The sequence below is a fragment of the Solirhodobacter sp. genome (assembly GCF_964715405.1).
The window spans coordinates 1-56,964 of record NZ_CBAICG010000007.1; the positions used below are offsets into that span (position 1 = coordinate 1).

The window sequence follows — 56,964 nt, forward strand, 5'->3', positions numbered from 1 at the left end:
GACCAGCGGGTCCTTCTTCGCATCCAGGCTCGCGTAACGATCTGAAAGATCAAAGAAACCCATCTGCGCCATGACAACCGGCCTCCGTCCAATGCTGACCCAATATCTACACCGCCGTCAGATCAGGCGCAATTTTTCGAGGTGCCCTACATGCTGACCAAACATTTCGGCAAGGAAGCCGTCTACCGCTGAGGCTGGCACTTGCACCCGCCCCCTGTCGGGGCGGGCCGCAGGCCCGAACAATTTGCGCGAAACTGTCAGCATTGCGGATTTGCCGCGCCGCGCGGGTTGGCGTAGTGTCAAATCACAGGCCAGTAGGCCGGGACCTTTTCCAAGAACACGTGTGGTGCTGAGGGAGCACGTGGGGTGGATGGAGGGTCCCGTCGGGGTCGGGGCCCTCCATTTCCAATTTACGCTGATTCTTGCCCGCCAAGCGCGCAGATCAGCGCCCATTCCGCATCGCTGATCGGCTGCACCGACAATCGCGAGTTGTTCACCAGCACCATCTGCGCCAGCCGCCGGTCGGCCTTGCAGGTGTCGAGGCTGACCGGTTTCGCCAGCGCCGCCACCGCGCGCAGATCGACGCATTCCCAGCGCGAGTCGTCGGTCGTGCTGTCGGGGTGGCAGGCGGCGCAAACCTCGACAATGCCGACGATCTCGCGCCCCTGGTTCGAGTGGTAAAAGAACCCCCGATCCCCGATCCGCATCGCCCGCATGTTGTTGCGCGCCTGATAGTTGCGCACACCGTGCCATTCCTCGCCCGCGGCTCCCTTGGCAACCTGATCCTGCCAGCTCCAGGTATCGGGCTCGGATTTGAACAGCCAGTAGGGCATCAGCCGATCACCTTCTTCCACTCCTGCACCGTCGCTTCGGCGAAAAGCCCGGCCTTGGCATAGGGGTCGCCTGCCGCCCAGTCCTGCGCGGCGGCAAGGCTGTCGACGTTCAGGATCAGCAGCGAACCGCACATCTTTCCCGCCGAGTCGAGGAACGGGCCGGCCTGCGCCACCACGCCGGTTTCGGCGATGTAGGCCAGGTGCGCGGCCCGCGTGTCGAGCCGGATTTGCAGCGCGTCGGGCTTGTCGCGGCAGATGATTGCGAAGGGCATCGGTTACTCCTGTTTCAAAGGGCGGGACATCAGCGCCTCGATGGCGGCCGCAATGGTGATCGCGCCATCGACCACCGCAGCAACCATGCGGGTGATCGGCAGGTCGAGGGCATGGGCACTGGCCAAGGCAGACACGGCGCGCGAGGTGGCGACACCTTCGACCGTCACCGTCACATCGAAGGGTTCACCCCGCCCAAGCGCCTGACCAAAGCGGAAGTTGCGCGACTGGGGCGAGGTGCAGGTGAGCACCAGATCGCCCAGACCCGACAGGCCGGCCAGCGTTTCGGCCCGTGCCCCCAGCGGCAGGGCCAGCCGCAGCATCTCGGCATAGCCGCGCGTCATCAGGGCGGCGCGGGCGGAATCGCCCAGGCCTGCCCCGATCACGATGCCCGCCGCGATGGCGATCACGTTCTTCAGGGCGCCGCCCAGTTCGGCGCCGATCACATCAGTGGTGCGATAGAGCCGCAGCGTTCGGGTGGAGAGGTCGCGTTGCAGCTGCTCGCCGATGCCGGCATCCGCGCAGGCCAGCGTCAGCGCGGTGGGCAGGCCGCGGGCGATGTCGGCGGCAAAGCTGGGACCGGTCAGCAAAGCCGGGGTCGCCGCCGGGCAGGCCCGCGCGATCAGGGCAGAGGCGCCTTCGTGGCGGGCAAGGTCGATGCCCTTGCAGCAGGCGATCAGCGCGCGGCCGTCAAGCAGCGGCGCGGTCGTATCGAGAAAGCCGGCGAGTGCCTGCATCGGCACGGCAAGAAGCACCGGGCCATTGCCACCCAGATCGGCGATTTCGGCCGTGACAAAGACCGTTTCGGGCAGCGCCACACCAGGAAGATACCGCACGTTGGTGCCTGACGCCGCAATATGGCGGGCCAATTCATCGTCGCGCGCCCAAAGCACCACCTCGGCCCCGTGGCGCGCCAGCGCCACGGCCAGCGCCGTGCCGAAAGCCCCCGCCCCGGCGACGATCAGCCGCTTCACGCCTTCGCCCCCTTCTTGCCAAAGCCGAGGATCGCCGGGCTGGTGCGATCCAGCGGCCAGCGCGGCCGGGCGCCCAGCGTCATGTCATCGGCCTGGCCCGCGCGGAACCGCTCGATTCCGGCCCAGGCGATCATCGCGGCGTTGTCGGTGCAAAGCCGCAGCGGTGGCGCGACAAAGCGCAGCCCGGCCCCGGTCGCCACCCCCTCCAGCGCAGCACGGATAAGGCGGTTCGCGGCAACGCCGCCTGCCACGGCAAAAGCCGGTTCCGGCGGCAACAGGGCCTGATACGCTGCAATCGCGCGGCGCGACTTCTCGGCCAGCACATCGGCCACCGCCACCTGAAACCCTGCGCACAAATCCGCCCTGTCCTGCCGGGTGATCCCGCCCTGCGCCGCGATCCGTGTGTCACGGGCGCGCAGAAGGGCCGTCTTCAGCCCGGAAAAGGACATGTCGCACCCCGGCCGGTCCAGCAGTGGCCGGGGCAGGGCAAAGCGCCTCGGGTCGCCCGCCATCGCCTCTGCCTCTACCGCAGGCCCACCCGGCTGCGGCAGGCCCAGGAGCTTCGCGGTCTTGTCGAAGGCCTCGCCCGGCGCATCGTCGATCGTGCCGCCAAGGCGGGTGAAGTCGTCGATTCCGCTTGCGATCAGGAACTGGCAATGCCCGCCCGAGACCAGCAGCATCAGGTAGGGAAACGCCAGCGCATCGGTCAGCCGCGGCGTCAGCGCATGGCCCGCAAGGTGGTTGACCCCGATCAGCGCCAGCCCGGCCCCCGCCGCCAGCCCCTTGGCGCACATCACGCCCGACAGCACGCCGCCGATCAGCCCCGGCCCGGCCGTCACCGCGACGGCATCCAGATCGGACAGGCGCACCCCGGCAAGGGCCAGCGCCTCTTCCACGCAAAGGTCGAGCTTCTCGGCATGGGCGCGGGCCGCCAGTTCCGGCACGACGCCGCCGAACGGCGCGTGCAGCGCGGTCTGACCCGCGACGACCGAGGCAAGAATCTCCGGTGCCGTGCCCGGTGTGTGGCGCACGACGGCGGCTGCGGTGTCGTCGCAACTGCTTTCAAGGCCAAGGACGGTCAGCGTGTCGCGCATGGAAGGCCCGGTTGCCGGAAGGGTTCTTCGCAGGTAACACCGGACCATCCACCGCACAATCCCGCCAGGCCACCGATGCCCGATCCCGCCCCGATCCTGCTGATCACGCGCCCCGAGGCGGCCTCGCGCCGCTTTGCGGCCGCCGCCGTGGCGCGGTTCGGCGACCGGGTTCGCCCCCTGATCGCGCCGCTGATGCAGATCGTCGAGGATACCGGGCCGCTGCCGCTCGACGACATCCGCGGCCTTGTCTTCACCTCCGAGAATGGGGTGCGCGCCGCCGCCGCCCGCACCCCACGGCGCGACCTTCCGGCCTGGTGCGTCGGCGACCGGACCACCGCTGCGGCCTTGGCGGCCGGGTTTCCGGCCCGGTCGGCGCAAGGCGACGCGGTCGCGCTGGCGCGGCTGCTGGTGGCGCAGCAGGTGCGCGGCCCGCTTTTGCATCTGCACGGCGAGCATGTGCAGGCCGACTTCGGCGCCCTGCTCGCCGCGGCGGGGACCGCGTTGCGCAGCCTGGCCACCTACCGGCAGGAGCCGCAGCCGCTGAGCGATTCGGCGCTGGCGGCGCTGGGGGGTCCGGCGCGCGTCATGGTGCCGCTGTTCTCGCCACGCAGTGCCCGGTTGTTCCGTGCGGCGGCGGGAGCGCCGCGCGCGCCGCTCGATCTGGTGGCGATCAGCCCCGCAGCGGCCGAACCGCTGGGCGATTGGCCCGACATGGCGATTGCCATCGCTGCGCGGCCGGACGCCGACGCCATGCTGGATGCCCTCGCCGACCGACTTGCCGCAGGCTCATTCCCTTGAAGGTGGGGCGGATCACGGTCTAAGGTTCAGGCCACAGGCCGGGTGGCCCGGACCACCCGCAACCCCAGGAGCATTGCCGATGGCCGATCCCGACACGGCGCAGGTCGACCCCGACCCCAAGGCGGCCCCCGCCGAGGACGAAGCGGCAGAGGCTCTGGTGCAAGACGCCGAGCTTGTCGCGGCGGAAAGTGCCGCCGAACCCGCTGTCGAGCCCGTGCCGGAAGCAGTGCCGGACCGGAAGCCTGAACCCGCCCCGGTTCGCCCGCGTCGGCGCGGCGGCTTTGTGCCCGCGCTGCTTGGCGGCATGATTGCCGCCGGTATCGGGTTCGCGGCGGCGGAATATGTCACCCATCCCGGTTGGCCCTTTGCGCCGCCCGGCCCGACGCCGGAGGCGATCGCCCAGCGGGTCGACGCGGTCTCTTCGGAACTTGCGGCCGTGAAGGGCGACGTGACCACGCTTGCCCCGACGGTGGCGGCATTGCAGGCAAAGGCGGACGCATCAGACGCGGTTTCAGCCAGAATCGACACCATCGCGAAGGACGCCGCCACCCAGATCGCGGCGCTGCGCGATGACCTGACGGCCCGGAACGATGCGCTGAAGCAGGCGCTCGCCGCCCTTGATGCCCGTGTCTCGGCTATCGACAAACAAGCGTTGGCGGCCGGGGTGGTGGGGGGCAATGCCGATGCCGCCGTGCTCGACTCGCTGCGGGGCCAGTTGGAAGACCAGCGCAAGCAGAACGAAACGCTCGCGGCCCAGATCGCCGATGTGGCCGACAAGGCGAACGCCCGGATCGACGCCGCCGAAAAGCAGGCCGCCGCGCTGAAGGCCGAGGCCGACGCGACGGCGAAAACCGCGCTGGCCCGGGCCGCACTGACGCGGGTGGAAACGGCACTTGAGTTTGGCGGCGGCTTCGCGCCCGCGCTGGCCGATCTGACGGCGCAGGGCGCGAAAGTGCCCGACTCGCTGGGCGCGGTGGCAACGACCGGCGTGCCGACGCTGACGGACCTGCGCGAGGCCTTCCCCGCGGCCTCGCGGGCGGCTCTGGCCGCCTCGATCAAGGCGACGATGGGACCAGGACTGACCGACCGCATCGGGGCCTTCCTGCGCGCGCAAACCGGCCTTCGGTCGCTGACCGCCCGACCCGGCACCGACCCCGACGCGGTCCTGTCGCGCGCCGAGGCCGATGTGAACGCAGGCAAGCTGACAGACGCGCTAAGTGAACTTGCTGCCCTGCCGGAGGCGGGGCGCGCGGCGCTGGCAGCCTGGATGACAGACGCGAATACGCGGGTTTCGGCACTGGCCGCGGTGGATGCCGTGGCACAGAGCCTTGGCGGCAAGTAGGGGGAAAGCGATGATCTGGTCCTTGGCCAAGATATTGATCTTCGTCGCCGTCGTGGTGGGCCTGACGCTGGCCGCAAGCTACCTGATGCAGTCGGGTGGCGACATCCGTATCGCCGTGCAGGGCTGGGAAGTGACGTTGGGCCCGGTGCAGGCCGCCATCGCCGCGGTGGCGCTGCTGGTTCTGGTCTGGCTGGCGCTGCGCATCATCGGGTTGCTGGTGGCCATGATCCGCTTCCTGAATGGCGACGAGACCGCGCTGTCGCGCTATTTCGACCGTAACCGCGAGCGCAAGGGGTTCGACGCGCTGGCCGAGGGCATGGTGGCGCTGGCCTCGGGCGAGGCCAAGCTGGCGCTGAGCAAGGCGAGCCGCGCCGAACGTTTTCTGCGCCGCCCGCACCTGACCAACCTGCTGGCAGCGCAGGCCGCCGAATTGGCGGGCGACACCCAGCGGGCCACCGAAATCTACAAGCGCCTTCTGTCGGACACGCGCACGCGGTTTGTCGGCGTGCGCGGCATCCTCAAGCAGAAACTGGCCGATGGCGACACGGACACCGCCCTGAAGCTGGCGGAAAAGGCCTTCGCCCTCAAGCCGCGCCATGAAGAGATGCAGGATATCCTGCTCCAATTGCAGGCGGGCGCGGGCGATTGGAAAGGCGCGCGCGCCACGCTCGGCGCCAAGCGGCAATCGGGCGGTCTGCCGCGCGATGTGCACCGTCGCCGCGATGCCGTGCTGGCGCTGCAAGAGGCGAAGGGCATCCTCGACGACGGCAGTTCGATCGAGGCGCGCGAGGCGGCCATCGCCGCCAACCGGCAATCGCCCGACCTGATTCCCGCCGCCGCGATGGCCGCGCGGAGCTACATCGCGCAGGGCAACCCGCGCCACGCCACGCGCGTGCTCCGCAAGGCCTGGGAGGCGATGCCGCACCCCGACCTTGCCGCCGCCTTCGCCGAGATCGCGCCGGACGAGACCCCGGCCGAGCGGCTGAAACGGTTCCGCTTTCTCACCGACATCCGCCCGGGCGACGAGGAAACCCACCTGCTGCTGGCCGAGTTGAACATCTCTGCCAAGGATTTCGCCGCCGCGCGCCGTGCGCTGGGCGAGTTGCCGCAAACCCACCCGACCGCCCGCGCGCTGGCGCTGATGGCCGCCATCGAGCGCGGCGAAGGGTCGGACGACGCCGTGGTGCGCGGCTGGCTGACGCGGGCGCTGACCGCGTCGCGCGGGCCGCAATGGGTCTGTGACACTTGCAACACCGTGCACGGCGACTGGACGCCGGTCTGCGACCATTGCGGCGGGTTCGACACGCTCAGCTGGCGCGAGCCGTCGCAACCGGTCGGCCATTCCGCCACTGGCGTGGAAATGCTGCCGCTGATCGTCGGCACACCCGCGCCCGCGACCCCTGTCGAGGATGCCGAGGTGGTGGAGGAAAACCCCGCCGCGCAACCCGCAAATTAGGACTACACACCCCGGCGCGATGATGCTATCAGCCGCGCCACCAGGCCGCTGTAGCTCAGCTGGTAGAGCACGTCATTCGTAATGATGGGGTCGGGAGTTCGAATCTCTTCAGCGGCACCAAAGAATTCAAGCGGCTAGCGGTCGGATGATCGCTAGCCGCTTTTTCTTTACCGGCACCCTGCAAAGCGAAACCGGCTCGGGCAAGGTCGGTGGGCAGGCGGGCCGCGCGGCGAGGTCTCACGTCTGACCAGCTTGCCCCGCGCGCCAGACCCGTTTCAGGTGCAGGGCATCGTCGAAATGCACGATATCCGCCGCCCGTCCCGGCGCGAGATGGCCCACTTGCGCAGACAGCCGGATGCAGTCGGCGGGGATCGAGGTGGCCATTTGCAGCGCCGCGGCAACGGGCACGCCGACCTTGGCCACCATCACCCGCAGGCAGTGCGGCAGATCGCAATCGGCCCCCGCCAGCGTGCCATCGTCCAGCGTCAGCCGCCCATCGCGGCGCAGGATGCGGCGGCCGCCGAGGGTGAATTCCTGCATCGTGGTGCCTGCGGGCGCCATTGCGTCGGTGACCAGAAACAGCCGGTCGGTGCCGCGCTTGGCGGCCATCGCGATCCGCAGCACCTCGGGCGCGACGTGGATGCCGTCGGCGATGATCCCGGCGAAAACCTGCGGCGTGTCGAGCACGGTGCCGACCAGGCCCGGCTCACGGTGACCCAGCGGGCTCATCGCGTTGAACAGATGCGTGGCGCAGCGCGCGCCGGCCGCGAAGGCCGCGCGGGCCGGCACCATGCCGGTGTCGCTATGCCCGAGGCTGACCACGACCCCCGCCGCCGCAAGCCGGGCGATCTGCGCGGGCGTTGCGTTCTCGGGGGCGAGCGTCACCATCAGCGCGGGCAGGTGCGCGGCCGCGGCGCAGAGGGCAACGCAATCCGCCTCGTCCATCGGGCGGATCAGGGCCGGATCATGCGCGCCCTTGCGGCGCGGGTCGAGGTGCGGGCCCTCCAGATGCAGACCCAGAAAGCCGGGCACCCCGGCCTTGGCCGCCGCGATCCCCGCCGCGATGACCGCCGCCGTCGTGTCGCGCGTGTCGGTGATCAGCGTCGGCAGCAGTCCGGTGACTCCCAGCGGCAGATGCGCGGCGCAGATCGCGGCGATCCCCTCGATCGAGGCGGTCTCGCGCCCCAGCATCTGCCCGCCGCCGCCATTCACCTGCAGGTCGATCAGCCCGGGCGCGAGGATGCCGCCGTCCAGCCGTTCGATCCGCCCCTCGGCCTGCACCTCGGGCCGGATGGCGACGACGCGCCCGGCCTCGACGATCAGCGCCGCGCCCTCGATCATCTGCGTGCCGTCGAAGATCGCGGCGCCCGTGTAGCTGATCGCGGTCATACCGTTTCCGTCACTTTGCGCAGATGCGGGGGGGTGTCGGGGTTCAGGCCGCGCCGTCGTGCCAGAGCCTCGATGAAGCCATAGAAGGTGACGATCAGCACCAAGGGAGCCACCAGCGGATGCAGCCCGCTGAGCGAGGGCAGTTCCGTGACCCCCGCGCCCGCGCCCGCGCCCGGTGCGGTCAGGAAGACGTCGGCGCCTTGCCCCGCCAACCGCTCGGCCGTGGCGATCACTTGCGGCAGCGCGGCATCGGCGACGCCCAGCGCCAGCACCGGAAACTGCGCCTGAACGATGGCGGCAGGACCGTGCAGCACCTCGGCGGCGCTATAGGATTCGGCGTGCAGCCCGCTGGTTTCCTTGCATTTCAGCGCCATTTCGTTGGCGATGGCAAAACCCGGCCCGCGGCCGAGGACATAGAGCGACTGCGCCCGGGCCAGCCGGTCCGCGAGCGGCGACCAGTCGCAGGCGAGGGCTGCGGCAAAGGCTTCCGGCAGCCCTGCCACCGCCGCGCGCAGGGCGTCGTCCTGCTGCCACTCCGCCACCAGCGCGAGGCCCGCCAGCACCGAGGCGACAAAGGTCTTGGTGGCCGCCACGCTGCGTTCCTCGCCCGCGTGCATCGCCAGCGTATGTGCCGAGACCGCCGCCATCGGCGAATCGGGATGGTTCGTTACCGCCAACGTCAGAGCGCCGCCTCCCCCGGCGCTGCGCATCATCTCGACGATGTCCGGGCTGCGGCCGGATTGCGAGATGCCAAGACAGACCGCGCCGGACAGCCGCAACTGCCGCCCGTAGATCGAGGCGACCGAGGGCCCGACCGAGGCGACCGGCACCCCCGCCGTCAGTTCCACCAGATACTTCAGGTAGGTCGCCGCGTGATCCGAGGAGCCGCGCGCCACCGTCACCATCAGCGCCGGGTCAAGGGCGCGCATCTCTGCCGCTGCCGCCGCGATCGCTGGCGCGGTGCCGGTCAGGAGCCGGCGCGCGGCCTCGGGGATCTCTTCCACTTCAAGGCGCATGAATGTCTTTGCGGTCATTCGTCCGGGCCTTCCTTTTCGTTCGATATCCTGAGCTCCGCCGCGAAATCATAGGCATCGCCGCGATAAAGCGAGCGGGTGAATTCCACCACGCGGCCCGAGGGCAGGTAACTGATCCGCTCGATCCGCAGGCCCGCCGCACCCACCGGCACCTCCAGAAGGCTCGCGTCGCGCGCATTCAGATTGGCGGCGGAAATGCGCTGCACCGCGCGCACCGGGTGAAACCCGCGCTTCGCCAGTGCGGCGTAAAGCGAGGCGTCCACCGTCTCCGGCTCGGGCAGGATCGCGGTCGACAGCGCCGCACGCTCGATCGCCAGCGGCACCTCGTCGGCCAGCCGGACTCGTTCCAGCCGGGCGACGCGGTCCTTTGCCGTCAGGCCCAGCACCATCATTTCCTCCGGGGCCGGGGCATGAACCGCGCGGTGCAGCCAGACCGAGCGCGAGACGCGGCCGCGCCGCGCCATATCCTCGGAAAAGCTGGTCAGCAGTGACAGCGCCTGCTCCAGCCGCTCGACCCGGGGCGCAACGAAGGTGCCCGAACCCTGCCGCTGCACCAGCTTGCCGGCCTCGACGAGCGCCTGCACCGCCTTGCGCACGGTCACGCGGCTGAGGCCGGTCAGCGTGGCCATCTCGCGTTCCGGCGGCAGGTTGTCGCCGGGCTTCAGCTCGCCCGCCTCGATGGCGGCGTCGATGCGGCGGCTCAGTTGCAGATAAAGCGGCCCGGCGCTGCCATCGCTGAACGCTTCGGGGGCAAAGAGCTTGACCATCACGCCGCCTCCCGCGCCATGCGCAGCGCGCCGTCGAGGGCGCTTCCCGCCGCGGGGCGGATCAGGCCCGGATAAAGCGGCGCCAGCCGTGCGGCGAAGACCGCGCCGAGGCCGCCCAGAAAGCAGATCGGCAGCGACCCGATCTGCAAATGGTCGATGTAGCGGCGCACCCAGCGGTCGGCGTCGGTCAGGATCGCGGCGGCGGCCGGATCATCGGGCGCAGCGACGATCCGGGGCGCGAAGCGGCCGAAATCGACCGGCCGCGCCGCCTTGGCAAAGCGCACGATCGCCTCGGGCCCGCCCATCTCGGTCGTCACCCCGGCCAGCAGCGGGGATTGCGGCACCAGCCCGTCCGCCGCGCGTAGCGCTTGCGACAGCAGGTCGCGGCCCATCCAGGCCCCGCTGGCCTCGTCGCCCAGCACCAGCCCCCAGCCGCCGACCACCCGCACCGCCCCGCCGCTTTGGCAGGCGAAGACCGAGCCGGTGCCGACCGTCGCGGCGATCCCGTCCTGCCCGGCAAACGCGCCGTTCAACGCGATTTCCGCGTCGCTTACCACCCGCGTCGTCGCAAAGGGTAGGGGAGTGTTGCGATCAGAAGTGTTCGCCCCGGCCAGCCCCAGCACCGCGCGCAGATCCTGCACCCGCACGCCGGCGGCCTGCGCAGCCTGCTCCGCCGCCGCCAGAATGTTCGCCCGTGCGCCCTCCGGGTCGCTCATCACATTGGAAGGCCCGGCGCTCCCGCTGCCCAGAATGCGGCCCGCGGCATCGCAAACCGCCGCCCGGCATCCGGTGCCGCCGCCGTCGATTCCCAGAAAATAGAGCATGGCGCCTCTCCTCAAGGCAAAAATACCAAAAAGATACCAATTGGCAAGCGTTACCTGAGAATTGCGATATTTCTGATAGATGAAAGATTTTCGTGGACAATTGGTATTCATTTGGCATTATAAATCCGGTAGAGGGGATTCGGATGACCGGGCGACGGACAGAAGAACGGCATGGACTTGCGGCAGGGCTACAGGCGCTTCCGGCGTCCGAGGTTCTGTCGCGTCTGCTGGGCGCCCAAAGCGATGCGGTCGCCGCTCTGCGCCCGGCGCTGGCCGCCCTTTCCGCCGCCGCCGATCTGGCGCGCGCCGCCCTCTCGGGAACCGGGCGCGTGGCTTACGTCGGGGCCGGAAGCGCGGGGCTGATGGCGCTGGCCGACGGGCTGGAACTGGCGGGCACGTTCGGGGTGCCACCCGCGCGGACCCCGATCCTGTTCGCGGGCGGCACCGCCGCGCTGCTGCACATGACCGGCGAGGTCGAGGATGACGCTGCGCAGGCGCTGGCCGATGTGGCCGCGCTGGCGCCGACCGCCGCCGACGTGGCGATCTGCGTCTCGGCCTCGGGGGCCACACCCTACACGCTGGCGGTGGCGCGCGGCGTAAAGGCGACGGGCGGGCGTGTGATCGGCATCGCCAACGCGGCCGGTTCCCCACTGCTGGCGCTGGCCGATGTGGCCGTGCTGATCGACAGCGGGCCGGAGATGGTGGCGGGCTCGACCCGGCTGGGGGCGGCCACCGCGCAGAAGATCGCGCTGAACATGATCTCGACGCTGGTCGGGATCGGGCTGGGCCATGTCCATGAAGGCTACATGGTCAACCTGATGCCCGAGAACGCCAAGCTGCGTGCGCGCGCCGCCCGCATCGTCGCCACCCTTGCGGGATGCGACGACGCGCAGGCCGGGGCGGCCCTTTCCACCACTGACGGCGCGGTGAAACCCGCGATTCTGATCGCCGCAGGGGCGAGCGCGGAGGGCGCGAAAACCCTGCTTGCCGACAGCGGCGGCCATCTTGGCCCCGCGCTGGCAAGGCTTGCCGAGACGACAACGACCCAAAGACCCCACCCAAAGACCACAGGCCCGAGACAGGGCCGCAACCAGGGAGACGACCGATGAAGAAGACCCGGTTCACCACCATCCTGCTGGCCAGCACGCTGCTGGCAGGCACCGCCGCGATGGCCGAGAGCACGCTGACGATCGAAAGCTGGCGCAACGACGACCTGACGGTCTGGCAAAAGACCATCATCCCCGCCTTCGAGAAGGCACACCCCGACATCAAGGTCGTGTTCGCCGCCTCGGCGCCGACCGAATACAACGCCGCGCTGAACTCCAAGCTCGACGCCGGTTCGGCGGGCGATCTGATCACCTGCCGCCCGTTCGACGCCTCGCTGGCGCTGTTCCAGAAGGGCAAGCTGGCCGACCTCAGCGCGATGCCGGAAATGGCGAACTTCTCGGATGTGGCGAAGGCCGCATGGCAGACCGACGACGGCAAGCAGACGTTCTGCGTGCCGATGGCCAGCGTGATTCACGGCTTCATCTACAACAAGGACACGTTCGACAAGCTGGGCATCACGCCACCAAAGACGATGGCCGAGTTCTATGCCGATCTTGACAAGATCAAGAAGGACGGCACGTCGATCCCGCTGGCGATGGGCACGCATGACCAGTGGGAAGCCGCCACGATGGGCTACCAGAACATCGGCCCGAACTACTGGAAGGGCGAGGATGGTCGTCTGGCGCTGATCGCGGGCAAGCAGAAGCTGACCGATGCGGCCTGGGTCGCGCCGTTCACCGAACTGGCGAAGTGGGGCCCCTACATGGGCGACGGCTTCCAGGCGCAGACCTACCCGGACAGCCAGAACCTGTTCACGCTGGGCCGCGCCGCGATCTATCCGGCCGGGTCGTGGGAAATCTCGGGCTTCACCGCGCAGGCGCAGTTCAAGATGGGGGCCTTCCCGCCGCCGGTCGCTGCGGCGGGCGATCCCTGCTACATCTCGGATCAGGCTGACCACGCGCTTGGCCTGAACGCTGCGGCGAAGAACCCGGAAGCGGCCAAGCAGTTCCTGGCCTGGGTCGGCTCGCCCGACTTCGCCCAGCTTTATGCCAATGCGCTGCCGGGCTTCTTCTCGCTCCAGAACGCGGCGACCAAGCTCGACAACCCGCTGGCGCAGGAGTTCGTCAGCTGGCGGTCAGGCTGCAAGTCGACGATCCGTTCGACCTACCAGATCCTGTCGCGCGGCACGCCGAACCTTGAGAACGCGACCTGGGCCGCTGCCGCCAACGTGATCAACGGCACCCAGACGCCGGAAGCCGCGGCGGCCGATCTGCAGAAAGGCTTGGCGAGCTGGTACAAGCCGCAGCAGTAAGCGGCAGCTTGCCGGGCCTGATCGGCCCGGCGGATGCGGGGGGCTGTCTGCCCCCCGAAGCCCGGCCCAAGGGGCCGGGCACCCCCCGAGAGTATTTTCGCCAAGAAGAAAGGGAGAGCGATGGCCGACCGGAAGCCTGTTCGCTGGCACATCGCGGTGTTCCTCGCGCCGGCCGTGATCGTCTATACCGCGATCATGATCGTGCCGCTGTTCGGCACGCTGGGCCTGTCGCTCTTCACCACGGTCGATCGGGTCACCCACTTCGTCGGCTTCGACAACTTCCGCACACTGTCAAGCGATCCGAACTGGTCGGGGCAGTTCTGGAACGCGCTGGGCAACAACTTCTGGTTCTTCGTCGTCAACATGGCGGTGCAGAACCCGATCGGTGTCGGGTTGGCCGCGCTGCTCTCTTCGCCCCGGCTGCGGATGGCCGCGTTCTACCGGACCGCGATCTTCATCCCCACCATTCTGAGCTTCGTCATCGTGGGCTTCGTGTGGAAGCTGATCCTGTCGCCGCTCTGGGGCATCGCGCCCGACATGCTGGCGGCGGTGGGGCTGAAATCCCTGTTCGCGCCCTGGCTCGGGGATGCGCATTACGCCTTGACGGCGATGGCGCTGATCTCGGTCTGGCAGTTCATCGGCATCCCGATGATGCTGATCTATGCCGCCCTGCTGACCATTCCCGACGAGGTGATCGAGGCCGCCGAAATGGACGGCATCACCGGCATGAGCCAGTTCTGGAAGATCAAGCTGCCGCTGATCCTGCCCTCGATCGGCATCATCTCGATCCTGACCTTCGTCGGCAACTTCAACGCCTTCGACCTGATCTACGTGACGCAGGGCGCGCTGGCCGGGCCGAATTACTCGACCGACCTGCTGGGCACCTTTCTTTACCGCACCTTCTTCGGCTTCCAGCTGCAACTGGGCGATCCGAACATGGGGGCCACCATCGCCACCGCGATGTTCGGCATCATCCTGGTCGGAGTGTGTCTCTATCTGTTCGGCATCCAGACGCGCCTGCGTCGCTATCAGTTCTGAGGGGACATCATGGCCCAGGCACGATCCTCACTGACGCGCACCATCGCCGCCCATGCGGTGCTGATCACCTATACGCTGATCGCCCTCTTCCCGGTTTTCGTGATCCTGATCAACTCGGTGAAATCCCGCCGGGCGATCTTTGCCCATCCGCTGGCGCTGCCGGGGCCCGACAGTTTCGATCTGATCGGCTTTACCACCGTGCTTCAGCAGGGCGATTTCCTGCGCTACTTCGAGAACAGCATGATCGTGACGGTCAGCTCGCTGGCCTTCGTGCTGCTCTTCGGCGCGATGGCCGCCTTCGCGCTGTCGGAGTACCGGTTTCGCGGCAACATGCTGATGGGGCTTTACCTCGCGCTGGGCATCATGATCCCGATCCGGCTGGGCACCGTGGCGATCCTGCAGATGATGGTGGCGGGCGGGCTGGTGAACACGCTGCTGGCGCTGATCCTTGTCTATACCGCGCAGGGCTTGCCGCTGGCGGTGTTCATCCTGTCGGAGTTCATGAAGACCGTCTCGGACGATCTGAAGAACGCCGGACGGATCGACGGGCTGTCGGAGTATCGGATCTTCTTCCGGCTGGTGCTGCCGCTGGTGCGCCCGGCAATGGCGACGGTGGCGGTGTTCAGCATGATCCCGATCTGGAACGATCTGTGGTTTCCGCTGATCCTCGCGCCATCCGAGGCGACCAAGACGCTGACCTTGGGCAGCCAGGTGTTCATTGGGCAGTTCGTCACCAACTGGAACGCGGTGCTGGCTTCGCTGTCGCTGGCGATCCTGCCGGTGCTGATCCTCTATCTGATCTTCTCGCGCCAACTGATCCGCGGGATCACCGCAGGAGCCGTGAAATGACGATCCGCACCCTTGTCGCAGGTCTGGGCAACATGGGCCGCAGCCATGCGCTGGCCTATCACAACGACCCTGCGTTCGAGATCGTCGGGCTGGTCAACCGATCCGCGCCGCACCTTGATCCGGCGCTGGCGGGCTATGTGGTGGAGCCGGATTTCCACGCGGCGCTGGCGCGGTTGAAGCCCGATCTTGTTTCGATCGCAACCTACTCCGACAGCCATGCCGACCTTGCCGTGGCGGCGATGGCGGCGGGCGCGCATGTGTTTGTCGAAAAGCCGCTGGCGACCAGTGTCGCCGATGCCGAACGGGTGGCGGCGAAGGCGGCGGAAACCGGGCGCAAGGTGGTGGTGGGCTACATCCTGCGCCACCACCCCAGTTGGCAGCGCCTGATCGCCGAGGCGCGCGGGCTGGGCGGCCCCTATGTGTTCCGGATGAACCTGAACCAGCAGTCGAAGGGCCCGACATGGGAGGTTCACAAGGCGCTGATGCGGACGACGCCGCCCATCGTCGATTGCGGGGTGCATTACGTCGATGTGATGCTTCAGATCACCGATGCGCAGCCGGTCGAGGTGCGCGGCATGGGCCTGCGCCTGTCCGACGAGATCGCGCCGGACATGTACAACTACGGCCATTTTCAGGTGCTGTTCGACGACGGCTCGCTCGGCTGGTACGAGGCGGGGTGGGGGCCGATGATGTCGGACACCGCGTTTTTCGTGAAAGACGTGGTCAGCCCGAGGGGCGCCGTGTCGATCCGGATGCCCGACAGCGCGAAATCGGACGACATCAACACCCACACCAAGACCTCGACCCTGCGGCTGCACCGCGTCGGCGAAGCGGACCGCGATATCTCGATGGCCGACGAGCCCGGTCACCAGCAGCTTTGCGATCGCGAGGCGGCCTTTGTCGCGCGCGCCATCACCGAGAACATCGACCTGAACCGCCACCTGTCGGACGCCGTCCGCTCGCTTGCGATCTGCCTTGCGGCGGATGAAAGCGTGCGCAGCGGTCGGCCCGTCAAGCTGTAAGGACGCCCGCATGGGAAATCTGAAACTCTCCGCCGTCACCAAGTCCTTCGGGACGGTCGAGGTGATCAAGGGCGTCGATCTGGAGGTGAAGGACGGCGAGTTCTGCGTCTTCGTCGGCCCCTCCGGCTGCGGGAAATCGACCCTGCTGCGCATCATCGCGGGGCTGGAGGATGCCACCTCGGGCGAGATTCTGATCGATGGGGCCAAGGTCAACCTGACGCCGCCCTCGAAGCGCGAGATCGCGATGGTGTTTCAAAGCTACGCGCTTTACCCGCATCTGACCGTGCGCGACAACATGGGTCTCGGCCTGAAACAGTCGGGCGCCAGTGCCGACGTGGTCCGCCAAAGCGTCGCGCGCGCCTCGGCGATGCTGTCGCTCGACCCGCTGCTGGCGCGCCGTCCGTCCGAGCTTTCGGGGGGGCAGCGTCAGCGCGTGGCGATCGGGCGGGCCATCGTGCGCACGCCCAAGCTTTTCCTGTTCGACGAGCCGTTGTCCAACCTCGATGCCGCCCTGCGCGTGCATACCCGCATCGAGATTGCGCGCCTGCACCGGGAACTGACCGCCACGATGATCTACGTCACCCACGATCAGGTCGAGGCGATGACGCTGGCCGACCGCATCGTGGTGTTGAACGCGGGCAAGGTGGCGCAGGTGGGGCGCCCGATGGAGCTTTACAACGACCCCGACAACACCTTTGTCGCGGGCTTCATCGGTTCGCCGCAGATGAACTTTCTCAAGGCAGGCGCGCTGGGCCTTGGCGCCGAGACGCTGGGCATCCGCCCCGAACATCTGGCCATCAACCGCGCGGGCGGTGAAATCCCCGGCACCATCAGCCATGTCGAGCATCTGGGCGGCGAGACCAACGTCTACATCCACACCGAGGTGCATGGCCTGTTGACCGTGCGACTGTTCGGTGAACATGAATTCACCGTGGCCGAGGAGGTCTTCCTGACCCCGGACCCCGCGCGGCGCTTCCTGTTCGACGCAAAGGGCGACCGTCTGCGCGGCTGACGCGCCCTAACGGATGCGCTTTTCGGTGCTGGCCTCGAAGACGAGGGCCGCCTCGATCGGAAAGCTCACCCCCGCCCGCGTGCCGGGCATCATCTTGATGTCGTCGCGCGCCTCGACGGTCATCCGCTCGCCCGAGTCGCTTGTCATGTAGATGTAGGAAACGCCGCCCAGGGCCTCGGTCATCTCGACCCGGTGGGTGGTCCCCGCGTGATCGAGGATCAGGTGCTGCGGGCGCAGGCCGACGATCACCCTGGTGCCATTGGCGGGCAGCGTGACCGCGGGCGACAGCAGCGCATTGCCGAGGCCCGGCACCCGGATCTGGCCGTTTTCCACCGTCCCGGCCAGAAAGTTCATCGCGGGCGAGCCGATGAAGCCCGCGACGAACCGGTTGTCGGGGTTCTTGTAGAGGTCCAGCGGGGCGCCAACCTGCTCGATCCGGCCCGCGCGCAACACCACGATCTTGTCGGCCAGCGTCATCGCCTCGACCTGATCGTGGGTGACGTAGATCATCGTCGCGCCAAGCTCCTTGTGCAGGCGGGCGATTTCCACGCGCATCTCGACCCGCAGTTCGGCGTCAAGGTTCGACAGCGGCTCGTCGAACAGGAACACGTCCGGCCCGCGCACGATGGCGCGCCCGATCGCAACGCGCTGGCGTTGCCCGCCCGACAGCGCCTTGGGCTTGCGCTTGAGGTAATCGTCCAGCTTGAGGATGCGGCTCGCCTCGCCGACCTTGGCGGCAATGTCGGACCGGGCGACACCGTTCATCTTGAGCCCGAAGCCCATGTTCTCTTCGACCGTCATGTGCGGGTAAAGCGCGTAGGTCTGGAACACCATCGCGATGCCGCGTTCGGCCGGGTCCACCCGCGTCACGTCGCGGGTTCCGATCTCGATCCGGCCCGCGGTGGTCTCTTCCAGCCCGGCGATCATCCGCAGCAGCGTGGACTTGCCGCAGCCCGACGGCCCGACGAAGACGCAGAACTCGCCATCGGCAACCTCCAGGTCAACACCATGAATCACCTGGCTTTGCCCGTATTTCTTGATGACCGCTCCCAGTTTCACGCCCGACATATGCGACCTCCCTTGGTGTCCTGTTCCGGAAAGCGCCAGCTTTCCGCCTCGGCGGCGATCCGTGCCGCCGTCTCCCTGATCTTCGGAACCAGTGCCTCCAGCGACGTCAGCGACGTGCGTTCCGTGGTCGAGGTCACCGACAGCGCGCCCAGCACCCGGTCGCCCCGTGTCAGGATCGGCACCGCCACGCAGATGATGCCGGGCTCGTGTTCCTCGCGGTCGAAGGCGTAGCCGCGCGCGCGGATCGCCGTCAGTTCGGTCATCAGTTCCGCCGGGCTTGCCAGCGTGTGCTGGGTGAAACGGTGAAACGATTGCCGGGTGAGGGCGCGCGTCAGGTCGGCCTCGTCCAGAAACGCGAGCATCGCCTTGCCGACACCAGTGCAATAGGCGGGGCCGACCTTGCCGGCCTGGCTGAACATCTCGACGGGCTGGCGCGCATTGCGCTTGTCGACGTAAAGCACCTGCCCGGTGTCAAGCTGGGCCAGATGGACCGTCTCGCCGACGTCTGCCGCCAGTTCATCGAGATAGGGCCGTGCGACCGGCGCCAGGGAACTTTGCCGCCAGGCGGAATGCGCCAGCCGCACCAGCCGCATCCCGGGCGCATAGCTTTGCCGTTCCGGATCGTAGGCCAGCATGCCCTGATTCGTCAGCGTCTGAAGCAGCCGGTAGAGCGTGGCCTTGGGGAATCGCCCCTCGGCCAGCAGTTCGGTAAACCGCACCGGGCGACCGTGGAGGGCCACCATATCCAATATATCCAAGGCTTTGCCGACTGTTCCGTCGGGTGCGCCCCCGGTGGGCTGCGCGCTGTCCATGTTCCCCTCCCTCTTGCCGGTTGCCGCCGGGGCCACCGCCAAGACTGTTGACATCATAGCGGATGCCGGGCAATATTTTCAATAATCAAAACTAAGTTTCACATACTGGAACCACTAGGGAGGAAACCATGGTCCAATACTCACGCAGCGCAGCCCTTGCGTTCGCGGTTGCCGCACTAACTGGCATGGCCGCGCATGCGGGCGAGCTTGTCCTCGACACCGACACGTCGGATCCGGCGCCGAAGGCCGCGTTTCAGGCGCTGATCGACGACTTCCAGAAGGCAAACCCGGACGTTCACGTCACCTGGAACGTGTTCGACCACGAGGGTTACAAGACCGCGATCCGCAACTTCATGACCGCCGACGCGCCCGACCTTGCCAACTGGTACGCCGGCAACCGGATGGCCCCGTTTGTCACCTCGGGGCAGTTCCTCGACGTCTCGGACGTGTGGGACAAGAACGGGCTGAAGGACACGCTGAAATCCGCGCTGCCCTCGATGACCATCGACGGCAAGCAGTGGGGCGTGCCCTACACCTACTACCAGTGGGGAATTTACTACAACAAGGACGTCTTCAAGAAGTTCGGTATCGACGTCCCCAAGACCTGGGATGACTTCATCGCCGACTGCGCCAAGTTCAAGGCGGGCGGCGTGGATTGCACCACCACGGGCACCAAGGCCTCGTGGCCGGCGGGCGGCTGGTTCGACTACATGGACCTGCGCACCAACGGCTATCAGTTCCACATGGACCTGACCAACGGCAAGATCGCCTGGACCGACCCGAAGGTGAAGGACGTCTTCACCCAGTGGGCCAAGCTGATCACGCCGGGCTACGTCACCGCCAACTCCTCGGCGATCGACTGGCAGGACGCGCTCCCGAACCTCGTGCAGGGCAAGGCCGCGACCTATCTGATGGGCAACTTCGCCGTCGCGCCGTTGAAGGCCGCGGGGATGACCAACGACACGCTGGGCTTCTTCCCGTTCCCGGAAATCACCGCCGGCGTCGGCCGCGCCGAAGATGCGCCGACCGACACCATCCACATCCCGGCGAAAGCCAAGAACGTGGTGGATGCCAAGCGCTTCCTCGCCTTCCTGGCGCAAGCGGACACCCAGACCAAGATGAACGACGCTCTGGGTCAGCTGCCGGTGAACAACCAGGCCAAGGTCGGCGACGATCCGTTCCTGCAGGCCGGGTTCACCATGCTGTCGACCGCCGATGGCCTGGCGCAGTTCTTCGACCGCGACGCACCGGCCGAGATGGCGAAGATCGGCATGGAAGGTTTCCAGGAGTTCATGGCGCACCCCGACCGGATCGACGCGATCCTGGCGCGGCTGGAAACGGCCCGCAAGCGGATCTACTGAACATCCTGATCTGACATCGCCCCCTCCCGTTCCTCGGGTGGGGGCTCTTTCGCCCCCTCTGTCGGGGAAGGAGACTGCCATGTCCGCACCAACCGCCCGCCGCAGTGGCTATTGGCGGCGGAACCAGCGCGCGCTTGCGCCGCTGCTGTTCGTCGCCCCCGGCGCGCTGATGTTCACGATCTATGTCGTCATCCCGATCTTCCGGTCGATGTCGATCTCGTTCTACGACTGGGACGGGATGGGCGCCAAGAAGTGGATCGGCCTGGGCAACTATGCGGAACTGTGGTCCGACCCGGCCTTTGTCGTCTCGCTGAAGAACAACGTGATCTGGCTGGTGCTTTACATGCTGTCCGTTCCGGCCGGCCTGTTCATCGCGATCTTCCTGAACCAGAACACCCGCGGCATCCGCATCTACAAGTCGCTGTTCTTCTTTCCTTTCGTCATCAGCCAGGTGGTGGTGGGCCTGATCTTTTCGTGGTTCTACGCCCCCGGCTTCGGGCTGTTCTTCAAGCTGACCCAGCTTTTCGACCCGGCGGGCATCGCCCTTCTGGCGGATGAGCGGTATGCCACCTACGGCATCATCGCGGCGGGCCTCTGGCCGCAGATCGCCTATTGCATGATCCTGTATCTGACCGGCCTGAACAACGTCGCCCCCGATCAGGTCGAGGCGGCGCGGCTGGATGGCGCCAAGGGCTGGCGGATGCTGTGGTATGTGATCCTGCCGCAGCTTCGACCCGCGACCTTCATCGCCGTGGTGGTGACGGTGATCGGCGCGCTGCGCTCGTTCGACCTTGTCTCGATCATGACGCAGGGCGGGCCCTACGGGAACACCCGCGTGCTGTCCTACTACATGTACGAAGAGGCGCTGAGCGAATACGGCTACCGCATGGGCTATGGCGCGGCCATCGCCGTGGTGCTGTTCGCCATCATGATGATCTTCATCTCCGGCTTCATCTGGAAGATGTACCGCGACGAGACGGAGCGTTAGGCCATGTTTCCCAGACCGATCGAACAAGTCTCGCCCGCCGTCCGCATCGCCTACAAGGTGGCGCTGCCGGTGGCGCTGGTGCTGTGGCTGCTGCCGTTGCTCGGCGTGGCGATGACCTCGCTGAAACCCGCGTCGGACCTTGCCCAAGGCAACTATTTCGGCTGGCCGAGCCACCTTGCCTTCTCGAACTACGCCGACGTCTTCCGCAACTCGCCGATCGCGCATTACATCCTGAACAGCTTCAAGGTGACGATCCCGACGGTGATCGGCGCGGTAGCGCTGTCGTGCATGACCGGCTTCGCTCTGGCGATCTACCCGTTCCGCTTCAACCTGCTGATCTTCTTCATCTTCGTCGCGGGCAACTTCGTGCCGTTCCAGATCCTGATGGTGCCGGTGCGTGACCTGACGCTGCACATGGGGCTTTACAACACCACCACCGGCCTCGCGCTGTTCCACATCGCGTTCCAGACCGGGTTCTGCACCCTGTTCATGCGCAACTTCATCAAGGCGCTGCCGAACGAACTGATCGAGGCCGCGCGGGTCGAGGGCGTCAGCGAGGTGCAGATCTTCTGGTACGTGGTGCTGCCCCTGATGCGGCCCGCCATCGCGGCGCTCAGCGTGCTGGTCTTCACCTTCATCTGGAACGATTACTTCTGGGCCACGGTGCTGACCACCGGATCGTCGACCCAGCCGGTCACCGCAGGCCTCTACTCGCTGAACGGCCAGTGGGTTGCGCAATGGCAACTCGTTTCGGCAGGCTCCATCGTCGCAGCGATGCCGCCGGTCCTGATGTTCTTCGCGATGCAGCGCCACTTCATCGCGGGCCTGACGTTTGGGGCGGTGAAATGACACCTGCCTGGCGGCTTGATGCCGGGCCGCAAACCCTTGTGCTGGCGAGCGATGGCGGCATTCCGGCCGCGCTTTACTGGGGCGCCCGGTTGCCTGCGGGCGAAGACCTGGACCAACTGGTGGCGGCGACCCGTGCCGACCTGACCGGCGGCATGATCGACGCCAACCCGGCCCTGACGCTCTGCCCCGAGGCCGCGCGCGATTTCCCCGGTCAGCCCGGTCTTGTGGTCGCCGAGGCGGACGGCACGCCGCTGCTGCCACGCTTCACCTTTGCCGGGGCCAGCGAAACGCCCGGCACCCTGCGCCTGACCTCGCGCGCCGATGGTCTTGCGCTGATCCACGAGATCGTCGCGGATGATGCCACCGGCACCTTCCGGCTGCACAGTGTGCTGGAGGCCGACCGCCCCCTGCGCCTGCACTGGCTCGCCGCCCCGGTTCTGCCCGCGCCGCAACTGGCGCACGAGATGATCGACGTGTCTGGCCGCTGGATCGGCGAGTTCCAGTTGAACCGCACCCCGTGGTCGCCCGGCGCCCGTCTGCGCGAGGCGCGCACCGGCCGTTCCGGTCACGAACACCCGCCCTATCTGATCCTGCCCGGCCTCGGCGCGACCAACACGGGCGGCGAGGCCCACGCGCTGCATTACGCCTGGTCCGGCGGGCACCGGATGGTGGCCGAAGAGCTGCCAGACGGCCGCCGTCAGGTGCAGTTCGGCCATGCCACCGGCGCGGAAACGCTCCCTGCACGCCGCTTCGAGACCGCGCCGCTTTACGCCGCCTACAGCGACCGGGGCCTGAACGGCACCGCAGTGGCAAATCAGCGGCTGATCCGGTCACTTGTCCGCTTTCCCGATCCCAACCGCCCCCGCCCGGTGCACTACAACTGCTGGGAAGCGGTCTACTTCGACCACAAGCTCGCCGACCTCGCCGCCATCGCCGACCGCGCCGCCGCCCTGGGCGCCGAGCGGTTCGTGCTGGATGACGGCTGGTTCGGCAGGCGTGACGACGACACCACCAGCCTTGGCGACTGGACGGTGGATCGCCGCAAATGGCCTGATGGCCTGCACCCGCTGATCGCCCATGTCCGCAAACTGGGGATGACCTTCGGCCTCTGGGTCGAGCCGGAGATGGTCAACCCCGACAGCGACCTCTATCGCGCCCACCCCGATTGGGCGCTCGGCCCCGCCGATCAGGTGCTGGGACGCCACCAGATGGTGCTGGACATGGGCCGGGCCGAGGTGCGCGAGTATCTGTTCCACCGCCTGTCGGCCCTTTTGACGGAATACCCGATCGAGTATCTGAAATGGGACCACAACCGCCTGCTGCCGGTGGTGGATGCGGCCCAGACGCGCGGCGTCTACGATCTGCTCGACCGCCTGCGCACCGCCCATCCGGGGGTGGAGGTCGAAAGCTGCGCCTCGGGTGGCGGGCGCATCGACGCAGGGATCCTGGCGCGCACCCACCGGGTCTGGTTGTCCGACAGCAACGACGCGCTGGAGCGGCTGCGCATCCAGCATGACGCGGCCCTGTTCCTGCCGCCTGAAGTGACCGGCAGCCACGTCGGCCCGCGCCATTGCCACACCTCGGGGCGCGACCTGCCGATGTCGTTCCGCGCCCGCGTCGCCGCCCAACGCCACATGGGATTCGAGATGGACCTGCGCGAACTGACGCCCGCCGAGCAAACCACCCTCCAGTCGGTCACCGCTTGGTGGAAGGCGGGCCGCAGTTGGCGTATGGCCGCCGACATCCTGCGCCTCGACGCCGCCGATCCGGCCGTCACCGCCGAGATGCAGCTTGCCCGCGATGGCGCGCGCTTCACCCTGTTCGTCGGCGTCCACGCCACCTCGGCCCAGATCCTGCCGCGCCCGCTGCGCTTGACCGGCCTCGACCCCGACGCGACCTACCGCGTGACCCTGACCAATCCCGAGGACGCCTCGCCCCGCAGCCGGGGTGCCCCTGCGCTGAAGACCGCCGCCTTGACCCTGTCGGGCTGCTACCTCATGCAGCAGGGGCTGACGCTGCCCTGGGCCTACCCTGCGACGATCTGGGTTCTGGATGGCATCCGCCTTTGACCCGCCCATTCATCTTGGGGCAAATATCCCCGCCGGAGGCTCGAACGTTCAAATGACCAAGCGCCGCTCGTCCAACTGGTACGGCAAGCTCGACAAGGACGGCTTCATCCACCGCAGTTGGATGAAGAACCAGGGTTTCCCCGATCAGGTCTTCGACGGCCGCCCGATCATCGGCATCTGCAACACCTGGTCGGAACTGACGCCCTGCAACTCGGGCCTGCGCACGCTGGCCGAGGGCGTCAAGCGCGGCGTGTGGGAGGCGGGCGGCTTCCCGGTGGAATTCCCGGTGACTTCGCTGGGTGAAACCCAGATGAAGCCCACCGCGATGCTGTTTCGCAACCTCTTGGCGATGGATGTCGAGGAATGCATCCGCGCCTACGGGATCGACGGCGTCGTGCTGCTGGGCGGCTGCGACAAGACCACGCCGGGGCAACTGATGGGCGCGGCCTCGGTCGATCTGCCGACCATCGTTGTCTCCTCGGGTCCGATGCTGAACGGCAAGTATCGCGGCCGGGACATCGGCTCCGGCACCGATGTGTGGAAGTTCTCCGAGGCCGTGCGGGCGGGCGAGATGACGTTGCAGGATTTCATGGCCGCCGAAAGCGGCATGAGCCGCTCGGCCGGGGTCTGCATGACGATGGGCACCGCCTCCACCATGTCGAGCCTGGTCGAGGCGATGGGGCTGTCACTCCCCACCAACGGCGCGCTGCCCGCGGTTGACGCACGGCGGATGGCGCTGGCGCAACTGACCGGCAAGCGCATCGTGGAAATGGTCGAGGAAGACCTGGTGCTGTCGAAGGTGCTGACCCGGGCCAGCTTTGAAAACGCCATCCTTGCCAATGCGGCGGTGGGCGGGTCCACGAATGCCGTGGTGCACCTGCTGGCGATTGCGGGCCGGGTCGGGGTCGATCTGACGCTGGACGACATCGAGATCGGCAGGGACATTCCGCTGTTGGTGAACTGCATGCCCTCGGGCAAGTACCTGATGGAGGACTTCGCCTATGCGGGCGGCGTTCCGGCGGTTCTGGCCGAACTGAAGCACCGTCTGCGCCGCGCCAACACCGTGCTGGGACGCGACATCTCGGCCTATGCCGAGGGCGCCGAGTGCTTCAACCGCGACGTCATCCACGCCTTCGATGCGCCGGTGAAACCGGCCGCGGGTCTGCGCGTGCTGCGCGGCAACCTCGCACCCGACGGCGCCATCGTGAAACCCTCGGCGGCGACCGATGCCTTGCTGGAACACGAAGGCCCGGCGCATGTGTTCGAGACCATCGAGGACATGAAGGCCAACATCGACCGCGATGACCTGCCGGTGACGGCCGACACGATCCTGGTGCTGAAGGGTTGCGGGCCGAAGGGCTATCCCGGCATGCCCGAGGTCGGCAACATGCCGATTCCGAAGGTGCTGGTGCAGCGGGGCGTGCGCGACATGGTCCGCGTTTCCGACGGCCGCATGTCGGGCACCGCCTATGGCACGGTGGTGCTGCATGTCTCGCCCGAGGCGCAGGCGGGTGGGCCGCTGGCGCTGGTGAAGACCGGCGACCGCATCCGGCTTTCGGCCAGCCGGGGCGAGCTGACGCTGCTGGTGTCGGACGCCGAGCTTGCAACCCGTCGCGCGGCATGGCAACCGGATGCGCCGCGCTATGACCGCGGCTACGCCCGGCTTTACGTCGATCATGTGTTGCAGGCCGACAAGGGCGCCGATCTCGATTTCCTTGTGGGCAAGGATGCCCGCCTTGTGACGCGGGAAAGTCACTGATGCGTTTCACCCCAACCCTTTCCCGACGGAGTCCCTTGCGATGAGCGAATATGTGACATTTCACGACCTCAAGGGGGCGTCGGTGTTCATCACCGGCGGCGGCGCGGGCATCGGTGCCGCGCTGACCGAGGGGTTCCTTGAACAGGGCGCCAATGTCGCCTTCGTGCAGAGGTCGGACGCCACCGCTTTTTGCGATGACATGGCGGCAAGGCATGGCCGCCGCCCACTGTTCATCGCCTGCGACATCACCGATATCGCGGCGCTGCAAAACGCGATGGCCGAGGCGGCGCGCGTGCATGGGCCGATCACCGTGCTGGTGAACAACGCCGCCAACGACACCCGCCACACCCTGGCCGGGACGACGGTGGAGGCCTGGGACAAGGGACAGGCGATCAACCTGCGCCCGCATTTCTTCACCGCGCAGGCGGCCGCGCCGGGGATGATCGCCGCCGGGGGCGGGTCGATCATCAACTTCTCCTCGACCAGCTACATGATGGGGAATGCGGGTTTCCCGGGCTATGTCAGCGCCAAGGCGGGCATCACCGGCCTGACCCGCGGGCTGGCGCGTGAACTGGGGCCGCACAACATCCGGGTGAACGCGCTGATGCCGGGCTGGGTGCTGACGCAGCGCCAGATGGACCTCTGGGCGACCCCCGAGGGGCTGGCCGCGCATCTGGCCCGTCAGTGCCTGCCCGAGCATCTGGTGGAACGCGACATCGTCGATGCGACGCTGTTTCTGGCCTCGAAGGCCAGCCGGATGATGACCGGGCAGGCGATGGTGGTTGATGGCGGCGTGGTGGTGACGGGGTGATGGATCAGGCGGCGAACTGGATCGCGGTTGACTGGGGCACGACGCATCTGCGCGCCTGGGCGATGGGCGCGGATGGGGCCGTGCTGGCGGCCGCGTCGTCGGACGCCGGCATGGCGACACTGACGCGCGCGGGGTTCGAACCGGCGCTGATCGCGCTGGTCGAAGGCTGGCTGGGGCCGGGGCGGGTGACTCCGGTCTTGGCCTGCGGCATGGTCGGCAGCCGTCAGGGCTGGGTCGAGGCGCCCTATCGCGCGGTGCCTTGCGTGCCGCTGGAACCGGGCGGCTTCGCGCTCGCGCCCTGCAAGGATCCGCGCCTGTCGGTGCGGGTAATCCCCGGCCTGAAGCAGCTTTCCCCCGCCGACGTGATGCGTGGCGAGGAAACCCAGATCGCCGGGTTCATTGCCGACGAGCCCGCGTTCGACGGGGTTCTGTGCCTGCCCGGCACGCATAACAAATGGGTGCGGATCAGCGCGGGCGAGGTGGTCAGCTTTCAGACCTTCATGACCGGCGAGATGTTTGCGCTGCTGGCCGAAAATTCGGTGCTGCGCCATTCGGTCGGCACCGGGGGCTGGGATGAACAGGCGTTCGGTCTCGCGCTCGACGATGCGTTGTCGCGCCCCGACCGGATCGCCGCGCGGCTCTTTTCGCTGCGGGCCGAGTCGCTGCTGACGGGACTGGCGCCAGAGGTGGCGCGGTCGCGGCTGTCGGGGGCGCTGATCGGGGTGGAACTGGCGGCGGCGCGGCCCTACTGGCTGGGCCAGCAGGTCGCGGTGATCGGCGCCGCCGGGATCGCGGCCGCGTATGCCGCCGCGCTGACCCGGCAGGGCGCCGCGCCGCGTGTGGTGGCGGGCGATGCGATGACGCTGGCCGGTCTGACGGCAGCACGCGCCGTGATGCAGGAGGTGGTCCAATGACCCGCAAGCTGATCGCCATCCTGCGCGGCATCACGCCGGATGAGGCCGTCGCGATGGCGGGCGCGCTGATCGACGCCGGGATCACGATGATCGAGGTGCCGCTGAACTCGCCCGACCCGCTGGAGAGCATCCGGCGGATGGCTGTGGCCCACGGGGCCGATGCGCTGATCGGCGCGGGCACGGTGCTGACGGCGACCGATGTGGCCGGGGTTGCGACGGCGGGCGGGCGGCTGATCGTCTCGCCCAACGCCGATGCCGAGGTGATCGCCGCCACCAAGGCGCGGGGCCTGCAAAGCTGGCCGGGGGTGCTGACGCCGACCGAATGCTTTGCCGCGCTGAAGGCGGGGGCGGACGGGCTGAAGATATTCCCCTCGTTCCTGATGGGCACCGAGGGGCTGAAGGCGATCCGCGCCGTGCTGCCGAAGGGCACGCAGGTCTATGCCGTGGGGGGCGCCGGGCCGGAGAATTTTGGCGACTGGATGGCGGCGGGGGCTGACGGCTTCGGCATCGGCACCGCGCTTTACAAACCCGGCCACAGCCTTGCCGACACCGCAGCGCGCGCCCGCGACATCGTCGCGGCCTATGACGCGGCGGCGGGTCTGGGGCGGCTGGCATGAGCCTGGTTTTCGACGGCACTCCCTGCCTGTTGGGCGAGGGGCCGCTGTGGCATCCCGAACGTGAACAATTGTTCTGGTTCGACATCCTCGGCCGCCGACTTCTTGCACACACCGTGGATGACACGCTGCACTGGGACTTCCCCGACATGGTCTCGGCCGCCGGATGGACCGGCTATGACACGCTGCTGATCGCGTCGGAAACGGCGCTGTTGCATGTCAACCTTGAAACCGGCGCGCGTGCCGTGGTGGCCTCGCTGGAGGCGGACAACCCGGTCACCCGCTCCAACGACGGGCGCGCCGATCCCTATGGCGGGTTCTGGATCGGCACGATGGGCAAGACTGCGGAACCCGGCGCGGGGGCGATCTGGCGCTACTACCGGGGCGAGGTGCGCAAGCTTTTCGGCCCGCTGACGATCACCAACGCGATCAGCTTTACGCCCGATGGCGGCCACGCCTGCTTTGCCGATACCGCGCAAGGCAAGGTCTGGCGCGTTGCGCTTGACCCGCAGGGCTGGCCCAAGGGCGACCCCGCACTGTTTCTCGACCTCACCCGCGCGGGGTTGAACCCCGATGGTGCCGTCTTTGACGCCGGGGGCACGTTCTGGCTGGCGCAATGGGGAGCGTCGCGGGTGGCCGCTTACGCGCTGGACGGAAGCTTCCTGCGCGCCATCGGCTTTGACGCGCCGCACACGTCCTGCCCGGCCTTCGGCGGCGCGGACCTGAGGACGCTTTACTGCACCACGGCCCGGCAGGGCCTGTCCGAGGCCGAGCTTGCCGCCTGTCCGCACAGCGGCATGACCTTCCACGCCGCCTCGGGCAGCCGGGGACAACGCGAACACAAGGTGATCCTGTGACCCACAAACGCACGCTTGGCGTCTGCTACTACCCCGAACACTGGCCCGAGGACTGGTGGCCGGAAGACGCCCGCCGCATGGCCGAGACCGGCCTCACCTTCGTCCGCATCGGCGAGTTCGCGTGGAGCCGGATGGAACCGAAGCCCGGCACCTATGACTGGGGCTGGCTGGACCGGGCGATCGAAACGCTTGGCGCGGCGGGGCTGAAGGTCGTGCTGGGCACCCCCACCGCAACGCCGCCGCGCTGGATGGCCGACAAGCTGCCCGACATGTTCGCCGTCGACAAACAGGGCCGCCCGCGCGGCTTCGGCTCGCGGCGCCATTACGACTTCAGCCACCGCGGCTATCGCGTCGAATGCGCCCGCATCGTCACCGCGCTGGCCGAACGCTACGGCGCCAACCCGCATCTGGGCGCCTGGCAGACCGATAACGAATACGCCTGCCATGACACCACGCTCAGCTATTCGCCCGCCGCGCTGCACGCCTTCCGCGAGTGGCTGGCGCAGAAACACCAGTCGCCGCAGGCGTTGAACCGGGCCTGGGGCAATGTGTTCTGGTCGATGGACTATGACAGCTTCGACGACATCGGCCTGCCGAACCTGACCGTGACCGAGCCGAACCCGTCGCATGTGATGGATTTTCACCGCTTTGCCAGCGACGAGGTTGCCAGCTTCAACCGGTTGCAGGTGGAGATCCTCCGCAAGCATTCCGCCGCGCCGATCGCGCACAACTACATGGGCCGCGTCACCAGCTTCGATCACTTCACGGTTGGCGCCGATCTGGATATCGCCAGTTGGGACAGCTACCCCCTGGGCTTCCTGTCCGACCGGCTGGACGCCACACCGGAACACAAGGCGCATTTCCTGCGCCAGGGCGACCCCGACAATCAGGCCTTCCACCACGACCTCTATCGCGCCGTGGGGCGCGGCCGCTGGTGGATCATGGAACAGCAGCCGGGCCCGGTGAACTGGGCGCCCTGGAACGCCGACCCGCTGCCCGGCATGGCCCGGCTCTGGGCCTGGGAGGCGTTTGCGCATGGCGCCGAAACGGTCAGCTATTTCCGCTGGCGGCAGGTGCCCTTTGCGCAGGAACAGATGCACGCGGGGCTCTTGCGCCCCGATTCCGTCGCCGCCCCCGCGCTGGCCGAGGCCGCGCAGGTGGCGCAGGAATTGCGCGACATGCCCGACGTCGGCAACGCTGCGGCGCCGGTCGCGCTGGTCTTCGACTATGCCAGCGCATGGGCCTGGGAAACCCAGCCGCAGGGCCGCGATTTCGACTATTTCCGCCTGGTCACCTCGGTCTACCGGGGCCTGCGCGCGCTGGGGCTGAACGTCGACATCCTGCCGCCGGACGTGGCCGACCTGAGCGCCTACCGGATCGTGCTGATCCCCGGCGTGGCGACGCTGTCGGCGCCGCTTCTGGCCGCGCTGGCTGCCTACAAGGGCACCGCCCTCGTCGGGCCCCGCACCAACGCCAAGACGGCGGATTTCGCCATTCCGGTGCCGCTGCCACCGAACCTGCCGGGGCTCGATTGCACCGTGGCGCGGGTCGAAAGCCTGCCGCCGGGGATCGAGGTTCCGTTGCAGGGCGGCGGCGCGTTCCGGCATTGGCATGAGGTGCTGGAGGGCAAAGCCGAACTTGCCATGACCGCCACCGACGGCACCCCTGCCGCGCTGCGCGCCGGTGCGATCACCTATATCGGCGGCTGGCTGGACGAGACCGCGCTGGGCCACCTGCTGCGCGCCACTTGCGCCGCCGCGGCCGTGCCGGTGACCGACATGCCCTATGGCCTGCGCCGCCGCGACAGCGCCACGCATCGGTTCCTGTTCAATTACAACGCCGCGCCGATCACCTTTGACGGGGTCACGATCCCCGCCGCCGGGGTGCATTGGCGCGCGCTGTGACCGCCCCCCGGGCCTGCCTGACAAGCACACCGGCCCGGACGTCGACGAAGCCACGAACTTGTTCGTCACGGTTCCGCGGCGCAACGGGCGGTCGAGGAACCCCCTGAAAAGGCGATCGCCATCCGCAACGGAGGCGATACGGGAACCCTGCGCCGGGGTGCAGGTGTGCCGTGACGGACGGCAGTGTCTTGTCGACGGGTGGGGTCCGCCAACCTTGCCCAGGGCGTCTGAAACCCTGACGGGCGGCACGATCCCGCCCGCGCCTCCAACAGCGCATCGAGGGGGTCCGTGTTCTTGGCCATCTGCACCGGGTGTGCTCGATCTGGCTCCTGGGCGGCGTATCTCCGTGGCGAAGGCTGGTCACGGACAGGGTCGCCGTGCTTGACTTCACCGCGCCGACGTCGGACCACGGGCGAAACCGGAGGATGGTCCATGCCAGAAGACAAGAAGATCCTGCGTGCGCTGGCCGGCGGCCTGCAGGCGATCCCGCCGGCTTGGATGATGCGGCAGGCGGGGCGCTATCTGCCCGAATACCGCGCCACGCGGGCGCAGGCGGGCGATTTCCTTGCGCTGTGCTACACCCCCGATCTGGCGGCCGAGGTCACGCTGCAACCGATCCGCCGCTACGGCTTCGATGCGGCCATCCTGTTCGCCGACATCCTGCTGATCGCGCAGGCGCTGGGGGCGGACCTGTGGTTTTCCACCGGCGAGGGGCCGCGCCTGTCCACCATCACCGGCGCCGCGGATCTGGCCCGGCTGAAACCGGTGGACCAGATCGACGCGACCCTGGCCCCGGTTTATGAAACGGTCCGCATCCTTGCCCGTGCGCTCCCGCCCCAGACGACGTTGATCGGCTTTGCCGGAGCGCCGTGGACGGTGGCCACCTACATGATCGCCGGGCGCGGCACACCCGATCAGGGCCCGGCCCATGCGCTGATGCAGGCCGACCCCGCCACCTTTGATGCGCTGATCGAGATGTTGATTTCGGCAACGATCGAGTATCTTTCGGCCCAGATCCTGGCCGGGGCCGAGGTGGTGAAGCTGTTCGACAGCTGGGCCGGGTCGCTGAAGGGCGACGCCTTCGTGCGCTACGCGCTGGAGCCGACGCGCCGGATCATCACGGCGCTGAAGGCGCGCCATCCGGGCGTGCCGGTGATCGCTTTCCCGCGCGAGGCGGGGCAGGGCTACATCGGTTTCGCCAAGGCGACGGGCGCGGATTGCGTCGCGCTCGACAATTCCGTCTCGGCGGAGTGGGCGGCGGCGCATGTGCAGGTCGATGGCTGCGTGCAGGGCAACCTCGACCCGAAGTACATGGTGCTCGGCGGGCCCGAACTGGTGACCGAGACGCGGCGGATCGTGCGCGCCTTCTCGCACGGGCCGCATATCTTCAACCTGGGCCATGGCATCACGCCGGATGCCGACCCCGACAACGTGCAGCGGATGCTGGACGCGATCCGGGGCTGATCAGCGCAGCCGGATCGACACGCCCGCCGACCGGCCCTGCCCGTCGATCACCGACAGGTTGACGAACCCCGGCCCCGGCATCGGCAGCACTTCCTGCCGTTCATGCGAGGCGACGGCGACCGGCATTCCGTCGGCCAGCCAGGTGAAGGGGGCAACGCCGTTCTGCACCCGCACCAGCAACTCGCCCCCTGACAGCTCGACCTCGGCCCCATCGGGCGGGAAGGCGACGGAGGGTGCGTCAGGCGCGGGCAGGAACGCCGCCTGACGGCTGCGGAACCGTTGCAGCGGCGCGGGCAGTTCGGCGTTGGAAACGGTCAGCGTGGCGGGCGGTGGCGGGCCCTGCGGGTCAAGCGCGGGTTTCAGCCGCGCGAAGGCCTGAAACAGCACCGGTGCCGCCAGTTCGCCGCCAAAGGCCCCCGGCACCGGCGTGCCATCGGCATGGCCCATCCAGACCCCGATCACGTCCGTCCCGTCGAAGCCCACCGCCCAGGCATCTCGGTGGCCGTAGCTGGTGCCGGTCTTGTAGGCCAGCCGGTTTGCGGGCTGACCGGGCGGCGGCGCGAGGCCTGCGAGGATGTCGCCCACCTCCCAGGCCGCCACGGCCGACATCACCCGCTGCCCCTCGGCGCGGGGTGCGCCCTGTTCCACCGTCAGCGGCAGCGCCACGCCGCCGCGCGCGATGGCCGCGTAAAGCTGCACCAGGTCTTGCAGGGTGACGCCCTCGCCCCCCAGCGCCACCGCCAGCCCCGGCTGCCCGCCCGGCACCACGGCGTGAACCCCGGCGCGGGCCAGGCCCGCCATCAGGTTGGCCGGGCCAATCGCGTCGGTGAGCATCACCGCCGGAATGTTCAGCGACAGTTGCAGCGCCTCGCGCAGCCGGATCGTGCCGCGGTACCGGTGGTCGAAGTTCTGCGGCGCGTAGCCGTTGAAGTTCACCGGCTTGTCGTCGATCAGCGTCTCGGGGTGCGCCAGCCCCTCGTCGAAGGCCAACCCGTAAATCAGCGGCTTCAGGGTCGATCCGGGCGAGCGCAGCGCCTGCGTCATGTCGACAAAGCCCTGCCGGTGGTCGGCCTCGTAGGCGGCGGATCCGACCTCGGCGAGGATCTCGCCGGATCGGTGATCGGCCACCACGATGGCCACCTGCAACCGCTCGCCTCCCTGCGCCACGGCATCGGCGGCCAGCGTTTCCAGCTTGGCCTGCAGATCGGCGTCGATCGTGGTGCGGTGGATGATCTGGTCGGGGGACGCGGCGCGCAGCCGGTCCGTCAGGTGCGGGGCGAGGCCGGGGAAGGGCTGTCGGGTGGTCGGAACAGGCTCTGTCATGGCGGATTTCGCCTGCGCCGGGGTCAGCGTATGCTCGGCCACCAGCCGCTCCAGCACCCGCGTGCGCGCCGCGCGCGCCGCAGCGGGATCGCGGTCGGGGCGGCGCGTTTCCGGCGATTGCGGCAGGGCCACCAGCAGCGCGGCCTCGGCCGGGGTCAGCCGCCGTGGTTCCTTGCCGAAGTAGGTCAGCGTCGCCGCCCGCACCCCCTCCAGATTGCCGCCAAAGGGCGCGATCTGCAGATACAGAGACAGAATCTGCGCCTTCGTCAGCCGCCGCTCCAGCGCCAGGGCGAGCCTGATCTGGCGGAATTTGCCCGCCACATGCCCGGTGCCGCTATCCTCCAGCAGCCGCGCGACCTGCATCGTCAGGGTCGATCCGCCCGAAACGACATGGCCCTGCGTGACCGCCTGCATCGCCGCGCGCAGCAGCGCCCAGGGATCGACGCCGTCATGCTGATAGAACCGCCCGTCCTCATAGGCGATCAGCATCTGCAGATAGGCCGGGTCCACCTGCGACGGGTCCACCCCCGGCCGCCAGATGCCATCTTCCACCGTGAAGGCACGCAACAGGCGGCCATCGCGCGCCAGCATCTCGACCGAAACCCCAAGATCGAGCGGCGGAATCACCGTCGCATCGACCCAGGTGTCGAACCCCTCGCGCCCCAGCCCCGCCAGCCACAGCGCCAGCGCGGCGCCAAGGAACCAGCGCGCCCTCACGGCGTGACCGTCACCGTGCCCGTATCGCCGTGGGCGCGGATGTCGGGGCGGTACATGTCTTCGACGCTGGCTGCCGGGTGGTGGAACGTGCCGGGCGAGATCGCGCGAACCACATAGGCCAGCGTGAACGGCGAGTTGTCGGTGCGGTCGACCTGCGTCAGGAAGCGGTCCTGCCGGAACTCGCTGTGGGCCACGTCGGTGGTCGCGTCCAGCCAGTCGAAGGCGCTGATGTCCCCCGAGGCCAGCAGGTTCGGGTCGTCGATCTCGAACCCGGCAGGCAGCGGATCGCTGACCATCAGCCGCGCCTCGCCGTTGCCGAAGGGCGTGACCTCCAGCACCGTCACCAGCCGGGTTCCGGCCTTCACGGTGTCGATTTCGGCGGGCTGGCCGTCCATCGTGTAGTAGCTGCGCTTGATCGCATAGCCGGTGCCGCCCGACGGTTCCGGCTTCACCGGCACGCCATAGGTGGTGAGTGTCAGCGTAGCCGAGGCGGTCGAGCCGTTGTGGATATCAAGCCCGGCCCCCACCGTCTGCGCCTCCAGCACCTTCACCAGCGGCCCGGTGACGGGTTCACCATTCACGGTAAAGCCCTCGGCGCCCGGCCTGTCGATCAGCGCATGGGTGGCCAGCAGCGTCCAGGTCTCTTCCTGCGTGGACATGTCGCCGGTAACGGCGGCGGCGACACGGTCCGTCAGCGCGGCAGCGTTTATCGCCGTACTGCCGGCCTCGGTCGCCAGCGTCAGCACGGCTGCGGCATCGCGGCGGTTGGTGCCGTAGTCGGCGCGCAAGACCTGCGGCCCGTCGGCCCCCACCCGCGCGCCCATCTGCCGCCCGGCCTGCCGGAACATCGCATCCGCCCGCGTCTGGTCACCATAGGCCGCCAGCGCCGCGCCGAGTTGCGCCGAGGCGATCGGGGTGTCGAAGGCCGCCGCCTTCACGTCGGCGTAGTAGCGCAGGTCGCCCACCGCCGCCGCGCCTTCACGCGCCAGCACCATCAGGGCATAGGCCATCGGCCCGCCGTCCTTGTCGAAATCCGGCGCGGAATTGACCTGGTTGCGCAGATTGTCCAGCGCCATGCGGAAAGCGTGGTCCGGCACCTTGAAGCCCTGCGCCCGTGCCCGGCTGAGGAAGTCGGTCACATAGGCATCCAGCCACATGTCACCCGAATCCGGCCCCCAAAGCCCGAACGACCCGGTATCGGACTGATTGGTCAGGATCGCGGTGATCGCCTGATCCACCCGGTCCTTCAGGTGGTCGCGGGTGGCAAGACCCATCGCGGACGCCACATCCTCGAAGTAAAGCAGCGGCATCGCCTTCGACGTCATCTGCTCGGTGCAGCCGTAGGGATAGCGGTCGAGCGCGGCCAGCAAGCCGGGCGCGTTGAACCGCGCGATCGGGCCGACGGTAACCGTCGCCTGCCCGGTGCCGGGTTGCAGCCCATCGAAGGCGTTCTTGTCGAAGGTGAAGCTTTTCCCCGCCGCAAGGTCCAGCCGCGTGGTGCGCGTGACCGCGGGGTCCAGCGTCTCGACAGTCAGCGAAAGCTGCTTGTCCAGCCGCTTGCCGTCCGGCGTGGTCAGGACCACGTCGATCGTCTGCACGCCAACAGCCCCGGCCGTGATCGGGATCGACAGCGTCTGCTTGCCACCCTCTTTCAGGTCCACGCCCGACAGCGTCTCGCCCAGCTTCACCCCGTCGGACGACACATCCAGCCCCATCCGCCCCGCCGGGCCCTTTGCATGGACAATCTCCAGCAAGAGCCTGCTCTGGTCGCCGGGCGCCATGAAGCGCGGCAGGCTTGCCGTCACCACCACCGGGTCGCGCACCAGCACATCGGCGCTGGCCTGCCCGACGCCGGTCTTCGACCAGACGACCGCCATCACTTTTACCGTGCCATTGAACGGCGGCAGCATGAAGTTGGCATGGGCAAGGCCATCCGCCCCCACCTGCACCACGCCGGAATAGAAGGCCACCAGCTTTTCCGTCGGTGGCGGCGCCTGCAAGCGGGCGCCCGCGCCCGAGTCACCGCCCGAGCGCACGGTGCCCAGATTGCCGTTCAGCCCGTCGATCAGCCGCCCGTAAACGTCGCGGATGCCGACGCCCAGCTTGCGCTGGCCGAAGTAATGGTCCGACGGGTCAGGCGGCGTGAAGGCGGTCAGGTTCAGGATGCCGACGTCCACCGCCGCGATGGTGGCAAAGCCGGTGTCGCCCGGTTGCAGCCCGTCCACCTTCACCGCCACGTCCAGCGGCCCGCGCGGATCGGCCTCGGGCGCGGTCTGGATGCTGGCGGCAAGCTGCCGCATCCCCGGATCGACCTTGGCATAGGTCAGCCCCAGCGCCCGCGCCGGGTTGCGCCCTGCCGCCTCGTCCATCGGGCGGATCACCGAGACGGTGACATAGGCGCCCGGCCCCCAGTCGGCCGTCACGGGCACCGGGATCATGTTCTCGCCCGCCTTCACCTCGGCCACCTGGCGCGAGATCAGCTTGTTGGACAGCACCGAGATCATCGCCGTTCCGCCCGCGCGCGGCACCACCCGCAACATCGCGGTATCGCCCGGCTTGTAGGCCGGTTTGTCGAGCGACATGTCCAGCGTGTCGGGCGTGGCGCTGGCGTCGGCGGGCGCGAACCATCCGGCATAGAACTGCACCGACGCCGCGGCATAGCTGCCGTCGGCCCGTTCCACCCGCAGCTCGTAGTCGCCCCAGGTCACCGGGGCCTCCACCGCCACCGGTCCGGCGGCGGTCAGGTCGGCGACGCCCTCGGCCAGGCGGGTCCGCGTGGTCATCGGCGTCCAGTCCCAACTGCCATAGCTCTGGAACCACTGATAGCGTGTCTCGATCCGGTTCAGCACCCAATGCGCCTTCATTGCCGCGGGCTTGCCATCCGGGCCCACCGCGATCAGGTCAAAGCGCGCCTTGTCGTTCTCGGCCACCACGTCCTGGAACAGCGGTTTGATCCCGATCACCGGCGCCGAGGGCGTCAGCGCCGCGGTGATCTTGCGTTCCACCGGGCGGCCCGATCCTTCGGCGACCCGCACCACCGCCGTCATCTGCAGCGGCCGGGCCGGATCGTCGATCTGCGGCAAGGCGGCCTGCACGGTCGCGGTGCCGGTGTCATCGGTCCGCTCGCCATCCGGCAGCGCCTGCGTCTGGGTCGAGAAGGGTTCATCATACTTGCCGAAGCTGTAGCCGGGGAAGCCGTCGAGCGCGCTGACCGCGCTCACCTGCACCTCGCCCGAAACCGACAGGTCCGCCCCCGGCGCGCCGAACAGGTATTTCGCGGCGATGCCAAGGTCGGGCGCGTCGCCCAGGTGGATTGGCGTCGTCGGCAGGCTCAGCGTGAAGTCGATCCGCTCGGGCAGGAAATCCGCCACCAGGAACCCGGTCGAAGCCAGCGGCGGCGCATTCACATCGGCGAGAATGTCCAGCTTCCAAGGCCCGCGCGGCGCGGAATCGGCCAGCGCGAGGTCAAACGTGTGCCCCCCGGCGCCCGCGTCCTGCGTCAGCGCGCGGGAGTATTCGACGCCGTCCGGCCGGGTCAGCCGCGCTGTCAGTGGCAGGCCCGCGATGGCTGCCGCCGCGCCGTCGCGCGCGAGGGCCGTCACATGCACGGTCTCGCCCGCGCGGTAGGCCCCGCGATCGGTGGTCAGGAACACGTCCACCGGCGGCGCGGCCTCATGCCCGGCCACGCCGCGGTCGGACAGGTCGAACTCGGGGTCGGTCAGCGGCAGGAAGCCGAAATCCGTGTCACCCTCGGCCACCGTCACCAGCCCCGGCGCGGCGCTGCCCGTGCCGCGAGTCAGCCCGGCGGCGAAGTCGGCGTTGCCGTCGGCATCCGTCACCGCGGTGCCCAGCACCAGGTTCGACTGCGACATCAGCGTTACCGTCAGCCCGGCTTTCGCCGCCGTGGTGCCAAGACTGCGCACCGTCACATGCAGCCCATCGACCCCGCTGAAGCTGGTGATGCCAAGGTCCGAGATCACGAACCATTGCGTTGCAGGCGGCACGTCATAGGGGTCTTTGCCCGGCACCGAGGCGTTCAGCGCGTAGATGCCCACCGGCAGCGTCTTCATCACCGTATCCAGCGGCAGACGCGTCACCACGTCCTTGTTGACCTCCATCCCGACATCGGCGGTGCCTGACCAGACATCTTCGGCAACCTGGCTGGCGAAGGTTTCGTCGTCATAGGCCGACAGCGGGCGGCCGAAATAGTCGTTCTGGATCGCCCGCAGGATGTTGCGGTCGCTGACCCGGCGCAGCTTCAGGTCGATCGTCTTCACGTTCACCGTATCGACCGGAATCGCCGCCACCGTGGCGCGCGGCAGCACATAGGCGCGGCCGGGGAAGCTGACCAGGGGCGCCCGGTCGCGGACGTAGAGCGTGATGGTGACCGGCTTCACCAGCGTTTCCCCATCCGCCGCGGGCAGCCCGGCGCGGAAGGTGACGGCATAGCGTTGCCCGTGGTCGAGCCCGCCGATGCAAAGCTGGCTGCCATCCGCCTCGACCGACAGGCCCGGCTGCGGCAGTTGTACGAAGGGCGCGTAATCCACCCCGGTTTTGACCAGATCGGCCGAGAAGGTGGCGCAGATGCGTGGGGTGGCGCTGTCGCTTTCCGCCGTCTGGTCGGTGATGTGGAACCCGTAAAGCCCAACCGCCTTGTCAAGCGCGGCCGCCGTATCCTCGCGCGGCTGCGCGGCCTGCGCCAGCTTCAGCGCCGGGATCATGTCGCGCCCGCGCCCCACCGCCTCCAGCGCCTGCGCCATCTGGGCCAGCGCCGAGGCCCGCATGGGCGCCGCATCGGCCCGCAGATAGGCGTTGACCGTCGCCGACAGCGCCCGCGCTTTCAGATCGTCGGGCCCCTCGGCCTTGCTGTCCTGCGCCGCGAGCAGCAGCAGCCGGGCATAATCCACCCACTGATCGGCTGCGTCCGTCGCGTTGACGGCCGCGCCCTCGAACTTCGACGCCGTCAGCGCATCGCCCGACTTCTCGATCGCGATCGCTTGCGACAGCAGGTCCGGCACCGCCTGATCGCCCGCGATATGCATGTCGCCCAGCCCCTGCGCCTGGGTCAGAGCCGTGGAGAAATCGTCATCGGTCAGGAACGACAGTTCCTTCTTGCGGGTCTCGGCGCGCTGGATCGTGGCCTTTGGTGTATCGACCACGATGGCCGAGAACGCCCCCGTATAGGGCGCTGCCTTGCCCGCCGCCGTCTTCGGAAAGCAGGATCCCGCCCGGCTGTTGAAGGTGAGGGCCTTGCACTGCGCATTGGTGAGGCAGGCTTGTTCGCAGGCCTCCAGCGTGGTGTCGAAGATCGCTTGAAGGTCGCTGCCCGGCAGATCGACATCTTGTGTCAGAATCGCGCGCCGTGCCGGGATCGTCGTGTCCAGCGCAAGGCTGGGCAGTGCGGTCAGGCAGGATGCGAAAAGAGCAGCGGCAGCAAACAGGCGCATGGCAATATCCTCCGGTCGTCAATGGCGGCATGCTGGCACATCGCTTCGTGCTCATGCAACGATTCCACGTCAGCAGCGACCTTGCGACCCACTTGCCTTAAGGCGGCGTTCATCCTGTTGCGCCAGTCTCGGGCCCGGCGCGCCCCCCGGGGCCGTCATGTGACGGAGGACGGGATGACGCTGGCGGAAAAACTGGCCAAGGAACGGCGCGCAAGGCTCGCGGCCGAACGGATGCTGGAACACAAGCAGCGCGAACTGTTCGCGGCCAATGAAAAGCTTGCGCTGCATGCGCGTTCGCTGTCGAACCAGATCGTGGAACAGCGCCAGGTGGTGCGCAGCGCCCTGTCCGAGGCGGAGGCGCTGAAGGGGCAGAACAGCCGTTTCCTGACCGACCTCGACCGCGCCCATACCGCCGCCGTGATGGCCGAACGCCGCCTGTGGGATTCGGTCGAAACGATTCGCGACGGCTTCGCGGTGTTCGATACCTCGTTGAAGATGGTGGCCGCGAATCACGCCTACCTGGCCGTCTTCGCGGGCCACCCCGAGGTTGCCCCGGGCATTGGCTACGAGGCGATCCTGCGGCTCTGCTGGGAAAAGAAGCTGGTCGAGGTCGGCGAGGCCGGGCGGGAGGACTGGGTCGGCCAGGTGCTCGGCCGCTGGGATCAGGATCCGATCCCGCCGGTGGTGGTGCGGTTCTTCAACGGCCAGTATGTCAAGCTGATCGACCGGCGCGCCCGCGACGGCGACATGGTCACGCTGGCGCTGAACATCACCGAAACTATCGCGCGCGAGGCTGAACTGCGCGAGGCGCAGGAACGCGCCGAGGCCGCGAACCGCGCCAAGTCGGCCTTCCTCGCCAACATGAGCCACGAGATCCGCACCCCGATGAACGGCGTCGTCGGGATGGCGGAACTGCTCTGCGATACCACCCTTAGCGAGGAACAGCGGCTCTATGCCGAAACGATCAAGACCTCGGGCGAGGCGCTGCTGGTGATCATCAACGACGTGCTGGACTATTCCAAGATCGAGGCCGAGCGGATCGTCCTGCACCCCGAGCCATTCGATCTGGAACGCTGCATCCACGATATCGTCATGCTGATGCAGCCGACGGTGCAGGGAAAGCACATCGACCTGCTGATCGACTTCGACATTTTCCTGCCCACCTGCTTTGTCGGCGACCCCGGCCGCATCCGGCAGGTGCTGACCAACCTGATCGGCAACGCGGTGAAGTTCACCGACCACGGTCAGGTGCTGATCCGCGTCGTCGGTTTCGAGGCCGATCCCGGCCTGCAGGAACTGCACATTTCCATCGAGGATACCGGCATCGGCATCGCCGCCGAACACCTCGACCACATCTTTGGCGAGTTCAACCAGGTCGAAGACCAGTGGAATCGCAAGTTCGAGGGCACTGGTCTCGGCCTCGCCATCACGCAACGGCTGATCGAGCACATGGGCGGCTCGATCTGGGTCGAGTCCGACGCGGGGCAGGGATCGTGCTTCGGTTTCGAACTGGTGCTGCCGGTCGCCGAGGATGCAGGCGCGGACCCGGCGCCGCCGATCGCGCTGCACCGCGCGCTGGTGGTCGATGACCAGTTGACCAACCGCCGCATCCTGCAACGACAACTGGAAACCTACGGACTGGAGGTGGTCACCTGCCGTTCCGGCGCCGAGGCGCTGGCGGCGGTGGCATCAGGCCCGGCGTTCGACGTCGTGCTGACCGATCACAACATGCCCGACATGGACGGTGTGATGCTGGCCCACCGGCTGCGCGACGCCCGGCAAACGGTGCCGATCTTGCTGCTCAGTTCGCACCCCGGCCCGGTGCGGGAGGACGCGCGCGCCCGCGGCGAACTGGCCGCGATCCTGCAAAAGCCGGTGCTGCGCCGCGACCTGTTCCGTTGCCTGCAATCGCTGTCCGCCCCCGCCGCGGCCGCAGTCGGCGCCGCGCGTCCTCCGGCCCCGCCACCGGAACTGCGGGCCATGCGCGTGCTGGCGGCCGAGGACAACCGCACCAACCAGCTGGTGTTCCGCAAGATGACCAAAGACCTCGACATCGACCTTGTCTTTGCCGCCAACGGGCTGGAGGCGCTGGACCTGCACGCAAGTTTCGCGCCCGACCTGATCTTCATGGACATTTCGATGCCCGAGATGGACGGCCGCGCCGCTGCCCGCGCCATTCGTGCCGCCGAGGTCGGCAGCGCGGCGCATGTGCCCATCGTCGCGCTGACCGCCCACGCGATGGAGGGGGATGCCGAGGGTATCCTGGCCGCCGGAATCGACTTCTACCTGACCAAACCGCTGCGCCGCGCCGCGATCACCGAGCGGATCGTGGCGCTTTGCCCCGCGGCCGCGCGCCCGGTTCTGGCGCGGGTCGAGGCCGACACCGAGGCCGCCTGAGCTATCCGCCGCGCAGGAACACGCGGCGGGCGCCGTCCGACAGGTCGGGGGCAAACCGGTAGCCGCCCGCCTCGAAGCTGTCGATGTCGCGCGGGTCGGTCAGCCGGTTTTCCACGATGAACCGCGCCATCGCCCCGCGCGCCTTCTTGGCCCAGAAACTGACGATGCCCTGCTTGCCGTCGCGGTCCTCCAGAAACACCGGCGTGACCACCCGCAACGCCAGCGCGGGACGGGCCGCGGCGGTGAAATACTCGACCGAGGCGCAGTTGATCAGCACGTCTGACCCAACCGCCGCTGCGGCCGCGTTCAGCGCCTCGGCCACGCGGTCGCCCCACCAGTCATAAAGGGTCGCGCCGCGCCCGGTTGCCAGACGGCTGCCCATCTCCAGCCGGTAGGGCTGAATCCGGTCGAGCGGGCGCAACAGCCCGTAAAGCCCCGACAGGATGCGCAGATGGTCTTGCGCCCAGATCAGCGCGTCGCGGCCCAGCGTCTTTGCCTCCAGCCCGGCATAAGTGTCGCCGGCAAAGCCGAAGGCGGCGGGGCGCAGCGATTCAGGCTCTGGCACCGCCGAAAACGCGGCAAATCGGCCGCGGTTCAGCCGGGCCAGCGCCTCGCTGATTCCCATCAGCTTGCGCAAGTCCGCCATGCCAAGCCCGCGCGCATGTTCGGCCAGCGCCACTGCATCGTCGGCGAAGACCGGATCGGTCAGCGGCAGTTCGGGCGTCGGGCCCCAGTCCAGCCGTTTCGCGGGGGAAATGACGACAAGCATCGGTTCTTCCTTCAGGCCTCGTCCAGCACGGCAAGGAAAGCCGCCCCGAAGCGTTCCAGCTTCAGCGACCCCATGCCCTGAACCGCCTCCAGCGCATCGAGGGTTGCGGGGCGCTGTTCGGCGATCTTGCGCAGGGTCGACGTGGTGCAGCTAAGCGGTTTTTCGGTTCCGTCCAGCCCCCGGCGCAGGCGCAGCTCTTCTTCCTGAAGGCGGTCATAGACCGCGCCCGCGTCGCGCCCGGCCAGTCTGCGCCGCTGCGGGTGCTGCGGCTCTGGCACCGCGCCGGTGATCACCGCCAGAAAGGCCGCGCCATAGCTCTCCAGCTTCTTGACGCCAACCCCGGTGATGCCCGCCATCTGGTCCAGCGTCTCCGGTCGCCGCTCGGCCATCTCGATCAGGGTGCGATCGGGGAAAACGATGTAGGCGGGCACCCGCGCCGCCTCGGCCAGCGCGCGCCGCTTGGCCTTCAGCGCCGACAGCAGCGGCGCGTCTTCCTCGCCCACAAGGGTCTTCACCACCGGTCTCGTGTGCGTCTGCACCGTGTCGCGCCGCAGCCGGACGGTGTCTTCCCCGCGCAGGATCGGCCGCGCGGCCTCCGTCATGCGCAGCGCGCCGTGCCGTTCCGCGTCGGGGCGCACTAGATCGCGGCCCATCATCTGGCGAAAGATCGCCTGCCAGACCGGTTTCGTCAGGTCGCGCCCCACGCCGAAGGTGGGCAACTGGTCATGGTTGCGCTGGCGCACCTTGTCGGTCGCGGTCCCGGTCAGGATGTCGATCAGATGCCCGGCGCCAAAGCTTTCGCCGGTGCGCAACATCGCCGACAGCGCCTTGCGCACCGCTTCGGTCGCGTCGAACGTATCGGGCGGCGTATCGCACAGATCGCAGGTGCCGCAGGGGGCCGAGGTTTCGCCGAAATAGCCCAGCAGCACCTGGCGCCGACAGGCCACCGCCTCGGCCAGTCCCAGCAGCGCGTTCAATCGGGCGTGGTCGGCGGCCTTCCGTTCCGGCGGCGCCAGACCCTCGTCGATCTGGCTGCGGCGCAGGCGAATATCCTCGGGGCCGTAGAGCGTCAGCGTTTCGGCGGGGGCGCCGTCACGGCCGGCGCGACCGATTTCCTGATAATAGGACTCGATCGACTTCGGCAGGTCGGCATGGGCGACCCAGCGGATGTCGGGCTTGTCGATGCCCATCCCGAACGCGACGGTCGCCACCACGATCAGCCCGTCTTCCTGCTGAAACCGTGTCTCTGCCAGCCGCCGCGCCTCGGCCTCCATCCCGCCGTGATAGTGCAGCGCCATCATCCCGGCCTCGCGCAGCGCCTGCGCCAGCGTTTCCGTCTTGGCCCGTGTGCCGCAGTAGACGATGCCGGATTGACCCCGCCGGGCGGCCGCAAAATCGAGGATCTGGCGCCGCGGTTCATCCTTGACCGCGAAGGCAAGGTGGATGTTCGGCCGGTCGAAGCCGCGCAGGAAGGTGGCGGGCGCCTGCCCGTCAAACAGCCGCGTGACAATCTCGGCCTGCGTCTCGGCGTCCGCCGTGGCGGTAAATGCGGCCAAAGGCACGTTCAGCGCGCGACGCAACTCGCCGATGCGCAGGTAATCGGGGCGGAAGTCGTGGCCCCACTGGCTGACGCAATGCGCCTCGTCCACCGCGATCAGCCGGGTGTTGATGCGGCGCAACAGCGCGAGTGTGCCGGTGCCCGCAAGCCGCTCCGGCGCCATGTAGAGCAGTTTCATCCGCCCTTCGTCCAGCGCCTGAAACACCTCTTCGGTTTCTTCGTCGGTGTTGCCCGAGGTCAGCGCCCCGGCCTCGACTCCCGCCGCGCGCAGGGCCCGCACCTGATCCCGCATCAGCGCGATCAGCGGCGAGATGACGACCGTCACCCCCTCGCGGCAGAGCGCGGGCAGTTGAAAGCACAGCGACTTGCCGCCGCCGGTCGGCATGATGGCCAGCGTGTTCTGGCCCGCCAGCACCGCCGCAACGATCTCGGCCTGCCCCGGCCGGAAGCCGGGAAAGCCGAAAACCGAGTGCAGAAGCGCCTGGGGGTCGGCCGTCATCAGCCGTAGATGGGGAAGTTGCGCTGCACGACCATCTTCAGCGCGATGATCGCGAAGAACACGACCAGCGGCGCCAGATCGAGCGTGCCGGTATCGGGCAGAATGCGCCGCACCCGCGAGTAGATCGGATTGAGCAGCCGGTTCAGGCCGTCCCAGATCTGGTAGACCAGCGGCTGGCGCAGGTTCAGCACCTGGAAATTGATCAGCCAGCTCATGATGACGTGAACGATCACGACAAAATAAAGCAGGTTGAGCACAAGCATGAGGATGTCGCCGATTGAGCCCATGGGTGGTGGCCTTTCTCTCTGAATCGTTCGCACGGCTACCTTTCCCGGCCGGAAAGGGCAACCGTCTTCCCCGCCAGATGGGGTGCAGGCGGACTGTCGCAAGGTTGTCGCTTGACGTTTTCGCTGCAACGCGGCACGTCCGGCCCCGGCAGAGCCGCCGCAGGAGACGCCGATGTATCCCTTCCTCCGCCTCGCGACGGAACTCTTCCTTTACCGCAAGGCGCCGCCGCTGAAGGTGGGTCAGGCGCATCTGTCGCACCACACCTGCATGCCCTGGGATCTCGATCCCTGGGCCGAGTTGAACAACGGCCGCACCCTGACGCTCTATGATCTTGGCCGGGTGCCCTTCGGCGCGCGGGTCGGGATGCACGGCGTTCTGCGGCGCGAGGGCTGGGGCATGACGGTGGCGGGCGCCACCGTGCGCTACCGCCGCCGGGTGCGGGCCTTCGACCGGATCGAGATGTGCACCCGCTGCATTGGCTGGGATTCGCGCTTTCTTTACATCGAGCAAAGCATGTGGCGGCACGGCGAATGCACCAGCCATGTGCTGATCCGCTCGGCCGTGACCAGCGCGGAAGGCATCGTCGCGCCGGTGCGGATGATCGAGGCGCTGGGTGGCGATCCGGTCAGCCCGGCCCTGCCCGGCTGGGTCGCCGCCTGGATCGAGGCGGACGCCCAACGCCCCTGGCCGCCCGAGCGCGGAGCCGCCCCCGCGGCCTGATCTGCCTTGCACGGCCGAGGCATTCCCTGTCTTATCCCGTTCACCGAAGTGTGAGGGAATCCGATGGCCGACGTGTCCAAGCAGCGCCGCATCTGGGGCTGGTTCTTCTACTTCTGGGCCGGGCAGCCCTATTTCACGCTGCTGCTGACCTTCATCTTCGCGCCCTATGTCACCGATCTGGTCGGCAGCGGCTCGGGCGCGCAGACGATCTGGGGCTACTCCAACACCGCCTTCGGCCTGATCGTGGCGTTTGCCGCGCCGTTCTTGGGCGCCATCGCCGACAAGACCGGGGGGCGCACCCGCTTCATCGCGGTCTTCTCGGTGCTCTACGTGCTGGGCGCCTGGGGCCTGTGGTATGCCGTGCCGGGGCACTTCAGCCTTGCGTTCATCCTGTTCTCCTTCGGCCTTGGCCTGATCGCGACCGAGCTTTCCGCGATCATCGCCAACGCCATGCTGCCGGACCTCGGCGAGCCAGGGGAGCTTGGCCGCATCTCGGGCTCGGCCTGGGGCTTTGGCTATGTCGGCGGCGTCGTCTCGCTGGTCCTGATGCTGTGCTTCTTTGCCGAACAGCACTCTGGCCTGACCCTGATCGGCATCAAGCCGATCTTCGGACTGGACGCCGGGCTGCGCGAGGGCACCCGTGCCGTCGGCCCCTTCACCGCGATCTGGTTCGCGATCTTCATCATCCCGTTCTTCCTGTGGACCCGCGATCCGGTCCGGCCCGGCTCGCCCGGCGTTCTGGCTGCGGCCCGCATGGCCTGGCCCGAGCTGAAGGCGACGCTGGCCGCGCTGCCTTCCAACCGCAACCTGCTCATGTTCCTGATCGCTTCGATGTTCTACCGCGATGCGCTGAACGGGATGTTCATCTTCGGCGGCATCTATGCCTCGGGCGTGCTGGGCTGGTCGGTGGTGAACGTCGGCGTCTTCGGCATCATCGCCGCCGTTTCGGGCGCGATCTTCGCCTGGCTCGGCGGCAAGGCGGATTCGGCCTATGGCCCCAAGGTGGTGATCATCGTCTGCCTGATCGTGCTGACCGGGGTCGCGGTGGCAACGCTGTTGCTGTCGCGCACCTCGGTGCTGGGCATCCCGGTGGCCGAAACCTCCAGCCTGCCCGACATCACGTTTTACATCCTTGGCGCCCTGATCGGCGCCGGAGCAGGCTCGATTCAGGCCGCCAGCCGCACCATGATGGTGCAACTGGCCGACCCCGAGAAGATGACCGAGGCCTTCGGGCTTTACGCGCTGTCCGGGCAGGCGACCTCGTTCATCGCGCCCTTCGCCATCGGCGTGACGACCGCGATCACCGGCAGCCAGCAGGCGGGCATTTCGCCGCTGATCGGGCTGTTCGTGCTGGGGCTGCTGCTCTTGCTCTTCGTGCGCTCGACGCCGCAACGGGCGGCCGCGTGATGCGGGCGGCGGCATGCCTTCTTGCGCTTGCGCTGGCCGTCCCGGCCGGGGCCGAGCCGCTGGCCACCACGCTGTTCGGCGCCGTGACCGCGCCCACCCCCGGCGCGCCCGATCCGGTCGGCAGCTACGCCCGCGGCTGCACGGGCGGCAACGTCGAAATGCCGGAGACCGGGCCGACGTGGCAGATGATGCGGCTGTCGCGCGACCGCAACTGGGGCAACCCGGTGACGGTGCAGTTCCTCCAAGACCTCAGTGCCTATGCCGCCACCCGGCCCGGCTGGGCAGGCCTCTACATCGGCGACATCGGCCAGCCGCGCGGTGGTCCGATGGCCTCGGGCCACGCCAGCCACCAGATCGGGCTGGATGCCGATATCTGGTATCTGCCGCCGAAGTCGGTGACACTCAGCCGTGACGCGCGCGAAACGCTGGGCGCGAATACCGTTCAAACCGCTGACATGACCAAGGTGAACGGCAACTGGACGCCTGAAGACGCCGCGATCCTGCAACACGCCGCCGCCGATCCGCGCGTGGATCGCATCTTCGTTGCCGCCACGGTCAAGCTGGCGCTGTGCAAGACCGCGACTGCGGCCGACACGCCCTGGCTGCAAAAGCTGCGCCCCTGGTATGGCCATGACGACCATTTCCATGTGCGCCTGAAATGCCCGGCGGGCGCCAGCGAATGCCAAAGCCAGACGCCGACGGTGAACGAGATCTCCAGCGGCGGCAGCGGTTGCGACGCCAGCCTGACCTGGTGGGTGACGACCTACCTTGAGGAACTCAGGCACCCGCCGAAGCCGACCAAACCCACCACGCCGCCGAAGCCCAAGCAACGCGGCCCGCGCGAGTTCATCCTCTCCGACCTGCCCGCCAAATGCGCCGACATCCTCGCCGGCCGCTGATCGCGGCGCTTCTTGCGCTCGCCCTGCCGACCGCCGCCCTGCCCAGTCCGAAGGCGGCTTTCGTTGGCACTTACCGCTGGCAGATCGACGACCGCGCCTTCGGCGGCTTTTCCGGGCTGGAACTGTCCGACGACGGCGCGCAGTTCACCGCCCTGTCGGACCGTGGCCATATCACCGCGGGCACGCTGACCCGCGACGCCGCTGGCGCGGTCACCGGTGCGACGGCCGGGCCGCTCCTGACGCTGCTGGGCGAGAACGGCCGACCGCTGCCGCGTGGGAAGGCCGACGGCGAGGGGCTGGCGATTGCGCCCTCGGGCGATGTCTACATCTCGTTCGAAGAGGTTCACCGCGTCCTTGACTATCGCCGCCTCGGCGGCGTGCCAAAGGTGCTGCCCCGTCCCCCCGACTTCGCCCGGATGGAGGCGAACAAGTCGCTGGAAACGCTGGCGATCGACAGCAACGGCTGGCTCTACACCACGCCCGAGCGGGTGCCCGAGACCGGCGGCCTGAAGCTCTACCGCTTTCGCAACGGGCGCTGGGATCAGCCCTTTGCCCTGCCGAAGCTTGGCAGCTTCCTTCCCGTTGGCGCCGATTTCGGCCCCGATGGCCGGTTCTACCTGCTGGAACGGGACTACGCCCTTCTCGGTGGCTTCCGCAGCCGGGTGCGCCGCTTCACCTTCGGCCCGACCGGCGCCGATGGCGGCGAGACGCTGCTGGAAACCGCGCTCGGCACCTTCGACAATCTCGAAGGCATCGCTGTGTGGTCCGACGCGCAGCACCGCATCCGGCTGACGATGGTGTCGGACGACAATTTCAGTCCGTTCCAGATCACCCAGTTCGTCGATTACCGCGTCACGGAATGACTTGATCCGCCCGCGTGCCGGGGGTAAGCGGCGCAGTCCCCAGCCGGGGCCAAGTCTCCGCGACCTTGTCAAAACGGAAACCCGCATGACCCGATCCACCCTCTTTGGCGTTCTCGCCATGGCCACCATCGTCGTGGCCTCCAACATCCTGGTGCAGTTCCTGCTTGGCCAATGGCTGACCTGGGGCGCCTTCACCTATCCGTTCACCTTCCTCGTCACCGATCTGATGAACCGCCTGCACGGCGCCCGCGTTGCGCGCCGCGCGGTCTTGATCGGCTTCGTGGTCGGCATCGGCTGCTCGTTCATCGGCAGCCAGATCACCGGCGCCTTCGGCCCGCTCGTCACCCACCGCGTCGCGCTTGCCTCCGGCACCGCCTTCCTCGTGGGTCAGTTGATGGACATCACCGTCTTCAATCGCCTGCGCCGCCGCGAGTGGTGGCGCGCACCGCTGGCCGCCTCGCTGGTCGGCTCGGCGCTGGATACGATGATCTTCTTCTCGATCGCCTTCGCCGCCGCCCTGGCCTTCCTCGAACCCGCCAACGACGTCGGCTGGGCCAATCAGGCCTTGCCGCTGCTGGGCCTCGGCCCGGTGGTTCCGCTCTGGGTCAGCCTGGGCGCCGCCGACTGGGGCGTGAAGATGACGCTCGCCTTGGTGGCACTGCTCCCCTACCGCGCCGTTGTTTTGCGTCTTGTCGCAAGGGTAGCGTAAAAGCTTTTGACAAACACAAAATCTGTGGCAACCTTCAAGGGAACGCAACCCATCGAAAGGAGGTGATCCAGTGTCTAGAGTGATGTTGGAGAGAGGTGTCGGAACAGTCAGGAGGCGCTTTGCCTGAGGGCAGCCCCGAAGGCAAACACACCCTGATTGGGCCTAGCTCCTAACTGGCCCCATCTCCTTGGATCTCGGAGGGCCGCGCGCAAGCGCGGCCCTTTCCGTTAGCTGTTCACGAGCGAAATGGAGAATGACTTGGAGATGGTTTTCTTCTGCGATCTGCCCGTCTATCGACTTTCAGAGCCTGAGTACGAGAAGTGGCAGGACAATCGGTACAGGCAGGACACCGCTGACCTCCGCTCGGCTGAGGCGCAGGGCTTCACTATTCCTTTGACGACCTACACCTTCTTTCAGGAGAGGCTTCGCGAGAGATATGGGCCGTGGCAATTCAACGAAATTCTTGGATACATTCGTCTCCATTTCTTGGGATCACGGCTACGGGGCCAATATTTTAGCGCAGAGAAGGCAAGAAATCCGGTGTCAAGGCACAAGGTCTTCACTTGCCGGAGTGTGAACCTTTCGTCCGAAATGGGAATCTCAAAGACTGCGAGCAATGAGGAAATCTATGCGACGATCCGCGAGTACATCAAAAATTGCCGCGGTGAACTCCGAGCGGGCCGGGTGATTGATGCGGCGCAACTCATGGCTCTGGGTCCACATGTTGACTGGCGCGGCCTGGTGAACGGCTCCGACTAATACGAAATCCCCTTGCGCGCGGCGCCTCATCCGCTAGCGAGCTCCAACCGTCTTCTTCACGCTTTCCGCCGCCCCCGCCTTCCCCTACCTTCCCCCCATGCTGCAGATCACCGACACCCTCACCCTTGCCGACTGGGAACTGACCGAGAGCTTCATGCGCTCGTCGGGGCCCGGCGGGCAGAACGTGAACAAGGTGGAAACCGCGGTGGAACTGCGGTTCGAGGCGGCGCGCAGCCCGCATCTTTCCCCCTCGGTGAAGGCGCGTCTGAAGCGTCTTGCCGGGCGGCGCTGGACGCTGGACGGCGCCATCGTGCTGCGCGCCGAGGAAACCCGCAGCCAGGAACGCAACCGCGCGCTGGCGCGGGAACGTCTGGTCGAGATGATCCGCGAGGCTCTGGTGCCGCCGAAACCGCGCATCGCCACGCGCCCCACTTTGGGCTCCAAACGTCGCCGCATCGCGGGCAAGGTCGCCCGGGGGCAGGTGAAATCCCTGCGCGCCCGCCCCGAAGAGGAACCCGAATGACCCGCACCGAAGACCTTCTGGCCCGCCGCCGCCGCTTCCTTGGCCCCAACGTGCCGACCTTCTACGATGAACCGGTGGAGATCGTGCGGGGGCAGGGCGTCTGGCTCTGGGATGCCGAAGGCCGTCGTTATCTCGACTGCTACAACAACGTGCCGCATGTCGGGCACTGCCACCCGCAGGTGGTGGAGGCGATCTGCCGTCAGGCCGCCACGCTGAACACCCACACCCGCTACCTGCACGAAGCGATCCTGACCTACGCCGAGCGCCTGACGGCGAAGTTCGACCATGACCTCACCACGCTGATGATGGTCTGCACCGGGTCCGAAGCGAACGACGTGGCGCTGCGGATGGGGCAGGCGATGACCGGCAAGACCGGCATGATCGCGACCGATGCCACCTACCACGGCAACACCGCGCTGGTCAGCCAGCTTTCCACCCGCCGCCCGCCGATCGGGGGCTATGCGCCCAACGTCCGCCTGATGCCCGCGCCCGACCCTATCCGCCACCCCGACGACGGCACCGCCTTCGCGGCCCATGTCACCCGCGCCATCGACGAGCTTCAGGCCAGCGGCCACGGCTTCGCCAGCCTGATCCTCTGCCCCTTCTTCGCCAACGAAGGCTTCCCCGCCCTGTCGCCCGGCTTCCTTGACGAAACCGTCAGGGTCGTCCGCAAGGCGGGCGGCATCCTGATCGCCGACGAAGTGCAGCCGGGCTTTGGCCGCCTTGGCAGCCACTGGTGGGGCCATCAGGCGCTGGGCTTCGCGCCCGACGTCGTCACCATCGGCAAACCGATGGCGAACGGCCACCCGGTCGCCGCCGTGATCGCCCGGCCTGACGTGATGGAGGCGTTCCGCGGCGCCTTCGGCTACTTCAACACCTTCGGCGGCAACCCGGTCAGTTGCGCCGCCGCCCTCGCCACGCTCGACGTGATCGAGGCCGAGGGGCTGGTGGACAACGCCCGCGACGTCGGCGCCCATGCGCTGGCCCGCCTGCGCGCGCTGACCCACCCCCGTATCGCCGATGTGCGCGGGCAGGGCCTGTTCTTCGGCGTCGAATTCACCGAGCCCGGCACGACCATCCCCGCCACCGCCTTCGTGCTGACGCTGGTGGAGGAAATGCGCCGCCGCGGCATCCTGCTCAACAAGATCGGTCCCGGCGGCGGCACCCTGAAGATCCGCCCGCCGATGCCCTTCAGCCGCGAAAATGCGGACCTCCTGGCGGACACGCTGGCCGAGGCCCTCGCCGGGATGCCGGAATGACCACCGCCGAGGCCGCCGAGGCGCTCGCCGCCTGGGGCCCCGGCGCCCCGCCCCGCCTGATCAAGGACCGCGAGAACGCCGTCTACGAGGTCCGTCTGCGCAGCGGTTCCCGCGCCGCCCTCCGCCTCCATCGGCCCGGCTACCAGAGCGCCGAGGCGATCCGCTCGGAACTGGTCTGGACCGAGGGTCTTGCCGACGCGGGCCTGCCCGTGCCGCGCCCGGTCGCCTCGGCGCAGGGCGAGTTGATCCAGATCCTTTCCACCGGGCGAATTGCCTCGGTGGTGGAATGGGTCACGGGCGAGCCCCTTGGCGAGGCATGGACGCCACTGCCCGGCACCGCCGCCCTGCAGGCCGACACCTTCCGCCGCATCGGCGCCCTGCTCGCCCGGCTCCACGCCGCCACCGATGCGCTGAGCCTGCCGCCCGGCTTCACCCGCCCGGCCTGGGACGAAGACGGCCTGCTCGGCGAGACCCCGCTCTGGGGTCGGTTCTGGGAAAACCCGGCCCTGACCGGGCCCGAACGCGGCATCCTCCGCGCGGCCCGGACCGAGGCTCGCGCCCGCCTCGCCACCCTGCGCCCCGCCGCAGACTACGGCCTGATCCACGCCGACCTGATGCGGGAAAACCTGCTGATCGACGGCACCACCATCCGCCTGATCGACTTCGACGATTCCGGCTCCGGCTTCCGCCTCTACGACCTCGGCACGCTGATGCTCCAGAACCTCGACGAACCGGCCTACCCCGACCTGTTCGCCGCCGCCGCCGAAGGCTACGCCAGCCTCCGCCCGCTCGACGCCGCCCGGATCCCGATGTTCGTCATGCTGCGCTGCCTCGCCTCCTGCGGCTGGGCGGTTCCGCGCCTTCCCTCGGGCTCGCCCCGCTTGCGCGACTACGCCATCCGCGCCGTCCGGCAGGCTGAGGGTTTTCTCGAGTCTCTCTGATCTTCTTCCGTTTGAAAATATCCTCGGGGGGCGCGGGGGGCAGACAGCCCCCCGCCGCGACGCTCAGACCACCACCTCCAGCGCGGTCTGCGCGCCCACGCCGAAGACCCGCTTGTAGCGTGCGATCTCGTCGGCCGGGCCCATCGCCTTGTTGGGGTTGTCCGACAGCTTCACCGTCGGCCGCCCGTTCGCCGAAACCGCCTTGCACACCAGGCTGAACGGCGCCAGCGCGTCGCCCGGCACCAGCCCGCGGAAGTCGTTGGTCAGCATCGTGCCCCAGCCAAAGCTGACCTTCACCCGCCCGGCAAAGCGGGCGTGCAATTCCTCGATCTTGGCCACGTCGAGCCCGTCGGAAAAGATCACCAGCTTCTGGCGCGGATCCTCGCCGCGGCTCTTCCACCAGCGGATCGCGATCTCCGCCCCGGTCGCAGGGTCGCCGGAATCGATGCGGATGCCGGTCCAAGTGCTCAGCCAGTCGGGTGCGCGGGTCAGGAAGCCTTCGGTGCCGTAGGTGTCGGGCAGGATGATGCGCAGGTTGCCCTCATGCTCCTCGTGCCAGTCGGCCAGCACCCGGTAGGGGGCCTGCGCCAGTTCGGCGTCGGTCTCGGCCAGCGCGGCGTAGACCATCGGCAATTCATGCGCATTGGTGCCGATCGCCTCGACCTCGCGGTGCATGGCGATCAGGCAGTTGGAGGTGCCGGTGAAGGCCGAGCCCAGCCCTTCCTCCAGGGCCTGCACGCACCAGTCCTGCCACAGAAAGGAATGCCGCCGCCTGGTGCCGAAATCGGCGATCTTCAACCCGTCGATCCGGCGCAGCCGCTCCACCTTCTCCCACAGCTTGGTCATCGCGCGGGCGTAAAGCACCTGCAGTTCGAACCGGCCGAAGCGGTTCAGCACGGCGCGGCTGCGCAGTTCCATCAGCACGGCCAGGGCGGGGATTTCCCACATCATGACCTCGGGCCACTTGCCCTCGAAGGTCAGTTCATACTGCCCGTCGCGCTTTTCGAGGTGATAGGGCGGCAGTTGCAACTGCTCGAACCATTCCATGAAATCGGGGCGGAACATCTGACGTTTGCCGTAGAAGGTGTTGCCGCGCAGGAAGGTGGATTCGCCCCGGCTCAGCCGCAGGGTGCGGATGTGGTCGAGTTGTTCGCGCAGCTCGCCCTCGTCCACCAGGTCCGCCAGCCGGATCGAGGTCGTGCGGTTGATCAGGCTGAAGGTCACGTTGGTGTCCGGCCGGTTGCGGAAGATGGACTGGCACATCAGCAGCTTGTAGAAATCCGTGTCGATCAGGGACCGCACGATCGGGTCGATCTTCCACTTGTGGTTATAGACGCGGGTGGCGATATCGACCATCTCAGGGCTCCATCACGATGCCGGCGTCCAGCATCGTGGCCTTGGCATCCTCCAGCGACCCGTTCAGGTCGATGGCGCGGCAGGCCCCTTCCAGCAGCACGACATCGAAGCCCAGGCGCGCGGCGTCGAGCGCGGAATAGGCCACGCAGAAATCGGTGGCGAGGCCGGCCAGCGTCAGACGGCTGACCCCGCGCGCGCGCAGATAGCCCTCCAGACCGGTGGGCGTGGTGCGGTCGTTCTCGAAGAACGCGGAATAGCTGTCGATCGCGGGCCGGAACCCCTTGCGCAGGATCAGGTCAGCCGGATCGGTGCGCAGATCGGGGTGGAACGCGGCCCCGTCGGTGCCTTGCACGCAATGGGTCGGCCAAAGCACCTGCGGGCCATAGGGCATCCGGGTCTGCGAAAAGGGCACGGCGCCGGGATGGTTGGCGGCGAACGAGGCGTGGTTGGCCGGGTGCCAGTCCTGCGTCAGCACCTTCACGGCGAACTCGTCCATCACCGCGTTGATGCGCGGGATGATCGCGTTGCCATCGGCCACCGCCAGGGCACCGCCGGGGCAGAAATCGTTCTGCACGTCGATCACGATCAGGGCTTCGGTCGCGGGGCGCATGGCGTCCTCCTGTTCTATCTTCCTGTGGGTAAGTGGCGAGGGGGCGTGCGTCAATGCCCCGACGGTTGCACCGGCGCGGCGACGGGATTAATCAGGCCGCCATGCTGATCGTTGCCGCCCTCTACCGTTTCACCCGTTTCGACGACCCCGCCGCGCTGGCCGGGCCGCTGCGCACCGTTTGCGAGGCCTCGGGCGTGAAAGGCACGCTGATCCTGGCACCCGAGGGCATCAACGGCACCATCGCCGGGCTGCGGGCGGGGATCGACGCGGTTCTGGCGCATATCCGCGCGCTGCCGGGCTGTGCCGATATCGCCCCGCGCGAGAGTGCTGCGGCCGAGATGCCGTTCGGCCGCCTGAAGGTGCGGCTGAAACCGGAAATAGTGACCCTGGGCCAGCCCGGCGTGGACCCGCAGACGGGCACCGGGGCCTATGTGACGCCCGCAGCATGGAATGCGCTGATCGCCGCGCCCGATGTGGCGGTGATCGACACCCGCAACGGCTACGAGGTTGCGGTGGGCAGCTTTGCGGGCGCCATCGACCCGGGCACCGCCCGCTTTCGCGACTTTCCGGCCTGGTGGCAGGCGAACCGCGACCGCTTCGCGGGCAAGCGCATCGCGATGTTCTGCACCGGCGGCATCCGTTGCGAGAAGTCGACCAACTACCTGATCGGGCAGGGTGTCGAGGGGGTTTATCACCTCAAGGGCGGCATTCTGGGCTATCTCGACGCCGTGCCGCCGGATCAAAGCCTGTGGCGCGGCACCTGTTTCGTGTTCGACGAACGCGGTGGCCTTGGTCATGGTCTTGTGCCCGAACCGGCGTGACGGCCCGCAGACTTGCCGCGTGACCCCCTCTCGCCTATAAGCCTCGCGACCGCAGCGGCGGGAACGGACAGGGCATGGGCATGGGCGCGACGCCAGAGAAATCAGTGAACTCGGCGCCCCGGTCGATGCGCGAGGCATCATGTCGGCGCTGACCCAGGATCTGACATTACTGGTTGAAGGCACCCAGAACCCGCTTTTGGTCTTTCTCGGCATCGTGCTGTGCAGCTTCGTCCTGGAAGACGCCGCCGCCGTGCTGGCGGCGCTGGCGGTGGCTGGTGGTCACGCCTCCCTCCCGGTCGCGCTGGGCAGCCTGTTCGTCGGCATCGCCGCGGGCGACATGGGGCTGTTTGCCGCGGGCCGGTTCGCCGCCCGCCACCCCTGGGCGCAGCGCTGGATCGCAACCGACCGCGCCAAGGGCATGCAGGAGTGGCTGAACACGCGCCTGATCGCGGCCGTGATCTCGGTCCGGTTCCTGCCGGGGGCGCGTCTTCCCACCTACACCGCCTGCGGATTTCTCGGAATGCCGTTTATCCGCTTTGCCTTGGCGGTGATCGCCGCTACGCTTATA

At 68.0% G+C, this 56,964-nt stretch carries 48 protein-coding genes, 1 tRNA gene and 1 pseudogene (1 of these 50 only partly in view); 33 read left to right on the plus strand and 17 right to left on the minus strand.

Translation table 11 applies throughout. The features are described 5' to 3' along the window. Positions 1-410: 410 nt before the first annotated feature. The 4 genes from AC11WY_RS04345 to tsaD are packed head-to-tail and all read right to left on the minus strand — an operon-like array spanning position 411 to position 3,171. Positions 411-833, minus strand: a complete 423-nt coding sequence (locus AC11WY_RS04345; protein WP_482922921.1) for an EVE domain-containing protein — start codon at positions 831-833, stop codon at positions 411-413. Continuing rightward, positions 833-1,105 (minus strand): YciI family protein, encoded by a 273-nt coding sequence (locus AC11WY_RS04350; protein WP_482922923.1) that lies wholly within the window; start codon positions 1,103-1,105, stop codon positions 833-835. The genes AC11WY_RS04345 and AC11WY_RS04350 overlap by 1 nt, the downstream gene beginning before the upstream one ends. Positions 1,106-1,108: 3 nt before the next feature. Next, positions 1,109-2,068: an NAD(P)H-dependent glycerol-3-phosphate dehydrogenase gene (locus AC11WY_RS04355; RefSeq protein WP_482923148.1), complete on the minus strand. Its 960-nt coding sequence runs from the start codon at positions 2,066-2,068 to the stop codon at positions 1,109-1,111. 5 nt (positions 2,069-2,073) lie between these two features. Next, positions 2,074-3,171, minus strand: a complete 1,098-nt coding sequence (gene tsaD, locus AC11WY_RS04360; RefSeq protein ID WP_482922925.1) for a tRNA (adenosine(37)-N6)-threonylcarbamoyltransferase complex transferase subunit TsaD — start codon at positions 3,169-3,171, stop codon at positions 2,074-2,076. A 75-nt stretch (positions 3,172-3,246) separates the two neighbouring features. Between tsaD and AC11WY_RS04365 the strand changes: the two genes are divergently transcribed. The 4 genes from AC11WY_RS04365 (at position 3,247) to AC11WY_RS04380 (ending at position 6,887) form a co-directional block, all read left to right on the plus strand. Beyond that, complete coding sequence (locus AC11WY_RS04365; RefSeq protein WP_482922927.1) at positions 3,247-3,969, plus strand: uroporphyrinogen-III synthase; 723 nt, start codon at positions 3,247-3,249, stop codon at positions 3,967-3,969. Between the two features lie 79 nt (positions 3,970-4,048). Beyond that, positions 4,049-5,311 (plus strand): COG4223 family protein, encoded by a 1,263-nt coding sequence (locus AC11WY_RS04370; protein WP_482922929.1) that lies wholly within the window; start codon positions 4,049-4,051, stop codon positions 5,309-5,311. Between the two features lie 10 nt (positions 5,312-5,321). Beyond that, positions 5,322-6,767, plus strand: coding sequence for a heme biosynthesis HemY N-terminal domain-containing protein (locus AC11WY_RS04375; protein ID WP_482922931.1), 1,446 nt, complete (start codon positions 5,322-5,324; stop codon positions 6,765-6,767). A gap of 44 nt (positions 6,768-6,811) precedes the next feature. After that, positions 6,812-6,887 (plus strand) — tRNA-Thr (locus AC11WY_RS04380). Positions 6,888-7,004: 117 nt separating this feature from the next. Here the strand turns inward: AC11WY_RS04380 and nagA are convergent. The 4 genes from nagA to AC11WY_RS04400 are packed head-to-tail and all read right to left on the minus strand — an operon-like array spanning position 7,005 to position 10,781. Beyond that, complete coding sequence (nagA, locus tag AC11WY_RS04385) at positions 7,005-8,156, minus strand: N-acetylglucosamine-6-phosphate deacetylase (protein ID WP_482922933.1); 1,152 nt, start codon at positions 8,154-8,156, stop codon at positions 7,005-7,007. Next, the gene (locus AC11WY_RS04390) at positions 8,153-9,190 is read right to left on the minus strand and encodes an SIS domain-containing protein (protein ID WP_482922935.1); all 1,038 of its coding nucleotides are present in this window, start codon (positions 9,188-9,190) and stop codon (positions 8,153-8,155) included. The genes nagA and AC11WY_RS04390 overlap by 4 nt, the downstream gene beginning before the upstream one ends. After that, on the minus strand, positions 9,187-9,957 hold the full coding sequence (locus AC11WY_RS04395) for a GntR family transcriptional regulator (RefSeq protein WP_482922937.1): 771 nt from the start codon (positions 9,955-9,957) through the stop codon (positions 9,187-9,189). Before AC11WY_RS04395 ends, AC11WY_RS04390 begins: the two co-directional genes overlap by 4 nt. Further along, complete coding sequence (locus AC11WY_RS04400; protein WP_482922939.1) at positions 9,957-10,781, minus strand: glucosamine kinase nucleotide-binding domain-containing protein; 825 nt, start codon at positions 10,779-10,781, stop codon at positions 9,957-9,959. Before AC11WY_RS04400 ends, AC11WY_RS04395 begins: the two co-directional genes overlap by 1 nt. A 143-nt stretch (positions 10,782-10,924) precedes the next feature. Here AC11WY_RS04400 and AC11WY_RS04405 point away from each other — a divergent pair, with 143 nt between their 5' ends. From AC11WY_RS04405 to AC11WY_RS04430, 6 genes are all read left to right on the plus strand, one after another. Beyond that, complete coding sequence (locus tag AC11WY_RS04405) at positions 10,925-11,890, plus strand: N-acetylmuramic acid 6-phosphate etherase (RefSeq protein WP_482922941.1); 966 nt, start codon at positions 10,925-10,927, stop codon at positions 11,888-11,890. Then, positions 11,887-13,140 (plus strand): ABC transporter substrate-binding protein, encoded by a 1,254-nt coding sequence (locus tag AC11WY_RS04410; protein WP_482922943.1) that lies wholly within the window; start codon positions 11,887-11,889, stop codon positions 13,138-13,140. Before AC11WY_RS04405 ends, AC11WY_RS04410 begins: the two co-directional genes overlap by 4 nt. A gap of 120 nt (positions 13,141-13,260) precedes the next feature. Next, the gene (locus tag AC11WY_RS04415) at positions 13,261-14,178 is read left to right on the plus strand and encodes a carbohydrate ABC transporter permease (RefSeq protein ID WP_482922945.1); all 918 of its coding nucleotides are present in this window, start codon (positions 13,261-13,263) and stop codon (positions 14,176-14,178) included. Between the two features lie 9 nt (positions 14,179-14,187). Next, positions 14,188-15,027, plus strand: a complete 840-nt coding sequence (locus AC11WY_RS04420) for a carbohydrate ABC transporter permease (protein ID WP_482922947.1) — start codon at positions 14,188-14,190, stop codon at positions 15,025-15,027. Continuing rightward, positions 15,024-16,049 carry a Gfo/Idh/MocA family protein gene (locus AC11WY_RS04425; RefSeq protein WP_482922949.1) on the plus strand — a complete coding sequence of 342 codons (1,026 nt, stop codon included), beginning with the start codon at positions 15,024-15,026 and terminating at the stop codon, positions 16,047-16,049. The genes AC11WY_RS04420 and AC11WY_RS04425 overlap by 4 nt, the downstream gene beginning before the upstream one ends. 10 nt (positions 16,050-16,059) lie before the next feature. After that, positions 16,060-17,061: an ABC transporter ATP-binding protein gene (locus AC11WY_RS04430; protein WP_482922951.1), complete on the plus strand. Its 1,002-nt coding sequence runs from the start codon at positions 16,060-16,062 to the stop codon at positions 17,059-17,061. 6 nt (positions 17,062-17,067) lie between these two features. Here the strand turns inward: AC11WY_RS04430 and AC11WY_RS04435 are convergent, their stop codons facing one another. Both AC11WY_RS04435 and AC11WY_RS04440 read right to left on the minus strand, forming a co-directional pair. Next, positions 17,068-18,129 (minus strand): ABC transporter ATP-binding protein, encoded by a 1,062-nt coding sequence (locus AC11WY_RS04435; RefSeq protein WP_482922953.1) that lies wholly within the window; start codon positions 18,127-18,129, stop codon positions 17,068-17,070. Then, the gene (locus AC11WY_RS04440) at positions 18,117-18,941 is read right to left on the minus strand and encodes an IclR family transcriptional regulator (protein ID WP_482922955.1); all 825 of its coding nucleotides are present in this window, start codon (positions 18,939-18,941) and stop codon (positions 18,117-18,119) included. The genes AC11WY_RS04435 and AC11WY_RS04440 overlap by 13 nt, the downstream gene beginning before the upstream one ends. Before the next feature lie 128 nt (positions 18,942-19,069). Between AC11WY_RS04440 and AC11WY_RS04445 the strand changes: the two genes are divergently transcribed. The 11 genes from AC11WY_RS04445 to hemE all read left to right on the plus strand — a co-directional run bounded on the left by AC11WY_RS04445 (position 19,070) and on the right by hemE (position 32,531). Continuing rightward, positions 19,070-20,302, plus strand: coding sequence for an ABC transporter substrate-binding protein (locus tag AC11WY_RS04445; protein WP_482922957.1), 1,233 nt, complete (start codon positions 19,070-19,072; stop codon positions 20,300-20,302). A gap of 79 nt (positions 20,303-20,381) precedes the next feature. Then, a complete protein-coding gene (locus AC11WY_RS04450; RefSeq protein ID WP_482922959.1) occupies positions 20,382-21,290 on the plus strand; it encodes a carbohydrate ABC transporter permease in 909 nt (302 codons plus the stop codon). A gap of 3 nt (positions 21,291-21,293) precedes the next feature. Then, positions 21,294-22,139, plus strand: coding sequence for a carbohydrate ABC transporter permease (locus AC11WY_RS04455; RefSeq protein ID WP_482922961.1), 846 nt, complete (start codon positions 21,294-21,296; stop codon positions 22,137-22,139). Next, positions 22,136-24,208: an alpha-galactosidase gene (locus tag AC11WY_RS04460; RefSeq protein WP_482922963.1), complete on the plus strand. Its 2,073-nt coding sequence runs from the start codon at positions 22,136-22,138 to the stop codon at positions 24,206-24,208. Before AC11WY_RS04455 ends, AC11WY_RS04460 begins: the two co-directional genes overlap by 4 nt. Positions 24,209-24,260: 52 nt before the next feature. Beyond that, positions 24,261-25,967: an IlvD/Edd family dehydratase gene (locus AC11WY_RS04465; protein WP_482922965.1), complete on the plus strand. Its 1,707-nt coding sequence runs from the start codon at positions 24,261-24,263 to the stop codon at positions 25,965-25,967. A 40-nt stretch (positions 25,968-26,007) separates the two neighbouring features. After that, on the plus strand, positions 26,008-26,778 hold the full coding sequence (locus AC11WY_RS04470; protein WP_482922967.1) for an SDR family NAD(P)-dependent oxidoreductase: 771 nt from the start codon (positions 26,008-26,010) through the stop codon (positions 26,776-26,778). Next, complete coding sequence (locus tag AC11WY_RS04475; RefSeq protein WP_482922969.1) at positions 26,778-27,692, plus strand: 2-dehydro-3-deoxygalactonokinase; 915 nt, start codon at positions 26,778-26,780, stop codon at positions 27,690-27,692. The genes AC11WY_RS04470 and AC11WY_RS04475 overlap by 1 nt, the downstream gene beginning before the upstream one ends. Beyond that, the gene (locus tag AC11WY_RS04480) at positions 27,689-28,309 is read left to right on the plus strand and encodes a 2-dehydro-3-deoxy-6-phosphogalactonate aldolase (RefSeq protein WP_482922971.1); all 621 of its coding nucleotides are present in this window, start codon (positions 27,689-27,691) and stop codon (positions 28,307-28,309) included. Before AC11WY_RS04475 ends, AC11WY_RS04480 begins: the two co-directional genes overlap by 4 nt. Next, the gene (locus tag AC11WY_RS04485; RefSeq protein WP_482922973.1) at positions 28,306-29,163 is read left to right on the plus strand and encodes an SMP-30/gluconolactonase/LRE family protein; all 858 of its coding nucleotides are present in this window, start codon (positions 28,306-28,308) and stop codon (positions 29,161-29,163) included. The genes AC11WY_RS04480 and AC11WY_RS04485 overlap by 4 nt, the downstream gene beginning before the upstream one ends. Continuing rightward, positions 29,160-31,067, plus strand: coding sequence for a beta-galactosidase (locus tag AC11WY_RS04490; protein WP_482922975.1), 1,908 nt, complete (start codon positions 29,160-29,162; stop codon positions 31,065-31,067). The genes AC11WY_RS04485 and AC11WY_RS04490 overlap by 4 nt, the downstream gene beginning before the upstream one ends. Before the next feature lie 432 nt (positions 31,068-31,499). Further along, a complete protein-coding gene (hemE, locus tag AC11WY_RS04495; protein WP_482922977.1) occupies positions 31,500-32,531 on the plus strand; it encodes a uroporphyrinogen decarboxylase in 1,032 nt (343 codons plus the stop codon). Here the strand turns inward: hemE and pbpC are convergent, their stop codons facing one another. Together pbpC and AC11WY_RS04505 are read right to left on the minus strand one after the other, a co-directional pair. Continuing rightward, positions 32,532-34,571, minus strand: coding sequence for a penicillin-binding protein 1C (gene pbpC / locus AC11WY_RS04500; protein ID WP_482922979.1), 2,040 nt, complete (start codon positions 34,569-34,571; stop codon positions 32,532-32,534). Further along, entirely contained in the window at positions 34,568-40,018 is a 5,451-nt protein-coding gene (locus tag AC11WY_RS04505) for an alpha-2-macroglobulin family protein (RefSeq protein WP_482922981.1), read from the minus strand. The genes pbpC and AC11WY_RS04505 overlap by 4 nt, the downstream gene beginning before the upstream one ends. A 174-nt stretch (positions 40,019-40,192) precedes the next feature. Between AC11WY_RS04505 and AC11WY_RS04510 the strand changes: the two genes are divergently transcribed. After that, positions 40,193-42,415: a response regulator gene (locus AC11WY_RS04510; protein WP_482922982.1), complete on the plus strand. Its 2,223-nt coding sequence runs from the start codon at positions 40,193-40,195 to the stop codon at positions 42,413-42,415. Between the two features lies 1 nt (position 42,416). Here AC11WY_RS04510 and yaaA read toward each other — a convergent pair whose 3' ends face one another. From yaaA to AC11WY_RS04525, 3 genes are read right to left on the minus strand one after another with little or no spacing between them, the layout of a single operon-like run. Next, a complete protein-coding gene (yaaA, locus tag AC11WY_RS04515) occupies positions 42,417-43,184 on the minus strand; it encodes a peroxide stress protein YaaA (protein WP_482922984.1) in 768 nt (255 codons plus the stop codon). An 11-nt stretch (positions 43,185-43,195) separates the two neighbouring features. Next, on the minus strand, positions 43,196-45,241 hold the full coding sequence (gene recQ, locus AC11WY_RS04520) for a DNA helicase RecQ (RefSeq protein ID WP_482922986.1): 2,046 nt from the start codon (positions 45,239-45,241) through the stop codon (positions 43,196-43,198). Continuing rightward, positions 45,241-45,528, minus strand: a complete 288-nt coding sequence (locus AC11WY_RS04525) for a YggT family protein (RefSeq protein ID WP_482922988.1) — start codon at positions 45,526-45,528, stop codon at positions 45,241-45,243. The genes recQ and AC11WY_RS04525 overlap by 1 nt, the downstream gene beginning before the upstream one ends. Positions 45,529-45,700: 172 nt before the next feature. Here AC11WY_RS04525 and AC11WY_RS04530 point away from each other — a divergent pair, with 172 nt between their 5' ends. The 9 genes from AC11WY_RS04530 (at position 45,701) to AC11WY_RS04570 (ending at position 53,609) form a co-directional block, all read left to right on the plus strand. Continuing rightward, positions 45,701-46,249 (plus strand): acyl-CoA thioesterase, encoded by a 549-nt coding sequence (locus AC11WY_RS04530; RefSeq protein ID WP_482922990.1) that lies wholly within the window; start codon positions 45,701-45,703, stop codon positions 46,247-46,249. 63 nt (positions 46,250-46,312) lie between these two features. After that, positions 46,313-47,656 (plus strand): MFS transporter, encoded by a 1,344-nt coding sequence (locus AC11WY_RS04535; protein ID WP_482922992.1) that lies wholly within the window; start codon positions 46,313-46,315, stop codon positions 47,654-47,656. Continuing rightward, positions 47,653-48,555: a penicillin-insensitive murein endopeptidase gene (gene mepA / locus AC11WY_RS04540; RefSeq protein ID WP_482922994.1), complete on the plus strand. Its 903-nt coding sequence runs from the start codon at positions 47,653-47,655 to the stop codon at positions 48,553-48,555. The genes AC11WY_RS04535 and mepA overlap by 4 nt, the downstream gene beginning before the upstream one ends. Further along, positions 48,528-49,418, plus strand: a complete 891-nt coding sequence (locus tag AC11WY_RS04545; RefSeq protein WP_482922996.1) for an esterase-like activity of phytase family protein — start codon at positions 48,528-48,530, stop codon at positions 49,416-49,418. The genes mepA and AC11WY_RS04545 overlap by 28 nt, the downstream gene beginning before the upstream one ends. An 85-nt stretch (positions 49,419-49,503) precedes the next feature. Continuing rightward, positions 49,504-50,127, plus strand: a complete 624-nt coding sequence (locus tag AC11WY_RS04550) for a queuosine precursor transporter (protein ID WP_482922998.1) — start codon at positions 49,504-49,506, stop codon at positions 50,125-50,127. Positions 50,128-50,385: 258 nt separating this feature from the next. Further along, positions 50,386-50,886: a hypothetical protein gene (locus AC11WY_RS04555; RefSeq protein WP_482923000.1), complete on the plus strand. Its 501-nt coding sequence runs from the start codon at positions 50,386-50,388 to the stop codon at positions 50,884-50,886. 97 nt (positions 50,887-50,983) lie between these two features. Beyond that, positions 50,984-51,409, plus strand: coding sequence for an alternative ribosome rescue aminoacyl-tRNA hydrolase ArfB (gene arfB, locus AC11WY_RS04560; protein ID WP_482923002.1), 426 nt, complete (start codon positions 50,984-50,986; stop codon positions 51,407-51,409). Beyond that, positions 51,406-52,668, plus strand: a complete 1,263-nt coding sequence (locus AC11WY_RS04565) for an aspartate aminotransferase family protein (protein WP_482923004.1) — start codon at positions 51,406-51,408, stop codon at positions 52,666-52,668. The genes arfB and AC11WY_RS04565 overlap by 4 nt, the downstream gene beginning before the upstream one ends. Beyond that, positions 52,665-53,609, plus strand: coding sequence for a phosphotransferase enzyme family protein (locus AC11WY_RS04570; RefSeq protein WP_482923006.1), 945 nt, complete (start codon positions 52,665-52,667; stop codon positions 53,607-53,609). The genes AC11WY_RS04565 and AC11WY_RS04570 overlap by 4 nt, the downstream gene beginning before the upstream one ends. A 63-nt stretch (positions 53,610-53,672) precedes the next feature. Here AC11WY_RS04570 and pncB read toward each other — a convergent pair whose 3' ends face one another. Both pncB and pncA read right to left on the minus strand, forming a co-directional pair. Next, entirely contained in the window at positions 53,673-54,965 is a 1,293-nt protein-coding gene (pncB, locus tag AC11WY_RS04575; RefSeq protein ID WP_482923008.1) for a nicotinate phosphoribosyltransferase, read from the minus strand. A gap of 1 nt (position 54,966) precedes the next feature. After that, on the minus strand, positions 54,967-55,575 hold the full coding sequence (pncA, locus tag AC11WY_RS04580) for a bifunctional nicotinamidase/pyrazinamidase (RefSeq protein WP_482923010.1): 609 nt from the start codon (positions 55,573-55,575) through the stop codon (positions 54,967-54,969). A gap of 101 nt (positions 55,576-55,676) precedes the next feature. Here pncA and trhO point away from each other — a divergent pair. Both trhO and AC11WY_RS04590 read left to right on the plus strand, forming a co-directional pair. Continuing rightward, positions 55,677-56,390 (plus strand): annotated as a pseudogene (gene trhO / locus AC11WY_RS04585) (oxygen-dependent tRNA uridine(34) hydroxylase TrhO); the annotation flags it as partial. A 145-nt stretch (positions 56,391-56,535) separates the two neighbouring features. After that, positions 56,536-56,964, plus strand: partial view of a DedA family protein gene (locus tag AC11WY_RS04590; protein ID WP_482923012.1) — the 5' portion only. 174 nt of this gene lie beyond the right edge of the window; only the first 429 of its 603 coding nucleotides appear in the window; it begins with the start codon at positions 56,536-56,538; the stop codon falls past the right edge of the window.

Bases quoted from the DNA above. Each gene is read 5' to 3' on its own strand.
- AC11WY_RS04450 (WP_482922959.1), top strand. From the start codon at position 20,382: ATGTCCGCACCAACCGCCCGCCGCAGTGGCTATTGGCGGCGGAACCAG.
- AC11WY_RS04530 (WP_482922990.1), top strand. From the start codon at position 45,701: ATGTATCCCTTCCTCCGCCTCGCGACGGAACTCTTCCTTTACCGCAAG.
- recQ (WP_482922986.1), bottom strand. From the start codon at position 45,241: ATGACGGCCGACCCCCAGGCGCTTCTGCACTCGGTTTTCGGCTTTCCC.
- AC11WY_RS04570 (WP_482923006.1), top strand. From the start codon at position 52,665: ATGACCACCGCCGAGGCCGCCGAGGCGCTCGCCGCCTGGGGCCCCGGC.
- AC11WY_RS04545 (WP_482922996.1), top strand. From the start codon at position 48,528: ATGCGCCGACATCCTCGCCGGCCGCTGATCGCGGCGCTTCTTGCGCTC.
- AC11WY_RS04425 (WP_482922949.1), top strand. From the start codon at position 15,024: ATGACGATCCGCACCCTTGTCGCAGGTCTGGGCAACATGGGCCGCAGC.
- AC11WY_RS04415 (WP_482922945.1), top strand. From the start codon at position 13,261: ATGGCCGACCGGAAGCCTGTTCGCTGGCACATCGCGGTGTTCCTCGCG.
- AC11WY_RS04565 (WP_482923004.1), top strand. From the start codon at position 51,406: ATGACCCGCACCGAAGACCTTCTGGCCCGCCGCCGCCGCTTCCTTGGC.
- AC11WY_RS04350 (WP_482922923.1), bottom strand. From the start codon at position 1,105: ATGCCCTTCGCAATCATCTGCCGCGACAAGCCCGACGCGCTGCAAATC.
- hemE (WP_482922977.1), top strand. From the start codon at position 31,500: ATGCCAGAAGACAAGAAGATCCTGCGTGCGCTGGCCGGCGGCCTGCAG.
- AC11WY_RS04365 (WP_482922927.1), top strand. From the start codon at position 3,247: ATGCCCGATCCCGCCCCGATCCTGCTGATCACGCGCCCCGAGGCGGCC.
- AC11WY_RS04390 (WP_482922935.1), bottom strand. From the start codon at position 9,190: ATGACCGCAAAGACATTCATGCGCCTTGAAGTGGAAGAGATCCCCGAG.
- AC11WY_RS04445 (WP_482922957.1), top strand. From the start codon at position 19,070: ATGGTCCAATACTCACGCAGCGCAGCCCTTGCGTTCGCGGTTGCCGCA.
- AC11WY_RS04505 (WP_482922981.1), bottom strand. From the start codon at position 40,018: ATGCGCCTGTTTGCTGCCGCTGCTCTTTTCGCATCCTGCCTGACCGCA.
- AC11WY_RS04510 (WP_482922982.1), top strand. From the start codon at position 40,193: ATGACGCTGGCGGAAAAACTGGCCAAGGAACGGCGCGCAAGGCTCGCG.
- pncA (WP_482923010.1), bottom strand. From the start codon at position 55,575: ATGCGCCCCGCGACCGAAGCCCTGATCGTGATCGACGTGCAGAACGAT.
- AC11WY_RS04395 (WP_482922937.1), bottom strand. From the start codon at position 9,957: ATGGTCAAGCTCTTTGCCCCCGAAGCGTTCAGCGATGGCAGCGCCGGG.
- AC11WY_RS04405 (WP_482922941.1), top strand. From the start codon at position 10,925: ATGACCGGGCGACGGACAGAAGAACGGCATGGACTTGCGGCAGGGCTA.
- AC11WY_RS04550 (WP_482922998.1), top strand. From the start codon at position 49,504: ATGACCCGATCCACCCTCTTTGGCGTTCTCGCCATGGCCACCATCGTC.
- AC11WY_RS04470 (WP_482922967.1), top strand. From the start codon at position 26,008: ATGAGCGAATATGTGACATTTCACGACCTCAAGGGGGCGTCGGTGTTC.
- arfB (WP_482923002.1), top strand. From the start codon at position 50,984: ATGCTGCAGATCACCGACACCCTCACCCTTGCCGACTGGGAACTGACC.
- AC11WY_RS04420 (WP_482922947.1), top strand. From the start codon at position 14,188: ATGGCCCAGGCACGATCCTCACTGACGCGCACCATCGCCGCCCATGCG.
- nagA (WP_482922933.1), bottom strand. From the start codon at position 8,156: ATGACCGCGATCAGCTACACGGGCGCCGCGATCTTCGACGGCACGCAG.
- AC11WY_RS04455 (WP_482922961.1), top strand. From the start codon at position 21,294: ATGTTTCCCAGACCGATCGAACAAGTCTCGCCCGCCGTCCGCATCGCC.
- yaaA (WP_482922984.1), bottom strand. From the start codon at position 43,184: ATGCTTGTCGTCATTTCCCCCGCGAAACGGCTGGACTGGGGCCCGACG.
- AC11WY_RS04430 (WP_482922951.1), top strand. From the start codon at position 16,060: ATGGGAAATCTGAAACTCTCCGCCGTCACCAAGTCCTTCGGGACGGTC.
- tsaD (WP_482922925.1), bottom strand. From the start codon at position 3,171: ATGCGCGACACGCTGACCGTCCTTGGCCTTGAAAGCAGTTGCGACGAC.
- AC11WY_RS04440 (WP_482922955.1), bottom strand. From the start codon at position 18,941: ATGGACAGCGCGCAGCCCACCGGGGGCGCACCCGACGGAACAGTCGGC.
- AC11WY_RS04370 (WP_482922929.1), top strand. From the start codon at position 4,049: ATGGCCGATCCCGACACGGCGCAGGTCGACCCCGACCCCAAGGCGGCC.
- AC11WY_RS04435 (WP_482922953.1), bottom strand. From the start codon at position 18,129: ATGTCGGGCGTGAAACTGGGAGCGGTCATCAAGAAATACGGGCAAAGC.
- pncB (WP_482923008.1), bottom strand. From the start codon at position 54,965: ATGGTCGATATCGCCACCCGCGTCTATAACCACAAGTGGAAGATCGAC.
- AC11WY_RS04460 (WP_482922963.1), top strand. From the start codon at position 22,136: ATGACACCTGCCTGGCGGCTTGATGCCGGGCCGCAAACCCTTGTGCTG.
- AC11WY_RS04535 (WP_482922992.1), top strand. From the start codon at position 46,313: ATGGCCGACGTGTCCAAGCAGCGCCGCATCTGGGGCTGGTTCTTCTAC.
- AC11WY_RS04400 (WP_482922939.1), bottom strand. From the start codon at position 10,781: ATGCTCTATTTTCTGGGAATCGACGGCGGCGGCACCGGATGCCGGGCG.
- AC11WY_RS04475 (WP_482922969.1), top strand. From the start codon at position 26,778: ATGGATCAGGCGGCGAACTGGATCGCGGTTGACTGGGGCACGACGCAT.
- AC11WY_RS04480 (WP_482922971.1), top strand. From the start codon at position 27,689: ATGACCCGCAAGCTGATCGCCATCCTGCGCGGCATCACGCCGGATGAG.
- AC11WY_RS04525 (WP_482922988.1), bottom strand. From the start codon at position 45,528: ATGGGCTCAATCGGCGACATCCTCATGCTTGTGCTCAACCTGCTTTAT.
- AC11WY_RS04375 (WP_482922931.1), top strand. From the start codon at position 5,322: ATGATCTGGTCCTTGGCCAAGATATTGATCTTCGTCGCCGTCGTGGTG.
- AC11WY_RS04410 (WP_482922943.1), top strand. From the start codon at position 11,887: ATGAAGAAGACCCGGTTCACCACCATCCTGCTGGCCAGCACGCTGCTG.
- AC11WY_RS04345 (WP_482922921.1), bottom strand. From the start codon at position 833: ATGCCCTACTGGCTGTTCAAATCCGAGCCCGATACCTGGAGCTGGCAG.
- AC11WY_RS04465 (WP_482922965.1), top strand. From the start codon at position 24,261: ATGACCAAGCGCCGCTCGTCCAACTGGTACGGCAAGCTCGACAAGGAC.
- AC11WY_RS04485 (WP_482922973.1), top strand. From the start codon at position 28,306: ATGAGCCTGGTTTTCGACGGCACTCCCTGCCTGTTGGGCGAGGGGCCG.